Genomic DNA, 57,671 nt, shown 5'->3' on the forward strand with positions numbered 1-57,671 from the left:
ACGGGATTTCCCAGTGCCGGTGCCGGGGGCGGGCCAAGGTATCAGGTTTGGGCTCGCGGCCGCTGGCGCGGATCAGCACGCCAATCAGCACCAACGCCACTGCAATCGACAGATACAGGCTGCCCCAGTGGGTGAAGGCATAGGCGGCCAGGCCATAGAACAGCAACGCCAGCAGTACGGCCACGGCGATGCCGAGTGTGCGTGTGGCCAGCAGGTAGACGGTGTAGGTGGCCTGCACCGCCGCCAGGCCGCCCAGTGCGCCGGGCAATGCGCCCAGGGCGAAGGCCGTGCCCTGTTCCAGGCACAGGAAGGTCATCACCAGCGCCGAGGTGATCGGCAGGCCGGACAGCAATCCGCCTAACAGGCCGCCCCAGCGCCGGGAGGCGAGGGAGATGGCCCACATCAGCAGGGGGGTGATGGTCAGTTTCAGGTAAAACAGGGTCATTGCGGGTGCATCCAGGCTTGATGAAGGTGCGCCCGCCTTCGACATTGGGTAGGGCGCGGGTGAATCAGCCGCGGCTGGCCTCCAAGGCCTGGGCCAGGTCGGCGATGATGTCGTCACTGTGTTCGATGCCGATCGACAGGCGCACCATGTCCCGTGGCACACCGGCCTTCTCCAGTTCGTCGTCGTTGAGCTGACGGTGGGTAGTGGAAGCGGGGTGACAGGCCAGTGACTTGGCGTCGCCGATGTTCACCAGGCGTACCACCAACTGCAACGCGTCGATGAAACGCGCGCCAGCCGCCTGGCCACCCTTGATGCCGAACGACAGGATCGATGCCGGCTTGCCGCCGGTGTAGCGCTGGGCCAGTGCATGTTCGGGGTGGTCGGGCAGCCCGGCGAACTTCACCCAGGCCACTTGCTCGTGGGCTTGCAGGTAATGGGCGACCTTTAGCGCGTTCTCGGTATGGCGCTCCATGCGCAGGGCCAGGGTTTCCAGGCCTTGCAGGATCAGGAAGGCGTTGAACGGCGACAGCGCGGCGCCGGTGTTGCGCAAGGGCACCACACGGCAGCGGCCGATGAAGGCGGCAGGCCCGAAAGCTTCGGTGTAGGTGACGCCGTGGTAGGACGGGTCGGGGGTGTTGAGCAGGGCGAAGCGTTCCTTGTTTTCGGCCCAGGGGAATTTGCCGGAGTCGATGACGATGCCGCCGATGCTGGTGCCGTGACCGCCGATGTACTTGGTCAGCGAGTGCACGACGATATCGGCGCCGTGCTCGAACGGTCGGCACAGCACCGGGGTGGCCACGGTATTGTCGACGATCAGCGGCACCCCGTGGCGGTGGGCGGCCTCGGCCAGCGCAGCGATATCAACGATATTGCCGGCGGGATTGCCGATGGACTCGCAGAATACCGCTTTGGTACGTGCGTCGATCAGCGCTTCGAGGGCGGCGATATCGTCATGGGCCGCGAAGCGGGTGTGGATTCCCATGCGTGGCAGGGTGTGCGCCAGCAGGTTGTAGGTGCCGCCGTAAAGCTTGGCCACCGAGACGATATTGTCGCCGGCTTCGGCGACGGTCTGGATGGCGTAGGTGATAGCCGCCATGCCCGAGGCTACGGCCAGCGCGCCAACCCCACCTTCCAGGGCGGCCATGCGCTGCTCGAGCACGTCGTTGGTGGGGTTCATGATGCGCGAATAGATGTTGCCGGCAACCTTCAGGTCAAACAGGTCGGCGCCGTGCTGGGTGTCGTCGAAGGCGAAGGAGGTGGTCTGGTAGATCGGTACGGCCACCGCCTTGGTGGTCGGGTCGGGGCTGAAGCCCGCATGGATGGCAAGCGTTTCCAGCTTCATGCAATCGTTCCTTGAGCGTGGGTGGAAGCGTTCGAGCATGCGGCGGCGAGCGGGCGTGGGTCAAGGGTGTCGCTCTGGCGGTTCATGGTTCGCGTGACAATTCGCTGATCGGCAGTTGATCCTGCTTCACGTCGGGTTCCTGAGGCGAGCTCACTCTGTTCGCCACCCCAAACGGTACATGCACCATCGGCAGGTTCCCCGCTGGCGATTGCAGGTGCGTGCGCTGGTCGTCAAAAAACACATGCGGCTTCAATATCGACAACACCCTGGGCTTATCCATGCCGCCTAGAAAAAAGCACTCATCCGGGGATACGCCCCAATCCTTCAAGGTTGTCACTACTCGCTCGTGCGAAGGCGCGTTGCGCGCCGTGACGATGGCAATGCGCAGAATCCGCTGGTACGTCGGGTCCTCGGCCAGCTTGCGGTCCTCCAGCATGCGTATCCGCGAAAGCTTGCGGTAAAGGTCTGCCAGTGGCCCCGGCGAATGCGGGGTGCCCTTGTGCATGCGCTCGTGTTCCTGAAAGTCGTCCAGGTTGTCGTTGCGCTTGTAAACACTCTCTGCCTCGTCGTCGGCAATCACGCCATCGAAGTCGAAGGCCACCCGCAGCTCAGTATCGATTTCATCATCGTAGATGCGCGTAGGCAGTACACGCCCGGCAGGGTAGTTGGCGTCGATGGCCTTTTGCACATCTTCCTCGTTGGCGCTGAGAAACAGCGAGGCATTGAACGCCGGGATGTATTCGTAGGGCGAGCGGCCCGACATGAATGCCGCGCGGGTGATGTCCAGCTGATAGTGGCTGATGGAGCGGAACACCCGCAGGCCGGTTTCCGGTGAGTTGCGCGAGAGCAGCACCACTTCCACCGGCAACTGGTCGGGGAACGCCTTGTTGATGCTCAGGAAGCGGCGAATGAACGGGAGCGCCACCCCCCTGGGGAACGGCTCGTCCAGGTTCTGTTCCTGGTGCTGGCGGTAAGCCTCGACACCTTGTGTCTGGTAGATGTCATCGGAAACGGAGAGGTCGAACAGCGCACTCGAGGCAACGCCGATGACCAGCTTTTCTTCAATGGGGTAAGGCATGCAGCGGCTCCTGCGAGTGGCATGAAGGCAAGTGTACGCGCACGTTGTGACGAAAGCCGTCAATTGCGCGACTGATCAGTGGATCCGGTAGTGTCATTTTGATAGCTTCTCGCCCCTTACCGCAGTATCCGGACAGTGATTGATGAACCAGCTACATGAACACGGCACCCTGACTCCGCTTGCCGAGGCGAATGGGAACACGATGCACGAAAGCCACCTTGAGGCAGACGCGTCGGCCCAGCAGGCCACCGAGCACGAAGCACTGCAGGCCAGTATCGAGGCGCTGAACAAAAAGCTCGTGGCAACTACCCTGGCCCGTGTGCAGAAGGAAGGGGCGATTCGCAAGCACCTTGAGCAGTGCCAGCAGCAACTGGCCGCCAGCAATCAGGCTCGGGAGGGGCTGTCCATCACGGTGACAACGGCGCTGAAGAAGCTCGCGCTGGCAGCAAGCACCCAGGCAGACCGTGTGGACAGTGTGGAGGCGCGCTTGACCGGCCTGGCTGAGCGCCAATGTAAATGCGTCGCGCAGTCAGCAGCCGGTTGGCCCGCGTACCTGGAACGTCATGGAGTGTCGTTGGTCGCCTTGGCCGTGGCTGTGTTTACGCTGGGGCTGCACCTGCTTGGGTAGTGCAACCTCAAGGCCGCACTGGGTTCAAGCGTTGAAGTGCCAAAGCTTGCGGGTTGGCGACGTTCTTCGGCACCCCGTCGAAAAACGCCAGCACATTGTCGAAGGCGTCACCGAAGTACAGCTCGTAGCCGCTCTTCTCCACATACCCCAGGTGGGGCGTACTGAGTACACGTGGGTGGCGCAGCAGTGGATGGGCCGGGTCGAGTAACGGCTCTTCCTCATAAACATCCACCGCCGCGTAGCCCGGCCGCCCGGCATCCAATGCCTGCAGTAATGCGCCTGGTGCGATCAGTTCCGCGCGGCTGACGTTCACCAGCAAGGCGTCGGGCTTCATGTGGGACAGGTCGTCGAAGGTCACCCCATGGCGTGTCTGATCCGAAAGGCGCAGGTTCAGGCTGACAATATCCGCCTCGGCAAAAAACGCCTCACGCGAGGCGGCAGCAGCGTGCCCATCGGCTTTGGCTGCGGCGCGGCTGTTGTCGCTGCCCCACACCAGCACGGGCATGTCGAAGGCCTGCGCATAACGCGCCAGGCGCTGGCCGATCTTGCCATAGCCCCAGATGCCCAGCGTCTGCCCGGCCAGCGCCTGGCCCAGGTTGACCTGCCATTGGCCTTGGCGGAAGGCATCGATGGCCGGCACCAATTGCCGGCGGGCATTGAGGATCAGCGCCCAGGCCAGTTCGGCAGGCGCTACCGGCGATCCGCGCCCCTCGGTCACGGCAATGCCGCGCGCGGTGCAGGCAGCCAGGTCAAGGTGGCTGGACACCTTGCCGGTCTGGCTGATCAGCTTGAGGTTGGGCAGGCGGTCGAGCAAGGCGGCGTCGATGCGTGTGCGTTCGCGGGTGAGTACCAGGGCATCGGCATCGGCAAAACTTGCGGCAAGTTGTTCCAGCGTGGCAGGCGGGAGCTCATGAAGGACGCTGACAGCATGCCCGCTCAGCTTGCCGAAGCAATCGAGGGTACGGATTACATTTTGGTAGTCGTCGGGAATGACAATGCGCATGGTGGTCTGGCCCGGGCGGTACAGTGAAGCGTCGAAGATAACCTAACGGGGGGAATCGGTGTCAGATCAGGCTGCAGTCGCTGCACATCAGCACCGGCTCTGCCGCCCAGTGATGCAACCGCCATGCGTTGGCGGCCCTGTCGCGACACGAGGCCGCCCCTACTGGCCACCAGATAGCTGCTCCACCAGAAAATCCACAAACACCCGCACCCGTGCCGGCATCGCCGGGCCGCCGACGAACACCGCATGAATCGGTTCCCGATCACCCGGGTTGTAAGCCTCCAGCAACGGCACCAGTTGCCCGTTGGCCAGGTCATCGGCCACGGTAAAGGTGCCGATACGCGCCACGCCGGCGCCCAGCCTGGCCAGCTGCGCCAGCGCCTCACCACTGCTGCATTCGATATTCCCTTTCACCTTCAGTGAGAATGTATGCCCGTCGCGGTGAAACGGCCAGTCAGGCATCGCGCGGCGGAAGTTGAAGCGCAGGCAGTTGTGCCTGGCAAGGTCTTCAGGTTCAAGCGGGGTACCGTAGCGTTGCAGGTATTCTGGCGAGGCCACCACTACCTGGCCGGTCTCGCCAATGGCGCGCGCGCTCAACGAGCTGTCCGGCAGGTGACCGAAGCGCAGCGCCACGTCGGCCTGGCCGCCGAGTATATCGGCCACCTCGTCGCTGAGGGTCAGGTCAACCAGCACTTGCGGGTAGCGTGCACTGAAGGCCGCCAGCAGCGGCACTACGGTCAACCGGGCATGGCCCAGCGCAGCGCTGACCCGCAAGCGCCCGCGTGGCACGCCTTGGTCAGTGATGGCTTCTTCCACTTCGAGCATGTCCGCCAGCACCCGCCGTGCGCCGCGCAGGTAGGCCTCTCCCTCGGGGGTGAGGGTGAGCGCCCGGGTCGTACGCAGCAGCAGGCGGGTACCCAAGCGCTGTTCGGTGCGGGCGAGAATGCGGCTGACCGCCGAGGGCGTCAGGCCTAGCGCTCGGGCGGCAGCAGACAGGCTGCCCGCTTGCGCCACCTTGGCAAAAATCTCCATCTCGCCGGATCTGCCACTGAAGTCCATTTGTGCCTCTCAAGCAAAGGTGGTTCGCAAAAATGCAGTCTAGTGCGCGTTTTAAACGGATCGTAGCATTTGCGGCATAGATAAGGAGCTTGCCATGCGTATCAATCCACCGCTTGTCGCACTCGCCATCGGTGCCTTCGGCATCGGCGTTACAGAGTTTGCCCCCATGGGCATGTTGCCCAGTATCGCTACCGACCTCGGTGTTTCCATTCCTGCTGCGGGGCTGCTGGTCAGTGCCTATGCCATCGGCGTGCTGATCGGCGCGCCGCTGATGACCCTGGCCACGGTGAAGATCCCGCGCCGTTACCTGTTGATCGGGCTGATGGCCATTTTCACCTTGGGCAACCTGATGTCGGCCCTGGCCAGCGACTACGCCAGCCTGCTGGTGGCCCGCGTGGTCACTTCACTCAACCACGGCGCCTTCTTTGGCATCGGCTCGATCGTCGCGGCCAGTGTGGTGCCGCCCGAGAAGCGCGCCGGGGCCGTGGCTGCAATGTTCATGGGTTTGACCCTGGCCACCATCGGCGGCGTGCCGTTGGCGACCTGGTTGGGTGAAATGCTGGGTTGGCGCACGGCGTTCTGGGGTATTGCCAGGCTTGGCCTGGTGGCGATGACCACACTCTGGTACGCACTGCCCAATGTTGCGTCGCCCAAGGGCGAGGGTGCCATGGCCGAGATCCGTGTGCTGGGCCGCAGGCCGGTACTGGCGGCCCTGTTGCTGACCGTGGTGGGCTCCAGCGCCATGTTCACGGTGTTCACCTACATTGCGCCGATCCTGCAGCATGAAGCGGCGGCGTCCACCCCCTTCGTGACGGCCATGCTGGTGCTGTTCGGTGTCGGCCTGACCTTGGGCAACGTGTGGGGCGGCAAGGCGGCGGACCGCTCGATTGATCGCACCCTGCTCCTGTCACTGGCTGGGCTGATTGCCGTGCTGCTGGTGTTTCCGCTGGTACTGGACTGGCCGCTGCCGACCGCCCTGGCGATCCTGGTCTGGGGTGCGGCCAGCTTTGCCTTGGTGCCGCCGCTGCAAATGCGGGTCATGGAAGCGGCCAAGGATGCGCCCAACCTGGCCTCGGCGGTGAACATTGGCGCGTTCAACCTGGGCAATGCGATCGGTGCGGCGCTGGGTGGCGCGGTGATCAACGCGGGGCTGGGCTACCCGGCGATTTCCCTGGCGGGGGCTGCGATGGCGACGCTGGGGCTGGTACTGGTGCTGCTGTTTGCCTGGCGTGGGCGAGGGGGGCTAGCCGGGCGGCAGGTTGCGGTGTAACAGGTCGGAACCTTGGGGCGCCTTGCGCCCCTCGATACACTACCTTGCGGGTACTACGGGGTACCGTTTCGGCCATGCAAGTGATAGGCAGGGCGCTCGCTCAGGCGCTCGTAGTAATCGCGCACCGCGGGCAGGTGCGGGTGCTCGAACGGCGTTTCGAACCAGCGGTTGACCGACAGGCCGATCGGGATGTCGGCCAGGGTGAACTGGCTGCCGGCCACATAGGCACCGGTGCTGGCCAGCTGGCGGTCGAGGATGCGCATGTAGCGTGACCACTCGGCACAACCGGCAGCCAGTGCTTGCGGGTCCTGGTGAGCGGGCGAATGCCTGACCAGCGACATGAACGCGTAGCTCCAAGAGCGGTTCAGGTCCGAGGCCTGCCAGTCGATCCACTGGTCGATCCGCGCCCGCGCCTGGGCCTCGCCGGGATAGAACGCGGTGGCGCCGTAGCGGCTGGCCAGGTAACGGATGATGCTATTGGATTCCCACAAGGTGAAGTCGCCGTCCTGGATCACCGGAATCATGGCGTTGGGGTTCAGCGCGAGGAACTCGGTGCTGTCAGTGGCCTTGAAGCCAGAACCCCAGTCTTCGCGCTCGAACGCGATCTCGAATTCGGCGCAGGCCCACAGGACTTTTCGCACATTGATGGAAGAGGCTCTTCCCAGTATCCGCAGCATGGTGTTCGTCCTTGTGTGGGGGAGGTTGATCGTCCGCCACTCCCGGGGGCGGGTCAAGGGGCTGAGCGGTGGCTCGGCGCTCCCTGTGCAGGGTTCTTGTAGTCCATTTCCTAAAGTGACCCTTTCCACCCCTTTGTCATTGTAATGGGGTAGGCAGCGGCCTAGCCTCGGCAAGCGCCTAACCTTGAGGAATGGACATGGACAGCGAAACCCCGAAAAACAGCAGCAAGCCCTATGTCGTGCAAGCCGCGAGCCGCTTTGGCAACAGCGATGCCGAACTGGTGCAAATGAAACCGCAACTGCCAATACGCACCGCACTGATGGAAGCTTCGGGCATCATGGGCTGCATCACCGAGATCACCCGCAAGGCCATCGACAGGCCTGAAGACCGCCAGGTGATGATGAAGGCCACGTACTACCTGGCCGGGATGGCCAAGTCACTGATCGACGGCCAGCTGCTGCAGATACGTCAGGCGCGCGAAGGCGGGGGCGAAGCCTAGCCAGGCTTGCCTGGGGGGCGCGAACTTGGCACCCTTGGGCGGTTTTTATCGTCTGTAACACGACAGAAGGAAGCATGCATTGAGCTGGGACAAGGTGGGGAAGCTTCTCGTCGCCGTGCTGATCGGCCTGATGGTCCTGTTGGCCGCCTACGCGTTGCTCAGGGGCAATCCGCGCCTTGAGGCGTCACTGACCTATGCCTACCTCACTTACCCCAGCCAGTTCAGCGAGCGGATCAGCAAGGCCAGCGAGCAGCTCAAGTACGAGCAGTTGCAGGGGCGAATCAACGGTATCGTTCAAGGCCAGCTGGCCCATGATCAGGTCGAGCGGCTCATCGAAATGGCGCAGGCTCCTTATGCCCAGCTGTTCGCCAAGCCTTTCGAGGCCGGGCTGGTGGACCACCGTACCGGCCTGCTGATCGAACTGCACAACAGTGGTGATGCGCAGGTCCGGCAGGTGAAAATCCGCCTGCCAGCCAAGGGCCTGGTGCAGGTGCGCGATGCTGCCGGCAACGACACGCTGCTGGAAACCGCCATCGCCCAGGTTGATATCCCTGCCATCGAGCCAGGTGGCACCTGCAAGGTGTGGGTGTATTTCGATGCCGACTACTCGCAGATCCGCCATGGCGGGGTCAGTATCAGCCACGCTGACGGTGAGGCCCATGTGCAGGTGTACCGCGAGGTCATCGGTTTTCCGGCCATGGTAGCCCGTTACAGCCGTGAGCTGATGATACTGCTTGGCATACTGGCGGCCAGTGTACTGGCCTTGGCCTATGCCTGCCTGGCACGTCGTGCGCCGCGGTAAAACAGCCTGCAGAAAGGTGCGTGCATTCGTTCTGCAATCAAGGGTCATTTGCGCAAAACTCAACACGCCCCCGCAGACGACGCTCTATAGTGCTCGGCATGACGAAACCCCTGCCGAGCCTGCCTGATGATCCCTTCTCTGGACGCCATTTTTTCTCGCCTGCGCCTTCGCCAGTTGCGTTTGCTGATCGAGCTGGACCGCTGTGGCTCGCTGCACAAGGCAGCTGAAGCCATGGCCATTTCCCAGCCCGGTGCCACCAAGGCCCTGCGCGAGGTCGAGGAGGTGCTGGGCGTACCGTTGTTCCAGCGAATGCCCAGCGGCCTGGTTGCCAACGACGTGGGCCGCTGCGTGGTGCGCTACGCGCGGCTGATCCACAGCGACCTGGGGCATCTGCGCGAAGAGGTGTTGGGCATCGTCCAAGGCCAGGGCGGGCGGCTGGCGGTGGGCAGTATCATGGGGGCTATGCCCACACTGGTCAGCGCCCTCGGGCGCTTGCGCCGCAAACAGCCGCAGCTGGCAGTGGAAATCGCCGAGAATACCAGCGCCAACCTGCTCGCCCAGCTGGACGAAGGGCGCCTGGACCTGGCCATCTGCCGGCCAGGGCTGGGCCGTAACGCGGCGGAATATGGCTTTGTCGAACTGGCCCAGGAGCCGTTGGCGGTGGTCGCGCATCCGCAGCATCCGCTGGCCGGGGCGGCGGCACTCAAGATCAGCGACCTTAGCCATTATCGCTGGGTGGTTTATCCGGCCAACATGCCCATGCGCCAAGCGCTGGAACGCGAGTTGAGCGAGGCGGGGGTGGAGGTGTCACGGTATCCACTGGAGACCTTTTCCACCTTCGCCACCTTCATGCTGCTTGAAGATGACCCGACGTTGGTGGCAGTCATTCCCCGTGCGGTGGCGGCCTTTGCCGAGCAGCGCGGGTTGCTGGTGTCGCTGGCGGTGCCGCTCCGGGCGCTGAGCGAGCCGTTCGGCATCGTGCACCGGGTCGCGGCGCCGTTATCGCCTGCGGCACGATTGCTGGTGGAGGAACTGACGGCGGGTGAAGTGTGACGGTCCCCATTGATTTCCAGTCCGTTGCCGAAGCGCTGGTAGGGATAAGCGGCGGTTATCGGTGGATCAGTTCTTTTCATTATCGGTGGCCCTGTCCCGTCCTCTAGATTGCCCCGGCAGCGCCTGTCAGTCACCCCTGTCACCCTGATTGCATCAAGGAGCAAACCAATGGATCTAGGCATCACCGGCCGCTGGGCCATCGTCTGCGCGGCCAGCCAAGGCCTTGGCAAAGGCTGCGCCGAAGCGCTGGGCAAAGAAGGCGTCAACCTGGTCATCAATGCCCGTACCCAAGCCACTCTGGAGCAGACCGCCAGCGAGTTGCGCAGGGCCTGCCCGGGAATCGAGGTCCATACCGTGGCAGGCGATGTTGCCGATCCCAAGGTGCGCCAGGCGCTGTTGGCGGCCTGCCCGCAGGTCGACATTCTGGTCAACAACGCCGGTGGCCCGCCACCGGGGGACTTCCGTGATTGGGGGCGTGATGACTGGCTGAAGGCGCTGGACGCCAACATGCTCACGCCCATCGAGCTGATCAAGGCGGTGGTAGATGGCATGGCCGAGCGTGGTTTTGGCCGGGTGGTGAATATCACCTCCGGCGCGGTGAAGGCACCGATCGACATGCTGGGTTTATCCAACGGTGCCCGCAGTGGTCTGACCGGATTCATTGCCGGCCTGGCCCGGCAGCAGCGTCTGGCGGGCTGCAATGTGACACTCAACAACCTGTTGCCTGGGGCGTTCGACACGGCGCGCCTGCAAAAGACCTTGAAGGCTGCGGGTGGTGATGTGGAAGTCACTGCCCAGGCGCGGCGCAAGGCAATTCCGGCGTCGCGTTTTGGCGATGCCGCAGAGTTTGGCGCGTATTGCGCATTTCTGTGCAGCGCGCATGCCGGGTACATCACCGGGCAGAACCTGCTGATCGATGGCGGGGCGTACCCCGGAACCTACTGACGCCGTTGGCGCTATTGCTTGCAGCCGCCTTCGCCCTCATGCAGCGCCAGGCTCTGGCGCAATTGTTCAATCATGGCCGCGCGCAGCGCTTGCGGCGCCTGGATGCGGATCGACCCCGCCTGGGACAGCAGCCAGCCCATCAGCGCGCGGTTGTCGTCGACGGTGGCCACCAGCGCGGCGCCGCCACTAGCCTGCGGCGTCAGTTGCATATCGACGGACAGGGGGGATTGCTCCAGGCGGCGGGCCAGCGCGTCATCGACCCAGGCATAAAGTACGACGTGTGTCGGTGGGGTAAGTGCGTCGGGTTGCAGCTGCTGCGCTTCGCCCAGGCTCAAGCCCGGTTGCCAGTACCAGCCATAAGGCATGCCTTTACTGTTGCACTGAAGCGGGAACAGTGCGGCGAGCTCGACCAGGTCGCGCTCGACGGTGCGTTTGCTGGTGGTATGGCCCACGGTTGTCAGGGCAGCCTGCAACTGGGTGGAGCTCATTCCCGGGTGGCGGCCGGGCAGCAACTTGAGCAGTTGCCACTGGCGGGCGATGGTGTGGCGGGTCGGGTGGCTGGGCAAAGGGCTCGTCCTTGAGGGCAGGCACGAAGCCCGTCCGGATAGTGGCGTTTAGCTATTGCTCAGCATACCTTTTCCCGGAATGGGATCCAAGTTCTCGCACGCGCCCTTGGCTCGAGGCGTGGACGAGGCCTTTGTGGGAGATCGCCCAGCCCCTTTGACTGCGCCGTCGCGCAGAGAACTCAGCGTGCAAGCGGTCAGCGTACCCGGACAAAAAGGGCTGCCTTGCAGGTGTATTACGTGCGACTCCGAACGCTTGCGGCCTGTTCAGCCATAGGTTGAAACCTGACAGGGGTGTAATTGAAGTCTTTGGTTTTATAGATGTTTTTTTGCAAGATTTTGATTTTTGTGTATTGTTTGTCTTGTTGTGGCTTGGGTATCGTGCTGACGGTTCCGCTATACGCTTTTACGATTGTTCGGGTTATATCTGAAAAACGTTGGCCAAACGACAGTTGCCCGTTTGGTCCAGGTGCTCCAGAGTGACAAGCGATAATGTGTATTTTTTCGTAGCGCTCAAAGCTGATTTTTCGGGTGGATAGGTGTTCGTAAAGTGCATCTGCATCCATTCCGGCGACCTTGGAATTTTCTCCGTGTGCATAGATATTGAGCGTTTTCTTTTGCCAGAATCGTTTTCTGGATGTAAATACCCCCAAATTGTTCTCCCTCAGCAGAACCTTGCCTTGCATATGCCCCGTCGGATCAGAGGCATTTACAGGGTCCCCCGCCAGGTAAGCGTAGCAGTTGATACCACCAGCTCCGAATGGGCTCACTGAATCAGGGTTTGCGAATCTCATCAGCATTGGGTTGTAGCCGCGATAGCCGTTACCTAATAAGTAATATGAGGTAACAGGGTCGCAGTACTCTCCCTTGAACCCCGCAAGCATGCCCCCAGCCGCCTGAAAATATCCCCATGGACTGAAAACTACTCGTGCCGTGCTTTTGATGGTCAATAGCATCAAGGTCGAGCCTTTCACGTCACAGGCTAGCAATTCTGTACGTTCGTTGCCCGATTGTTTATGTACAAAGAATAGAGCGTGAAGGTTAGCTCGCAGAATCGAAGATGCACCGTTGTCTTGCAGGGTAGTGGTGATCTCATCATTGCTATATAGATATAACATTTCAGCGCTCCATTCCTTTGTTTTCTGGTTAATGATGGAGTTATTTATCTGATTCGAGCGTCATGCGCTACTGGTAAAAAAGCCAGGTGTTATTTCACCTTGCCATTGCGCCCCGCGGGGCGCTCCGGGGTGCATGGCTGGAAATGATGAAGTGCGGCGGGGAACCTTCGATATGAAGTAAGGGGAACAAACGAGGCGGACAGCGGCGCCCTTACAGGAAGGTGTGGCCCCAAACAGATGTGGAGCGGCTTTACATCCCACTCCGCCGCACATGCTTCACCAACACCTTCTCCAACAACTCCCACATCGCCGGGTCCGTACTGAACGCCACGTTGAACCGCATCCACCCGGTCGCCTTGGCGTCGACCATGAACAACTGCCCTGGGCCTAGCATGATGCCTTTCTCCAGCGCATCGTCCAGCAACGCGGCACTGTCGGGAATCGCCGGATGGCGGGTCCAGATGTACATGCCTTCATCCGATTCGGTGAACAATTCAAAGCCCAGTCGATGCAGATGCCGGCCAACTTCCTGATGCGCCTCGGCCAGGCGCTGGCGCAGGCGCTTGAGGTGCTTGCGCCAGCGCCCGTCGATGATCGCCGCATACACCACGCGCTCCATCACCTGCGAGGTGGTCAGGCCTGAGCGCATCTTCAGGTGCAGCAGTTTTTGCATCAGTTCGGGGTTGGCCAGCATGTAGCCGACCCGCACGTTGGGTGAAATGCTCTTGGAATAGCTGCCCACGTACACCACCTGCTGCAGATGGTCGAGGCTGGCCAGGCATGGCTGCGGCTCGGCGACCATGTCGGCGTACAGGTTGTTCTCCACCAGTCGGAAGCCATGCTGGCTGGCAAGCTGCAGCAGGCGGTGCAACTGCGGCAGCGGGGTGCGCGAGCACGTCGGGCTGTGCAGGTGCGGCTGGGTGAAGAACGCCGTCGGGCGGTGGTGGCTGAGCAGTTGCTCCAGCTGGTTCAGGTCGTAGCCGGCCGGTGTACGTGGCACGCCTACCAGGGTTGCGCCTTGGGTGCGCAGGATGCTCATGAGGTTCGGGTAGCCGGGGTCGTCCACCAGCACCACATCGCCTGGGCGCACCAGTGTGCGTGCGGCCAGGTCCAGGGCCTGGCTGGCGCCGTGGGTGAGCATCAGCTGTGCCGGGTTGGCGACGATCGACAGCTCTTGTTGCAGGTTCTGTGCGGTCAGTGCACGCAGCTCCATCAGGCCCATGGGGTCGCCGTACCCCGACAGCTCCAGCGGGCTGCCGGCCACCTGGCGCAGACCGCGGCGCAGGCCGTCTTCGTACATCCAGTCGTTGGGCAGCCAGCCGCACCCCGGTTTGTACGGCAACTGGCGGATTTCGAAAATCTGCTGCAGGTACCACTCGGAGTTGAACGTTGGTCGACTGGTGTCGGCCTCGGTGTTGTGCTGCTCCAGCAGTTCGCCCGCCGCACGGTTGACGAAGAACCCCGCATTGCCACGGCTCACCAGCAGCCCTTGGGCGACCAGGCGGTCGTAGGCCTCTACCACGGTGAAGGTACTCACCGAATAGCTTGCGGCAAAGGCGCGAATCGACGGGACCTTGGCGCCTGGCTTGAGGGTTTGGTTGTCGATCAGCTCGCGCAGCCCATCGATGATCTGGTTGACCAGCGGGGTAGAGGAGTCTGGATGTAATTCGAACATTCGGGGCCTTCAGGGTGCGTATCGCCTGGCGTCTGCAGGGTGTACTGCATGGGCGACCTATACAGTGCAGTGCGAGATTCATGCCACTGTGCATGGCTCTCTGCGTCGGACATTTTTACATTAGGTGTCGGATATCGCCACATAAAGCATGTTCAGTTCGCCTCAGGCAGTCGCCCTGGGGCGCGTCAGCAGGCCGCCATGGAAGGCCTGCGTGTGTAATTCACACCATCCTGCCCGCATTAGCACTGATGTACAGGTGAAATCGCCAGCCATCGGGGTTTCACAGTTTTCCTTGGATAAAAAGAAGCACGGGGTACACAACTGATGGACGCAACATCCACAACCACCACCGCGAAAAGCGGGCACGAGAGCAAGCTCAGTGCCTCGCTGAAGTCGCGCCACCTGACGATGATGTCGATCGCCGGGGTTATCGGCGGCGCCTTGTTCGTCGGTTCCGGCAGCGTGATCCACAGCGCCGGCCCAGCCGCTGTCCTGGCCTACCTGGCAGGCGGCATCCTGGTGGTACTGATCATGCGCATGCTGGGTGAAATGGCGACTTCCTCGCCTGACACCGGCTCGTTCTCGACCTACGCCGACCGCGCCATTGGCCGTTGGGCCGGTTTTACCATCGGCTGGCTGTACTGGTGGTACTGGGTCATCCTCATGGCCTGGGAAGCCTATGTGGCGGGCAAGATCCTGCATGGCTTCTTCCCCGACGTCAGCGTCAACGTGTTCGTGCTGGCCACAACCCTGTTGCTGATCACCGTCAACTTCTTCAACGTCAAGCACTACGGTGAGTTCGAGTTCTGGTTCGCCTTGATCAAGGTGATTGCGATCGTCTGCTTCCTGATCGTGTGTACGGCTGCCGTGATGAACATCTGGCAGTTCGGTGAAGTGCGTGGCATCAGCCACCTCACCGCCGAAGGCTTCATGCCCAATGGCATCACCACTGTGATCGGTGCCTTGCTCGGGGTGATGTTCGCCTTCCTCGGCGCCGAAATCGTTACCATCGCGGCCTCCGAAGCCAAGGACCCGGCTGCGCAGATCGTCAAGGCGACCAACTCGGTGGTCTGGCGTGTGTGCCTGTTCTACGTCGGCTCGATCTTCCTGATCGTCTGCCTGGTACCGTGGAACGACCCGCACCTGGGTGTTTCTGGCTATGGCGCTTATCGCCGTACCCTGGAGCTGCTGGGCGTGCCGTATGCCGAGCTGTTGATGAACTTCGTGGTGCTGACTTCCGTGAGCAGCTGCCTGATCTCCGGCCACTACACCGCTTCGCGCATGCTGTTCTCCCTGGCCCAGCGTGGCGACGCGCCGTCGTTCTTCAAGATCACCCGCGCCGGTACTGGTGTACCGGTGTACGCGATCATGGGTTCGTGCGCCGTGGCCGTGGTGTGTGCATTGATCAACTTCAGCGAGACCCTGCGCCCGAAAGACGTGCTGGACACCCTGATGAACACCACCGGCATGATCGCCCTGCTGGTGTACCTGGTTATCGCCTTCTCGCAGCTGCGCATGCGCCGCAAGCTGATTGCCGAGGGCAAGGAGGTACGCCTGAAGATGTGGCTGTTCCCGTGGCTGACCTACCTGGTGATCGCGTTCATCGTGGCAGCCCTGGTCACCATGGCCTTCATGCCTGACTACCAGATCCTGGTCATTTCCACCGGTATCGCTGCGGCGGTCGTGGTGGCGATGGGTGTGGTGCACCAGATCCGCTCTGGTAGCAAGCAGCACTAAGCGTCACTCGCGTCTGGAAACGGCCGGCTCCCTTGGGGACCCGGCCGTTTCGCGTTGTTGGGCCTGGGCTTTTTCTGCGGGCATGTGGAAACGCTGGTTCATCCACGGTGAACCGAGCAGGGCGGCCGCAGCGATCAGGGCCAGGATGGCGAGGGCGATGTAGGTCTTCAAGGGCGTGCGCATGCAAGGACTGACTTCAAGCAGAGGTGATCAGTTCCGGCGTAATCCGTTCGCAACCGTCCCGCCGGGCGACAGATGGCATATGCTAGGCACATTGCCCGCCCAAAGGAGCCGCACATGGCCTGGTCCGCCAACCAGTATTCCCTGTTCGAAGACGAACGCACACGCGCCGTACGCGACCTGATTGCCGCCATCCCGCCACGGCCGGTGCGCCACGCCACCGACCTGGGGTGCGGCCCCGGCAACTCGACCGAAGTGCTGCTGCAGCGTTACCCCGATGCCCAGGTGACGGCACTGGACAGCGACCCGGACATGATCGACAAGGCCCGTGAGCGCAAGCGGCTGTGCATCCCGCGTGTGCGCACGGTCATTGCCGACATTGCCGGCTGGACTGCCCCCGAGCCGCAGGACCTGATCCTGGCCAATGCCTCGCTGCAATGGGTACCTGACCACGCCTTGCTGTATCCGCACCTGGTGCGCCAGCTCAGCGAAGGCGCCAGCCTGGCCGTGCAGACCCCGGACAACCTTGACGAACCGGCCCACCGGCAGTTGCGCGAGATCGCAAGCCAAGGCCCCTGGGCGGCGAAGTTCGCCGACTTGCAGCTGCCGCCACGGCACAACGCGGCGTTCTACTACGATTTGCTCAGCCCGCTGTGCGCACGGGTGGACGTGTGGCGCACCACCTATCATCACCCGTTGGTGGGGGGCGCCGAAGCGGTAGTGGAATGGTTCAAGGGCTCGGCGTTGCGGCCTTATCTGGCCAGGCTTGATGAGCAGGAGCAGGCCGACTTCCTGCAGATGTACCTGCAGGCCATGCAGCGCGATTATCCGCCAGCCTCTGATGGCAAGGTCCTGTTGCCCTTCCCGCGGTTGTTCGTGATCGCTACCCGCTAGGGCGGCGCCAGCGCCAGGCCACGTAGCTGTAGATGCCGAGGTTCAGCGCCAGCACGAGGGTGCCCAGCAGCAGCTGGATCTGCGGGGTCAGGCCGGCGGGGTAGATCAGTGGCCAGACGTAGTGCTCGACGAAGCTGCCCTGGTAACCTGCGTCACCGGCGGCATTGCGCATGCGGTTTTCCCAGGTGGTGAGCGGGCAGCCCAGGTGCAGGCACTCCACCGTCAGGCCCCAGGCCAGGACCGGCAAGTGCAGCAACAGGGCAGGGCGCCAGCGCAGCACCAGCAGCCCGCCGAACAGCACCAGCAGGATGAAGGCCAGGTGCAGCAGCACCAGGGTGTCGGCGGCAAGGCGGTAGAGCATGGGTTGGGTGCCCGGGGATTGGGGTTATCCCAGCATAGTCGGGTTGCCTGATCTGGCCTACACCCCTTCCTCGACCATCTGCAGGAAAGTCGCCACCACCCGGCGCGTACGCTGCTCGCTCAGGCACACCAGGGTCTCGGTCAAATGCCGCTGGCAATCGACGATCGGCAATGCACACACCCGCGCATCGGCACCGAACTCCGCCGCCGACACCACGCCCACGCCAATGCCTACCACCACCGCTTCACGCGCCGCTTCCCGGCCCTCCACCTGGATCGCTGCGCGTATCCGCAGGCCGGCACGTTGCATCTCTTCTTCCAGCGTTTGTCGCGTCACCGAGCCGGGCTCGCGCAGCACCAGTGGCGTGTCGTCCAGGTCGGCCAGGCTGATCGAGCCACGGCTGGCCCATGGGTGGTTGTGGGAAACGAACGCCACCATCGGGTCACGACGCAGCGGCAGGCAATGCAGGCGCTCATCGTCGACATCGCGCCCCAGCAGGGCCAGGTCGGCCTGATAGCTGAACAGCCGCGCCAGCGATTCGTCGGTATTGCCGGTTTCGATCTTCACCTGGATGCCTGGATAGCGCTGGCAGAAGCGGGCGATCTGCGGCAGCACGTGCACCGGCGCATCCACTGCCAGCACCAGGCTGCCGGTCTGCAGCGCACGCGAGTCGTGCAGCAGTTCCTGGGCTTCGGCCTCGCAGGCGAACAGGCGCTGGCTGATGCCCAGCAGCCGCTCGCCAAGGTCGGTGAGCTGCACCGAGCGTTTGTTGCGGTGGAACAGCAATACGCCGAAGCGCTCCTCCAGTTTGCGTACCTGGTCGGACACCGCAGGCTGGGTAAGAAACAGCCTTTCAGCGGCGCGGGTAAAGCTGCCGTGCACGGCCACCGCGTGGAAAGCCTTGAGTTGAGCGTGGGAAACCGACATGACGACCTCAGTAACAAGCTGGGCTTATGTGTGTAATACGATAAATCGATTTTATTTATCTTACAGCAACTGTTTCCATGGATTTCAGCCCGACGCTGGCACCACGAATGCCGCCAGGGCCATGGCGCTCACACGGCGCCACCTGACCCGATGACAGCCTCGTCATCGCTGTGCGTAACACAAGAACAAGACAGGCGTTTCTTCACATTCTGCCGGCACACTTGAGCAAGAGGTCAGACTTACATGAATCAATCCCTAGCCGCGTTCAAACGCTGGCGCATTCAGATTTTCGCCATCACCTGGCTGGCTTACGCCGCCTTCTACTTCACCCGCAAAGCCTTCTCGGTGGCCAAACTGGGCATCGCCGAAGACCCAGGCTTCATGCTCGACAAGGCCGCCATGGCCAACCTGGATGCCATCTACCTGGCCGCCTATGCCGTGGGCCAATTCACCTGGGGCATGCTTGCCGACCGCTTCGGCCCGCGCGTGGTGGTGCTGGGCGGGTTGCTGATTTCTGCGGCGGCGGCAGTCGTGATGGGCAGTTACGCAACCTTCCCGATCTTCGCCACCTGCATGCTGGTACAGGGCCTGGCGCAATCCACCGGCTGGGCCGGCTTGTGCAAGAACATCGGCAGCTTCTTCCCGGCTTCGCAGCGCGGGCGGGTGCTGGGCCTGTGGAGTTCCTGCTATGCCTTCGGCGGCCTGGTGGCCTCGCCGTTCGCGGGCTGGTGGGCCTACACCCTGGTGGGCACCTGGCACGCGGCGTTCTTCTCCAGCGCGGTCGTGGTGGCGCTGGTGGCGGTGCTGTTCTTCTTCCTGCAGCGCAACAAACCCGAGGACGTCGGCTTGCCGGCGGTTGAGCCCGAGCCGCAAAGCATGGCCCCGGCCGACAACCTGTGCAGCGTGTGGGCACCCCTGAGGGAGATCCTGCGCAACCGCACGGTGTTGACCCTGGGCCTTGCGTACTTCCTGCTGAAGCCGGCGCGCTACGCCATCTTGCTGTGGGGCCCTGTGATCGTCTTCGAGCAGATGCCCTCGGTGGGCAAAGTGGGCGCGGCAATCATCCCGACTGCTTTCGAACTGGCCGGGCTGCTTGGCCCGATCATGATCGGCCTGGCCTCGGACAAACTGTTTGGCGCCCGGCGCATGCCGGCCTGCGTGATCAGCCTGGTGCTGCTGACCGTGACATTGGCGGCGTTCATGGCGGCCATGAACACCGGCAGCGTGCTGCTGGTGGTGGCCTTGCTGTTCGTCATGGGCCTGACCCTGTACGGGCCGGACTCGATGATCAGCGGCGCTGCAGCCATCGACTTCGGCACCGCCAAGGCCGGCGCCACCGCAGCAGGTTTTGTCAACGGCTGTGGCTCGGTGGGCGCGGTGCTGGGTGGGCTGCTGCCGGGTTACTTCGACGGCGTCACGGTATTCATCGTGTTCGCGGGCTGTGCGCTGTTCTCGGCGCTGGTGTTGCTGCCGCACTGGAACAGCCGCCCGGCCAGCAGCGCGCAAGGCACCGACGTGGCACCGAACACCAGCATGGCAATCAAGCCACTGCGTACTTAAAGGAAAGCGAGCGAATGAGACCCTTCTGGCTGCAACAGGCCCTGGATTCGGCGCAGGAGGCGGTATGCCCGCCGCTGCAAGGCGATACCCGTTGCGATGTGTGCATTGTCGGCGGTGGGTACACCGGCCTGTGGACGGCGCTGATGCTCAAGGAAGCGGTACCGGCCCTGGATGTGGTGCTGATCGAGGCCGACATCTGTGGTGCCGGAGCCAGCGGCCGCAATGGGGGCTGTGCGTTGTCCTGGTCGGCCAAGTACTTCACCCTCGAACGCCTGTTCGGGGGGGAGGAGGCGGTGCGGCTGGTGCGCGAGTCGGAGCGCAGCATCACAGACATCGGTGTGTTCTGCGCGGCCAATGGCATCGACTGCGACTTCCGCCTGGACGGCACGCTGTACACGGCCACCAACGCAGCCCAGGTCGGTGCCACCGACGCGGTGATCGCCGCGCTGGAGCGCAAGGGCATCAACTCGTTCCGCCGCTTGCCGCTGGAGCAGGTGCAGCGCCTGGCCGGTTCGGCACGGCACCTGGAGGGTTGGTTCTCGCCGGCCGCCGCCACCGTGCAGCCGGGCAAACTGGTGCGCGGCCTGCGCCGGGTGGCCTTGCAGCGCGGCGTGCGCCTCTACGAAGGCACCGCCATGACCGGCCTGGAGCACGGCGCCCCGGTGCAGGTACGCACGGCCCACGGCACACTGCGCGCCGACCGTGTAGTGCTGGGCCTCAATGCCTGGATGGCGCGCGTCTTCCCGCAGTTCGAGCGCAGTGTGGCGATCGTTTCCAGCGACATGGTCATTACCGAACCGTGCCCCGAGCTGCTGCGCCAGATCGGCCTGGACAGCGGGATCAGCGTGCTCGACTCGCGTATTTTCGTGCACTACTACCACAACACCTCCGATGGCCGGCTGATGCTCGGCAAGGGCGGCAACACGTTTGCCTATGGCGGGCGCATGTTGCCGGTATTCGACCAGCCGTCGCCGTATCGGCGGTTGCTGCGCGAAAGCCTTGGCGGCTTTTTCCCGGCCTTGGCCGAGGTGCCACTGGCGGCCAGCTGGAACGGGCCGTCCGATCGATCAGTAACCGGCCTGCCGTTCTTTGGTCGGTTGGATGGGCAGGGCAACGTGTTCTATGGCTTTGGTTACTCCGGCAGCGGTGTTGGCCCGTGCCACATGGGCGGGCAGATTCTTTCGTCGCTGGCGCTGGGGCTGGACAACCCGTGGACCCGGTCGCCGCTGGTCAAAGGGCCGCTGGGGCTGTTCCCGCCCGAGCCGATCCGCTACCTGGGTTCGCTGATGGTGCGCAATGCCATCCGCCGCAAGGAGCAGGCCGAAGATCGTGGTGTGCGCCCGCGAAGGCTGGACGTGCGGTTGGCGCGGTTTGCCGCAGCGGCGGGCAAGGCCGATAAAGGCTGATGAGATTTCTTGTCGATCCCATGCTCGAGGGCGTATAAAATGCACCCACTTTTGGCCGGTCGCTTCCTGAACCGGCCGCTGAAACAAGAGAGTCGACATGGGCGCACAGTGGAAAGCCAAACATAGAGAAACAGCGGCCAATGCCAAAGGCAAGATCATGGGCAAGCTGTCCAAGGAAATCCAGATCGCGGCCAAGTCGGGTGCCGATCCCGACATGAACCCGCGCCTGCGCCTGGCCATCGTGCAAGCCAAGAAGGCTTCGATGACCCGCGAGACCCTGGATCGGGCAATCCGCAAGGGTGCAGGCCTGGACGGTGATGCCGTGCAGTACCATGCGGTGAGCTATGAAGGTTTCGCACCGCACCAGGTGCCGCTGATCGTCGAGTGCCTGACCGACAACATCAACCGCACCGTCGCGCAGATCCGCGTGCTGTTCCGCAAGGGCCAGCTGGGTGCCAGCGGTTCGGTAGCGTGGGACTTCAACCATGTAGGCCTGATCGAAGCCACGCCTGCGAGCGCTGACGCTGATCCGGAAATGGCCGCGATCGAAGCCGGTGCCCAGGACTTCGAGGAAGGTGAAGAAGAGGGCTCGACCCTGTTCATTACCGACACCACCGACCTGGACGCGGTGCAGAAGGCCCTGCCGGAGCATGGTTTCACCGTGACCGCGGCGAAAATCGGTTACACCCCTAAAAACCCGGTAAGCGCGGCCAGCCTGAGTGCTGAAGCGTTGGCCGAGGTCGAGGCGTTCCTCGAGGCGATCGACGAGCACGATGACGTGCAGAACGTCTATGTTGGCCTGACCGAGTAATCGTCGGGGCCGCGTTGCGGCCTGTTCGCGGGCAAGCCCGCTCCCGCAGGTTTTTCACGATGCTGAACCGTGTGAGAACCCTGTGAGAGCGGGCTTGCCCGCGAGAGGGCCCTTGAATTCCACCGCAGGGAGCCTGCATGAACCCCACCTTCGCCTCCCTCAGCCTCGCCCACCTGCGCACCCTCGACCACCTGTTGCAGCTTAAAAACCTCAGCCACGCGGCCGAGCGCCTGGGTGTCAGCCAATCGGCCCTGAGCCGGCAGCTGGCCCACCTGCGTGAAGCCTTCGATGATCCGTTGCTGGTGCGCCAAGGGCGTGGTTATGTGCTTAGCGAACATGCCGAAGCCCTGGTCGAGCCTTTGCGCCAGGTGCTCGAAGAACTGCACGCGCTGCGCCAGCCCGCCATCTTCGACCCGGCGCGCTGCGAGCGGCGGTTCTGCCTGGCCGCTTCGGACTATGTGGCCGAGCACATGCTGCCGCTGCTGGTGGCGGCGCTGGAGCGCGAAGCGCCAGGTGTGTCGCTGGAGTACCGCACCTGGCAGGCCGGCCAGTACGCCTTGCTGGCCAGCGGAGAAATCGACCTGGCGACCACTTTGTTCGACGAGTCGCCGCCCAACCTGCATGGGCGGCTGCTGGGTGAGGACCGCGCGGTATGCCTGATGCGCCAGGATCATCCGCTGGCCGCGCAGGCCGCGCTCAGCCAGGCCGACTACCTGGCGTACAAGCATGTGCGCATTTCGGGCGGTGGCGACAAGGACAGCTTCATCGACCGGCACTTGCGTGCACAGGGCCTGCAGCGGCGGGTCAGCCTGGAAGTGCCGTTCTTCTGCGCCACGGTACAAGTGATTGCCAGCAGTCAGGCCGTGGCCACGGTCCCCGAGCACATTGCCCGACAGCTGAGCCGTTTGCATGACCTGGCCTGGCGACCACTGAGCTTCATCGACCACAGCCAGCGGTACTGGGTAGTGTGGCACCAGCGCCTGCAGGCCTCGGCCGAGCACCGCTGGTTGCGTAACCGGGTATTCGAGTTGTGGCGCCAGTCGCAGTTCGGGGTGCAGGGCGGGCATGCGGGTTCGCCATAGCAGCTATGCGGGAAGCGGGGTTATTCGGCTGGGGATAGGTGCCTAGACTGGGGCATTGTGTTGATTGTGCGGCTTCTTCGCGGCTGTAGGAGCGGGTTTACCCGCGAAAGGGCCAGCACAGGCAATGGATAACCCCCAGGAGAGCTAGCGTGACCCCCGAACAATTCCGCCAGTACGGCCACCAACTGATCGACCTGATCGCCGACTACCGTCAGACCGTGGGCGAACGCCCGGTCATGGCCCAGGTCGAACCTGGCTATCTCAAGGACGCCTTGCCCGCAACTGCCCCTCAACAAGGCGAACCTTTCGCGGCCATTCTCGACGACGTCAATAACCTGGTCATGCCCGGCCTGTCCCATTGGCAGCACCCGGACTTCTATGGCTATTTCCCTTCCAATGGCACCCTGTCCTCGGTGCTGGGGGACTTCCTCAGTACCGGTCTGGGCGTGCTGGGCCTGTCATGGCAATCCAGCCCGGCCCTGAGCGAACTGGAAGAAACCACCCTCGACTGGCTGCGCCAGTTGCTTGGCCTGTCTGGCCAGTGGAGTGGGGTGATCCAGGACACTGCCTCGACCAGCACCCTGGTGGCGCTGATCAGTGCCCGTGAACGCGCCACTGACTACGCCCTGGTACGTGGTGGCCTGCAGGCCGAGCCCAAGCCTTTGATCGTGTATGTCAGCGCCCACGCCCACAGCTCGGTGGACAAGGCTGCACTGCTGGCAGGTTTTGGCCGCGACAATATCCGCCTGATTCCCACCGACGAACGCTACGCCCTGCGCCCAGAGGCACTGCAGGCGGCGATCGAACAGGACCTGGCTGCCGGCAACCAGCCGTGCGCCGTGGTTGCCACCACTGGCACCACGACGACCACTGCCCTCGACCCGCTGCGCCCGGTCGGTGAAATCGCCCAGGCCAATGGGCTGTGGTTGCACGTTGACTCGGCCATGGCCGGTTCGGCGATGATCCTCCCCGAGTGCCGCTGGATGTGGGACGGCATCGAGCTGGCCGATTCGGTGGTGGTCAACGCGCACAAATGGCTGGGTGTGGCCTTCGATTGCTCGATCTACTACGTGCGCGATCCGCAGCACCTGATTCGCGTGATGAGCACCAATCCCAGCTACCTGCAGTCGGCGGTGGATGGCGAGGTGAAGAACCTGCGCGACTGGGGCATTCCGCTGGGCCGTCGGTTCCGTGCGTTGAAGCTGTGGTTCATGTTGCGCAGCGAGGGTGTCGATGCATTGCAGGCGCGGCTGCGGCGTGACCTGGATAATGCCCAGTGGCTGGCGGGGCAGGTCGAGGCGGCGGCGGAGTGGGAAGTGTTGGCGCCAGTACAGCTGCAAACCTTGTGCATTCGCCATCGACCGGCGGGGCTTGAAGGGGAGGCGCTGGATGCGCATACCAAGGGCTGGGCCGAGCGGCTGAATGCATCCGGCGCTGCTTATGTGACGCCGGCTACACTGGACGGGCGGTGGATGGTGCGGGTTTCGATTGGTGCGCTGCCGACCGAGCGGGGGGATGTGCAGCGGCTGTGGGCACGTCTGCAGGACGTGATCAAGGGCTGAAGCCTGTACGGTACCTGTATGAGCGGGCTTGCCCGCGAAGGGGCTGCAAGGCAGCCCCTGCAATCTATCAGTGGCTCACCGCCTGAAAGCTACCTTTACGGCTGGCTTCATAGGCTGCCTTTTCCATCGGCTTGGCGTCCGGGTTGCCCAGGTCTTCCATCGCCAGGCGGTGGGTTTCCGGGGCAATGTAGGCTGCCAGGGCACACACGCCGGTGATGAAGAAGGCCAGCCCACCGACTACCAGCGGAATGTTGTCCGAGCCGGGTGGGGCAACCATTGCGAACAGCGCGGGCAGCATGGCGGTCAGCATGGTGCCGATGTTCTGCGCGATGGCCATGGCGGTAACGCGGTAGCGGGTGTGGAACAGCTCTGGGTAGAAGCTTGGGAACACCGCGTTGTAACCCTGGTAGACCATGCCCCACATGACGATCGAGGCCGCGAACGCCATTGGCACGTTCTGGATGCTGATCGCATACAGGTAGACGAAGGCCAGCAGGCCAGAGCCCAGGCAGCCAGCGATCATGGTCGGGCGACGGCCGATCTTGTCCGACAGGTTGCCCACGAACGGGATCACCAGCACCGCGACGATGTTGCCGACCACCGGAATCCACAGGTACACGCTCTTGTCGAAGCCGATGCCATACGCCGGCTGCACCGCGTAGGCCGCACCGAAGATGGTGGCCACGACCGGGATCACGTTCATCAGGGCCATGAACATCACCAGCACCATGTGCTTCCAGCTGTGGCGGAAGGCCTCGCTGATGGGCGACTTGGCAACCTTGTCCTGTTTCTCTTCTTGCACGAACGCTGGGGTTTCGTGCACTTCCTTACGGATGATGAAGCCTGCAATCAGCACGATGGCGCTCATCAGGAACGGAATGCGCCAGCCCCATTCGGTAAAGGCTTCGCTGGGCATGAAGTAAGCCAGTGGCAGGAATACCGCCGCCGCCAGAACCTGGCCCGCTTGCACACCTTGCAGGGTGAAACTGGCGTAGTAGCCTCTTCGGCCAAACGGCGCGTGCTCCATGATCATCGAGCTGGCACCGGAAATTTCCCCGGCCACGGCAAAGCCCTGGATCAGGCGCAACACCACCAGCAAGGCCGGTGCGAGGTAGCCGATGTCGTGGTAGGTGGGTAGCAGGCCGACAGCCATGGTCGACAGGCCCATCAGGAACATGCACAGCAGCAGGACGTTCTTGCGACCGCGGGTGTCACCCCAGTGGCCCAGTACGAAGGCGCCGATCGGGCGTGCCAGGTAGCCCACGCCATAGGTGGCCAACGAGGCAATGATGGCCATTTTCGGGTCGGTGTTAGGGAAGAAAATCTGCGGGAAAATCAGCGCAGCGGCCTGGGCGTAGATGAAGAAGTCGTAGTACTCGAGTGCCGAGCCTATCCATCCACTGGCGGTCGCTTTCTTTGTTTGCGAGCTGGAGTGAGCCATCGTTGTCTCCGTTGTTATTGTTGTTTGCGCAGGTTCCGCCAGAGGTTATGCCAAGGCAGGAGGCAACGGTCGGTGTGCCTGCGTCTGTGGTCCATGTTGACCACGGGCCCGCGGTCTAGCAATTCGCTAAAACGGGTTTTGTGCGATAATCGAACGCAAAACTAACCATTCCGTACAAAGAGATTGAAGCGACGACTTTACCTGCGAATAATCGATCGTGCCATAAACTGTGACAGGGGTTGTTTGCCCGAATGGCACCGTATTCCTCCAACAACAAGGAACTCCCGCCATGCAGCGTTCGATCGCTACCGTGTCCTTGAGCGGCACTCTGCCGGAAAAGCTCGAAGCCATCGCCGCCGCCGGTTTTGACGGCGTCGAGATCTTCGAGAACGATCTGCTCTATTACGCTGGCAGCCCGCGCCAGGTGCGCCAGATGTGCGCCGACCTGGGCATTGCCATCACCTTGTTCCAGCCTTTCCGCGACTTTGAAGGCTGCCGCCGTGACCGCCTGCAGAAAAACCTCGACCGCGCCGAACGCAAGTTCGACCTGATGCAGGAGCTGGGTACCGACCTGGTGCTGGTGTGCAGCAACGTCCAGGCCGATGCCCTGGGTGACGAGCAACTGTTGGTCGACGACCTGCGCCTGCTGGGCGAACATGCCGGCAAGCGTGGCCTGCGCATTGGTTACGAAGCGCTGGCCTGGGGCCGCCACGTCAACACTTACCAGCAAGTGTGGAACCTGGTGCGCCAGGCCGACCACCCGGCACTCGGGGTGATCCTCGACAGCTTCCACACCTTGTCGCTCAAAGGTGACCCCAGCGCGATCCGCGACATCCCCGGCGACAAGATCTTCTTCGTGCAAATGGCCGATGCGCCGATCCTGGCCATGGATGTGCTGGAGTGGAGCCGCCACTTTCGCTGCTTCCCGGGGCAGGGCGAAATGGACATGGCCGGTTTCCTGGCGCCGATCCTCGCCACGGGTTACCGTGGCCCGCTGTCGCTGGAAATCTTCAACGACGGCTTCCGCGCCGCACCGACCCGGCAGAATGCCGCCGACGGCTTGCGTTCGCTGCTGTACCTCGAAGAACAGACCCGCTTGCGCCTGGAGCAGGAAAACACGCCGATCGAACCTGGCGTGCTGTTCTCCCCGCCGCCGGCCAGCGCTTATGACGGCGTGGAGTTCCTGGAGTTCGCGGTCGACGAAGCCGTCGGCGCGCGCCTGGGCAACTGGCTGAAGCGCCTGGGCTTTGCCGAAGCCGGCAAGCACCGCAGCAAAGAAGTGCAACTGCTGCGCCAGGGTGATATCAACATTGTGCTGAACGCCGAACCGTATTCCTTCGGCCACAACTTCTTCGAGGCCCATGGCCCATCGCTGTGCGCCACTGCGCTGCGGGTCAAGGACCAGCAAGCGGCCCTGAAGCGGGCCACCGCCTTCCGTGGCCAGCCGTTCCGCGGCCTGGTCGGCCCCAACGAATGCGAAGTGCCGGCGGTGCGTGCGCCCGATGGCAGCCTGCTGTACCTGGTGGAGCAGGGCACTGCCGGCCACACCCTGTACGATACCGACTTCAGCCTGGACAACAACGCAACCGCTACCGGCGGCCTGCGCCGCATCGACCACATGGCCCTGGCCTTGCCGGCCGAGTCGCTGGACAGCTGGGTGCTGTTCTACAAGAGCTTGTTCGACTTCGCCGCCGACGACGAGGTGGTGCTGCCCGACCCGTATGGCCTGGTCAAGAGCCGCGCCTTGCGCAGCCAGTGCGGCACTTTGCGCCTGCCGCTGAACATCTCGGAAAACCGCAACACCGCCATCGCCCATGCGCTGTCAAGCTACCGTGGTTCGGGCGTGCATCACATCGCTTTCGATTGTGACGACATCTTCCGCGAAGTGGCGCGGGCCAAGCTGGCAGGGGTACCGCTGCTGGAAATCCCGCTGAACTACTACGACGACCTGGCGGCGCGTTTCGATTTCGACGACGAGTTCCTCAGTGAGCTGGCGTACTACAACGTGCTGTATGACCGCGACGCTCAAGGTGGCGAGCTGTTCCACGTCTATACCGAGCCGTTCGAGGAGCGTTTCTTCTTCGAGATCATTCAGCGCAAGGCGGGGTACGCTGGTTACGGCGCTGCCAACGTTGCGGTGCGCCTGGCAGCCATGGCCAAGGCCCGTAGCGGGGCGGCGCGCAAGCCGGTGCTGTAGTCGCCTGCACCGGCCTGTCTTGTGGGAGTGGGGTGAACCCTGCTTCCACAGGATTATTACGGCCCGATTCAGTGACGCTCAGCCACCATCAACAACGACTGCGGCACCGCGCTCTGCGGATGCTGCGGTTCCTGCAGACTGACCAGCCTCAACCCCGCCATGTCCAGCGCATTCAGCCAGCTGGCCAGGGTGCGGAAATACCAAGGCATCGGTTGCCAATCCCCGGCAAACCCGGCAAAAGACTCCTCTCGCCAGCCATCCTGATAATCCCCGTCGGCCACGCTCCACGGGTGCAGGGTCTGGATCACCAGCGCACCGCCTGGCACCAGCAAAGTACGCATGGCCGACAACAGTTCAATGATGTCCTGGTGCAACAGCGCGAAGTTGGCGCAGATCAGGTCATAGTCCTTGCCAACAGGCACCTTCGCCTCAGCCAACTGCGCATAGCTGGCCAGGTGCACCTCACCCGCGCCCGCAGCTCGCGCTGCATCCACCAGCGTTCTGTCGCCATCGACGCCCACGGCCTCGATACCCCGGTCGGCCAGCGCGCGTAGCAGCCAGCCCTCACCGCAGCCCAGGTCGAGCACCCGTTCGGGCTGGCGGCCAAGGATGGCCAGCAGGATGGCCTGGTCAGTGACCTGGCGACGGCTTTCGATGGCGCCATGGCGTACGGCGTCGATCCAGGCCTGGGCGTTCTGGTGCCAACTGTCGAGCAAGGCGTCTTCAGGGTTGCGCATGATCGGCTCCATCAGCGGAAAAGGTGAAGGGCGAGCCCGGCAACGGCGCAGCCGATCAACACGTGTATCACCCCGCGCTTGTAGCGGAACAGCGCCACAGCCGCGGCGAGCGCTATCACCGCCGAGGACCAGTGGAACGCGCCATCGAACCCGTCCGGCCACAGCACGTGGTAGCCGAAGAACAGCGCAAGGTTGAGGATTACCCCCACCACCGCCGCAGTGATCCCGGTCAGTGGGGCGGTGAACTTCAGTTCGTTGTGGGTCGACTCCACCAGCGGGCCTCCGGCGAGGATGAACAGGAACGAGGGCAGGAAGGTGAACCAGGTCACCAGGCCCGCTGCCACTGCGCCCGCGAGGAACGCCTGGTGGGCGCCGAACATCGGCTGCAGGTAGCCACCGACGAAACCGACGAAGGCCACCACCATGATCAGCGGCCCGGGCGTGGTCTCGCCCAGCGCCAGGCCATCGATCATCTGCGTGGGCGACAGCCAGCCATAGTGGCCGACAGCCCCTTGATAGACATAGGGCAGCACCGCATAGGCACCGCCGAAGGTCAGCAGCGCCGCCTTGGTGAAGAACCAGCCCATTTGCGTCAGTGTGCCGTGCCAGCCAAAGGTCGCCATCAGCAGGCCCATGGGCAGAAGCCAAAGCGCCGCAACCGTCAGCAGCAAGGTCACCAGGCGGCCCCAGCTGAAGCAGGCGTGCGCGGGTATCGGGGTATCGTCGTCGATCAGTGCCGGGCGCTGGCGGGCCCTGACTGCGCTGTGGCCCCCACCGGGCGCGAACTGTGCTGGCCGCAGCCGGCCGCCGACATAACCCAGCAGTGCGGCCGCCAGCACGATCAGCGGGAAGGGGACGTCAAGCGCGAAAATGGCCACGAACGAGGCCGCGGCAATGGCCCATAACCAGCCGTTCTTCAGCGCCCGCGTGCCAATGCGGTGGGCGGCATGCACGACGATGGCGGTCACGGCCGGCTTGATCCCTTCGAAAATCCCGGCGACCACCGGTACTTCGCTCCAGGTCAGGTACACCCACGACAGGCCGATCAGGATGAACAGCGACGGGAGCACGAACAGAGCGCCGGCAATCACCCCGCCCCAGGTGCGGTGCATCAGCCAGCCGATGTAGGTGGCCAGTTGCTGGGCTTCGGGCCCGGGCAGCAACATGCAGTAGTTGAGGGCATGCAGGAAACGCCGCTCACTGATCCAGCGGCGCCGCTCCACCAGCTCCTGGTGCATGATCGCAATCTGCCCGGCCGGGCCGCCGAAACTGACGAAACCCAGCTTCAGCCAGAACAGCAATGCCTGGCCAAGGCCGACAGAGGCGGGTGTTTGCCCGGCAGTTTCTTGCAGGTGTTCAGCCATGCGGTGTGCCCTTGCTTTCAGCCAGTCGCAGCGCGTTGGCGCTTGATTCGGTACATGTGCCCGTCAGCATGGCGCAGTAACATGTCGGCATCGTTGCCGTCTTCGGGAAAGCGGGCCACGCCAATACTGCAGGACGGTGCATCGATGCCGGCAAATTCGGCGTCGAGCGGTTCGGCCATAACCGCGAGAATGTGCTGTACGTGCGTGGCAATGGCCTCCGGCGACGGGCAGTCGGGCAACAGCACGGTGAATTCGTCGCCGCCCATCCGCGCTACCGTGCCAGCCGCCCCTACGCAGCGTTCCAGGCGGCGGGCCAGCGTGCACAGTACCCGGTCACCCACGCTGTGGCCGTGGTTGTCGTTGATCTGCTTGAAGTCATTGATATCGAGGAACAGCAAGGCCAGCCTGCGGTTGTGACGCCGGGCCGCGGCCAGGGCAGTGTCCAGCCGTTCATTGAACATGGCGCGGTTGGCCAGCCGGGTCAGCGGGTCATGATGGGCGAGGAAGCGCAGTTCGTCTTCGGCCTTGCGCTGGGCGGTAACGTCCCGCGCCACGCCGATACGCGCTTGGGCCTCCTCGGACCAGCAGGCCGCCCACAGAATGTGCACCACGCTGCCATCCTTGCGAAGGTAACGGTTGCAAAAGTCGTAGTGCGGCTGGCCGTTCATCACCCGCATGATCGAGGCGCGCGTGGCCGCGAGGTCGTCAGGGTGCATGTAGCGGGTAATCGGCGTGCCGATCAGTTCGCAGGCCTCGTAGCCCAGCAGTGTCTTGCAGGCATCACTGACGAACACGATCTGGTTGTCCCTGTCGACCACGAATACCGTGTCCAGCATCAGGTGGATCAGCCTGGGATACAACGCTTGCAGGTCTACGGGCATGGCTCAGGGTGTCCGCGGCAGGGTGACCGATCATAGCCTGAAGGAATACGTCGCAGCTACGGCAGCCTGCAGGGCGGGTGCCCCTTCCTTGAAACTGGCAACGACCGCATCGAAAGGGGCGGGTCTCGTGGATCGTTGCCACCGGTCAGGCCTTGCTGGCCTGTTCGCAGTACAAGGCTGCTCGTGCAGGGACACTGCATGGCTTGAGGTCGCTATCAATTGCTGACTATCAGCTCCGGCCCCAGGTAATCATTGATCTGCTCGATATCATCATCCCCCAGGCTGCCCACCGACGAGGCCAGCCGCAGGCGCGACATCAGGTAGTTGAGCTTGGCCTCGAACAGGTCATGGCGGGCGTCATACAGCAGCTCCTCGGCATTGAGCACATCCGAGTTGGTGCTGGTACCACCTTCCTTGAAGCCCTTGCGGGTCGAGGTCAGCGAACGCTCGTTGGAGGCCACGGCCTTTTCCAGTGCCTGAATGCGCAGGGCGCCACTCTGCACGCCACGGTATTCGCGGGTCGTGTTGGAAATCACCTCCTGGCGAGTGGCGTCCAGCTCATCCAGGGCCTTGGAACTGTTGGCGCTGGCCTGGCGGGACAGGGCACTGGTGCTGCCACCGCTGTACAGCGGGATGTTCAGCTCCAGCCCGATCGAGCTGTAGTGGTTGCGCTGGTTCAGCTCGGAAATCGACTGGCTGCTGCCCGCGGTGTAACCCGCCACGAAATCCAAGGTCGGGTAATGCCCGGAGCGGGCGCGGTTGACTTCTTCCTCGGCCAGCGCGTAGCTGTGCCGGCGTGCATGAATCAGGGGGCTGTCAGCCTGGGCCTTGACCAGCCACTCCTGCAGGTTGCCCGGCATCAGCGGCGGGGTGCTGAAGCCCGCCTGCAGGGTGGTCAACGCCTGCGGGGTTTCACCAATGTATTCCTCCAGCTTGCGCCGGGCATTGACCAGGTTGTCCTGGGCGTCGATCAGGTCGGCCTCGGCCAGGTCGCGGCGGGCCACCGACTCGTCGACGTCGGTGATGGTGCCGGCGCCCAGTTCCATGCGCCGCTTCGCCGATGCCAGCTGTTCTTCGAAAGCGCTCAGCTTGGCCTTGGCCAGGGTGATGGTTTCGCTGGCCAGCAGCACGTCGAAGTAAGCGTCGGCCAGGCGCACCGCTGCGTCCTGGCTCTTGGCGTCGAACACCGCCACGCTGTAGTCGGCCCGTTGCTGGCCCTGGCGGTACTCGGCCATCTTCTGTTTGTTGAACAACGGCTGGCGCAGGCGCACGTTGGCGCCCTTGGAGTCATAGTCGAGGTCATTGTCCTGGCCATTCTGGCGCTGGCTGCCATTGACCTGGTTGAAGTAGGCCGAGGCGTTGATCTGCGGCAGCAGGCCGGCCTCGCCGATGGCGCGGTTTTCGCCACCGGCTTGTTTTTCATGCACGGCAGCGCGGTAGATCGGGCCCTGGTACTGCAACAGGTCCCAGGCTTGCTTCAGGTCCATGGCACTGGCCTGTACGGCAACTCCCAGCAGGCACACCATCAGGCATGGGCGTTTCATGTCATTGCTCCTTGAACGCGGCGTCCACACGTTCGAGCATTGGTTTGAGCAGGTAGCTGAGCAGGTTGCGCTCGCCGGTCTTGATGGTGACGGTGGCAGGCATGCCGGGGCGGATGTGGTTGCTGCCCAGCAAGCCCATGCCGGCCGGCGTCACTTCCACCTGGGCCAGGTAGAACGGCTGCTTGCTTTCTTCGTCGAGCAGCCGGTCGGCGGAAATGGTTTTTACCCGGCCGGGAATGTTCGGCGTCTGCGCATGGTTGAAGGCCGGGAAAGCGATGTCCACGGCAAGGCCTGGGACCATCTTGTCGATCGCCTGCACCGGGATCATCGCATCGACCTGCAGCGGCTGGTCGAGCGGCACCACTTCCATGATCTTGGCCCCGGGCTGGATGATGCCGCCGACCGTGGCGATACTCAGGCCCTGGACCATGCCGTCGATCGGCGAGCGGATCACCGTGTGGGTCACTTCATAGTCCAGTGCGCGCAAGCGGTCGGCCAGGGTGGTGTTTTCCTTGGCGGTATCGGTCAGTTGCGACTCCACCTCCTTCAGGTAGTCGTGCTGGCGCTGCAGGATGCGCAGCTTGATCTCGGTGGCCTGGCTGCGCGCCCGGGCAATGTTGTTGAGGTTTTCGGCCTGGCCGGCGGACAGGTCGGCATTGCTGCGTTCCAGCTCCAGCAGGCGGTTGCGGGGTACATAACCTTCGGCGGCCAGGACCCGGGTGCCTTGCAGTTCCTGGTTGAGGAAGCCGATCTGCGAGGCGCGGGCGCCGTACACCTGCTGCAGGCCCTTCAGTTGCACTGCCGAGGCCGTGAGGTTTTCTTCAAGGATGCTCAGTTCACCGGCAAGGCCCGCGCGGCGGGTATCGAGCAGGCGCTGTTGCAGGTCCATGGCGGCCAGCAGGCGTGGGTCATTGGCGTAGTGTTCAAGCAGGGCGGGGTCGAATGTGACGGTATCGCGGCCATCGCGCTCGGCTTCCAGGCGGTTTTCCACGGTCTTGCTGACGATGTACTGGGCGCTGAGTGCGCCTTGTTCGGCCACCGCACGCAGGGCATCGAGGCGCACCACTTCCTGGCCTTTCTTCACCACATCGCCTTCGCGCACCATGATCGCTTCAACGGTGCCACCGCTCAGGTGCTGGACTGCCTTTCGGTTGCTGGTGACCTTGACCGTACCGGTGGCGACCACGCCGGCGTCCAGTGGCGCCAGGCAGGACCACAGCAGGAAACCGCCGAAGCCGGCGATGACCAGCCATACGCCCCAGCGTACCGGGCGGCCCGCGTCCAGATCGATCAGGTGGCTGCTCTCGGCGGGGATCAGTTCGGCATGTTGAGTCATCTGCATGGTCGGTTACTCCCGTACTTTGACCGAAGCCAGCGGTGCCGCAGCCGTTGCCGGAATCACCGCGGCCTTGCGCAGCGCGGCGAACACTTCGTCGCGGCTGCCAAGCATGTGCACACCCCCGTCGCGCAGCATCAGTATCTGATCGACCGCGCACAGCACATTGGGCCGGTGGGAAATCAGCACCACCGTGGCGCCGCGTGCCTTGAGCTCGGCAAGGGCATCGACCAAGGCTTTTTCACCCACGTCATCGAGGTTGGCGTTGGGTTCGTCCAGCACCACCAGGTTGGGCTCGCCATACAGGGCGCGGGCCAGCGCGATGCGTTGCTTCTGGCCGCCAGACAATGGGCTGCCATCGGCGGCCAGGCGGGTGTCGTAACCCTGCGGGAAGCGCAGGATCATGTCGTGTACACCGCTGCTGCGGGCGGCACGGATCACCGCGTCGCTGTCCACCTCGGCAAAGCGGGCGATGTTTTCGGCGATGGTGCCTTCGAACAGCTCCACGTCCTGCGGCAGGTAGCCCAGCCACGGGCCCAGTTCGGCCTTGTTCCAGGTGAAGATATCGGCGCCGTCCAGGCGCACCTTGCCGGCCTGGGCCGGCCACACGCCTACCAACAGGCGGGCGAGGGTAGACTTGCCCGAGGCCGAGGGGCCGATGACACCCAGGCTGTCACCCGGGGCCAGGCTGAAGCTCACCCCGCGTACGATGCTGGTGCTGCTGCCTGGGGCGCCGGCGATCACGTTCTCCACGGCCAGCATGCCCATTGGCCGCTGCAGCGACATGCTCGGTGGCCGTTGCGGGTAGTCCTGCAGCAGGTCATTGAGTCTGCCCCAGGCCAGGCGGCAGCCCAGCAGTTGCTTCCACGCAGCAATCACCTGTTCCACCGGGCCTAGGGCTCGGCCGGTAAGGATCGAGCAGGCGATCATCATGCCGGGGGTGATCGTGCCCTCTATCGCCAGCAGCGCGCCGGTGCCGAGGATCAGCGACTGCAGGGTGATGCGCACGAAGCGCCCGATGCTGCTGATCAGCGCCGCGCGGTCGGAGGCCAGGGTCTGCATCTGCAGGATACGCAAGTGGCCCTGATACCAGCGCTTGCCGATTGACGGCAGCATGCCCATGGCTTCGATCACTTCGGCGTTGCGCAGGTTGTTGTTGGCGTAACTGGCCGACGACATGGCTGCCTGGTTGGCTTCGGCCAAGGGTTTTTGCGTGGCCTTTTCAGTGAGGTAGGCCAGGCCGACGAGGATCAGCGAGCCAATCGTGGTGACCAGCCCGAGCCACGGATGGATCAGGTAGCAAACCAACAGGTAGATCGGTGTCCAGGGGGCGTCGAAGAACGCGAACAGGCCGTTACCGGTGAGAAACTGCCGTACCTGCGCCAAGTCCTGCAGGGCCTGGGCCGGGTTACCTCCGGCACGGCTGAGGTTGCGTTCGAAGGCAGCGCTGAAAATGCGCCGGTTCAGGCTCATGTCCAGGCCGTTGCCCACCCTTATCAACACCCGGGTGCGGACCATCTCCAGCGCCGACATCAGCAGGAACAGCCCGACCACCAGCAAGGTGAGCATGCCTAAGGTGGTGACGTTGCGGCTGACCAGGGCGCGGTCATACACCTGCAACATATAAATGGCTGGCGTCAACATCATGACGTTTATCACGCCGCTGAAGGCGGCTAGGGCGTAGAAGCTGCGGCGCAAGTGAAACAGCACGTCGGCCAGTTCGGAGCGGGTGCGTGGTGGCTTAGGCATCGGAGGCCTCCCTTTATCACAAAGCGGGAAGCCCTTGCGGCGCCCCGTACAACGGCTGTTGTGGCTTTTTGGTCGGCTCGCAGGCGGGTCGCACTGATGGCGATATTGCCCAAACGCTGCGTTGCTCCCACAGACAGCAGCGTAGGTTGCAACGAAACATCCAGTAATATCATTTCGCTCTATAAATACTTTGAACTTTTTATAAGTTACAGAAAAACAGTGAGTTGCATCGCATTATCAACGGCTAAGATTTTTTTGACGAAATATTGACAAGCTTTTGGCCTACGACTTTAGTCTGAAGTATTCGGGCCCTGTGCGAGCTGGGATCGATGCACGTGCGTTACACCTGTTGCGCACGGTTTACAGGGCCCCTCCGCAACGGGGTGCCTGCTTGCCAAGAAGAGGTCAGAGCTTTCAGCACACGAGTGCTGCGCTACTGAGCCCGGTACACCCAACCAGATTCTGCGCACGTCAACACTGACTGGGCGCGGGAAGGACCCTGTTGCCCTGTGTCATCTCCGGACAGATCGAGGGCAACTGCAATGGCCAATTTCAGCAAGTCGGACCTTGAATTCATCCTCAAACAGATCTTCATCGCTGAGGCACACGCCGATGGCGCCAGCCTGATCGACCTGTTGCCCAACAGCCAGGTACCCTTTGGCCTGCGCACGGTGGATGGCAGCTACAACAACCTGGTCACCGGGCAGAGCGAGTTCGGCGCAGCCGACAACTCGTTCCTGCGCCTGCTCGAAGCGTCTTACCGCGCCAACTATGTCGGCACCGGCAATGTCGTCGATTCGCAACCGCGCACCATCAGCAACCTGATCGTCGACCAGACAGCCAACAACCCGGCCGCAGTCGAGGCCAACGGCGGTGCCGCGCCGGTGATGAGCCCGGGTATCGACGGCGTATTTGGCACCGCTGACGACAAGCCTGTGTTCTTCATCCCCAATGTGTCACCAGACGCCGGGCTGACCGCCGGCTTCAACGCCTGGATGACCTTCTTTGGCCAGTTCTTCGACCACGGCCTGGACCTGGTCAGCAAGAGCAGCACCGACATCGTGTTCATCCCGCTGCGCCCGGACGACCCTCTGTTCGTGGCCGGCAGCCCGACCAACTTCATGGTGCTGTCCCGCGCCGTGCGCACCGCCGGCGCCGATGGCGTGGTGGGTACCGCCGACGATAGCCAGCCCAACACCACCTCGCCCTTCGTCGACCAGAGCCAGACCTACAGTTCACATCCCTCGCACCAGGTGTTCCTGCGCGAATACACGGTCAACGCCGCAGGTGACCCGGTGGCTACCGGGCGCCTGATCACCAACCGTGATCTGGGCGCCGATGGCAAGTTCGGCACCGCCGACGATGGCAACGGCGAAAGCGGTGGCATGGCCACCTGGGCGGTGGTCAAGGCCCAGGCCCGCGACCTGCTGGGTATCAACCTGACCGATGCCGACGTGCATAGCGTGCCGCTGCTGGCCACCGATGCCTACGGCAACTTCCTGCGCGGACCCAACGGCATGCCGCAGGTGGTCATGCGCGTGAACAACGGCGCCGATGGCATTGCTGGCACCGCCGATGACGTCACCCAGCTGGTCGAGGGCGACCGCAATGCACCGATCAGCCTGGCCAATGCCGTGAGCACCGGGCATGGCTTCCTTGACGATATCGCCCACAATGCCGCACCGGTGGTGGTCGGGGGTGCGCTGCAGGCGGACGCCGACACCCTGGTGGGTAACGCGCAGCCGGTCGGGCAGGGTGGCAACAACCTGACCTACGACAACGAATTGCTCGACGCGCACTACATCGCCGGTGACGGCCGGGTGAACGAGAACATCGGCCTGACCGCCGTGCACCATGTGTTCCACTCCGAGCACAACCGCCTGGTGCAGCAGACCAAGGACACCCTGCTGGCCGCGGGCGACCTGGCGTTCCTCAATGAGTGGCTGATCGACGACGTAACCGCCATCCCCACCACGCCTGCCGACATCGCCGCGCTGGTGTGGGATGGCGAGCGGCTGTTCCAGGCCGCCAAGTTCGGCACCGAGATGCAGTACCAGCACCTGGTGTTCGAAGAGTTCGCCCGCACCATCCAGCCGCAGATCGACGAGTTCCTCGCCCCCAACGGCTACGACACCTCGATCAACCCGGCGATCCTCGCCGAGTTTGCCCATGTGGTGTACCGCTTTGGCCACTCGATGCTGACCGAAACCGTCGACCGCTACGACCCGGCGTTCAACCCGGTTTCTGCCGACCCGGCCAACCCCGACCAGCAGTTGGGCCTGATTGCCGCGTTCCTCAACCCGCTGGCGTTCGCCGGTAGCGGGGCCACGGCCGATGAAGCGGCGGGCGCAATCATCCGCGGCGTTACCCGCCAGGTGGGCAACGAGATTGACGAGTTCGTCACCGAAGCCCTGCGCAACAACCTGCTCGGCCTGCCACTTGACCTGCCTGCGCTGAACATCGCCCGCGGTCGTGATACCGGCATCCCCAGCCTGAACGAGGCCCGCCGCGAGTTCTATGCCGCCACCGGCGACAGCCAGCTCAAGCCCTACATGAGCTGGGTCGACTTTGCCGACCACCTCAAGCACCCGGCGTCGCTGATCAACTTCATTGCCGCCTACGGCACCCACAGCAGCATTACCGGGGCCACCACCGAGGCCGCCAAGCGCGCCGCCGCCGTGGCACTGGTACTTGGCGGTGACGGCGCACCCCTCGACCGCCTCGACTTCCTCAACGGCACCGGTGCCTATGCCAACGTGACGCTGGCCGGTGCGGACGGCATCGCCGGCACGGCCGACGACATTGCCGGGGTGACCGTGACCGGGGTCGACGCCATCGACTTCTGGGTCGGCGGCCTGGCCGAGAAGAAAATGCCGTTTGGCGGCATGCTCGGCTCCAGCTTCAACTTTGTCTTCGAAACCCAGCTGGAAGCGCTGCAGAACGGTGACCGCTTCTACTACCTGTCGCGCACGGCAGGCATGAATTTTGGTACGGAGCTGGAAAACAACTCCTTTGCCAAGCTGATCATGGCCAACTCCGACGTCACCCACCTGTCCAACACCGTGTTCCTCACTCCCACGTTCACCCTGGAAGTGAACCAGGCCAACCAGTTCACCGGGCTGGGTGCCGACGGCAAGGCCGACCCCACTGGCGGCATCGAGATCAACGGGGTTGAAATCGTCCCATTGGTGATCCGCGATAACCCCGATACCGTCGGGCCAGACAGCAACTTCCTGCATTACACCGGTGAAGACCATGTGGTGCTGGGTGGCACCGCGGGCAACGACATCATTATCTCCAGCGAAGGCGACGACACCCTCTATGGCGATGCCGGTGATGACCTGCTCGAAGGCGGCGCCGGCAACGACGCGGTGCTGGGTGGCGCGGGCGACGACATCATCACTGATTCGTTCGGCGACAACCGCCTGGAAGGCAATGCCGGCAACGACGTGATCGTCGCTGGTAGCATGGGGGTTGCCGGTAACCTGATCCTGGGCGGCGATGGCCAGGACTTCATCATCACCACCGAGGACATCAGTACCACCTTCGGCGGCCAAGGCGACGACTTCATCCTCGGCGCCAAGACCAACCTGCCACCTACCGGTAACGAGGGTGACGACTGGATCGAGAAGGGTACCCAGGACGGCGCACCTGGTGACAACTTCGCGCCCTTGCTGGGTGACGAAGTCATTGGCAACGACATCTTCGTCGGGGGCGGCGGCTTCGACGAAATGATCGGTGAGGGCGGCGACGATATCTTCGTCGGCAGCGATGCCCAAGACAAAATGGATGGCATGTCCGGTTTCGACTGGGTCACCAACAAGAATGATCGCGTCGGTGTCACCGTGGACCTCAGCCTGGCCGCCTTGGCTCAGCCCCATGGCAACGCGCCTAACCAGAACGCTGGCGTGTTCAACCCGGTGGGCGCTTCGCCTGCCTCGATTCTGGACAGGTTCGCTGAGGTCGAAGGGGTGTCCGGTTCGGCCTACGCCGATGTGCTCAAGGGCGACGACGTCGATGCCGTGACCATTCTCAACCATGGCGGCGCCACCGGCAGTGCGCTGACCAACGTGGCGCTGATACGTGGGCTGCAGCAGTTCCTGGCGGATGCCGGCTTGCCCACCACCGGCTTTGCCACCGGCAACATCATGCTCGGCGGCAATGGCAGCGACCTGATCGAAGGCCGGGGTGGCGATGACCTGGTCGATGGCGACAAGTGGCTCAACGTGCGCATCGCCGTGTACGCCCCTGGCGACGTCAACCACACCGGCCCGGAAATCGCCAGCTTCGACAGCATGGCCGACATGATTCCGTTCATGCTTGACCGCACCTACAACCCCGGCCAGCTCAAGGCCGTGCGCGAAATCCTGCCCGGCACTTCGACCGGCGGGGCCGCCTTCGACACGGCAGTATTCTCTGGGCTACAGAGCGAGTACGTGGTGACCCAGAACACCAAGGGCACCGCCGATGTTGCCGATGACGTCTGGACCGTGACCGATACCGTGGCCGGCCGCGATGGCGTCGATACCCTGTTGCACATCGAACGCCTGCAGTTTGCCGATAGCCAGCGCGTACTGGTGGAGGGGGTGAACGCACAACCCACCGGCAGCCCGACCCTGCTCGACGGCAACGGCGGTGAGATTACCGTGGGTGACATGCTTACGGTGAGCGTGGCCGCCGTGCGCGACGCCGACAATATCAGTGCGGGCAACCCGGCTGGGTCGCTCGCCGACCGTTCGGTGTCCTACTACTGGCAGTTCGAGGCCGACCCGGGCAGCGGTGTGTTCCAGGACATCATCCTGCTACCGGCCGGCGACCTGGCCTTCCAGAGCGCTGATGGCACTTCGTTCAAGGTGTCGCCAGACCTGGCCGGGCTGAGCCTGCGGGTCAAGGCGATCTATCAGGATGCCCATGGCACCACCGAAGTGCTGTACTCGCAGCCTACCACCGTGGTGCAACCGGGCGCGCCCGTGGTGCCGACAGTGGCCACCCCGGTGGTGGATGCCAGTGACGGCGGTGCCGGCCTGCACATGGTGCGCTCCGACCTGAACTTCATCCTCGCGCAAATCAAGATTGCCGAGGCCGATGCCGCCGGGCAGGACATCCTCTCGCTGATCCCCAACGTCCGTGCAGCCATGGGCCTGCGTGCGGTGGATGGCTCGAACAACAACCTGATGAACCTGAACGGCAACAACAACACCCAATACGGTGCCGCCGACAACGTCTTCCCGCGCGTGACCGACCCGGTATTCAACCCGGCCGAAGGTGCGCCAGCCGGTTTCTTCGGCCCAGGTTCCCCCGCGATCCCGGGCTCGTCGTACCAGCAGACCAGCGGGCCGGTGTTCGATTCTCAGCCACGTACCATCAGCAACCTGATTGTCGACCAGACCTCCAACAACCCGGCAGCCTATGCCACCGCGTATGACCCGGGTGCCGATGGCGTGCTCAACTTCGGCGCCGCAGGCAACGACGACGTGCTCAAGGATGGCGTGCGCATCGTCGCCAGCCCGGGCATGGACGGCCAGTTCGGCACCACCGACGACCATGACGTGTACCTGTTCGAGAACACCGCTGCCGATGCCGGGCTGTCTGCGCCGTTCAACGCCTGGATGACCTTCTTCGGGCAGTTCTTCGACCATGGTCTGGACCTGGTCACCAAGGGCGGCTCCGGTACCATCTACATCCCGCTGCAACCGGATGACCCGCTGTACGTGGAGGGTGGCTTCACCAACTTCATGGTGGTAACCCGTGCCACCAACCTGCCTGGGCCGGACGGCATCCTCGGCAACGCCGACGACATCCGCGAACACACCAACACCACCACGCCATTCGTTGACCAGAACCAGACCTACAGCTCGCATCCCTCGCACCAGGTGTTCCTGCGCGCCTATGTCATGACTGACGACGGCCCGGTCGCCACGGGCCGGTTGATCACCAATCGCGACCTGGGCGCTGATGGGCGGTTCGGCACGGCCGACGACACCGAGATCGGCGGCATGGCCACCTGGAAGGTGGTCAAGGCCCAGGCCCGCGACCTGCTCGGCATCAACCTGACCGATGCCGACGTCGACAACGTGCCGCTGCTGGCCACCGACGCCTACGGCAACTTCATCAAAGGCCCCAACGGCTACCCGATGGTGGTGATGAAAGGCCTGGACGGTATTGCCGGCACCGCTGATGACCAAGAGGTCGAAGGCAACCCGCTGGCACCGCTCGACTTGACCAACGCCGTGCGTACCGGGCACCAGTTCCTTGCCGACATCGCCCACAATGCCGTGCCGGTGTTCAGTGGCGGCGTGCTGGCGCCGGATGCCGACAACGTGGCCGGCAATGCCGTGCCGGTCAACCCGCAGACCGGTGCCAACCTGGCCTACGACAACGAACTGCTGGACGCGCACTACATCGCCGGTGACGGCCGGGTCAACGAGAACATCGGCCTGACCGCCGTGCATGCGATCTTCCACTCCGAGCACAACCGGCTGGTGGCGCAGACCATGGACACCGTGCTCGACTCGGGTGACCTGGCCTTCCTCAACGAATGGCTGCTCAACCCGGTCAGCGCCTTGCCGGTCACCCCGGCCGAGATCGGTGCCCTGGTGTGGAATGGCGAGCGGTTGTTCCAGGCGGCCAAGTTCGGCACCGAAATGCAGTACCAGCACCTGGTGTTCGAGGAGTTCGCCCGCACCGTGCAACCTCGGGTCGACCTGTTCTTTGCCCCGACCCAGGTATACGACGTCGACCTCGATGCCTCGATCGTGGCCGAGTTCGCCCACACCGTATACCGCTTCGGCCACTCGATGCTGACCGAGACTGTCGACCGCTTCGACATCGACTTCAACGTCATCCAGGACCCGGCCAGCGCCAACCCCGACCAGCAACTGGGGCTGATCGCGGCCTTCCTCAACCCGCTGGCTTATGCCGCCAGTGGCGTTACCCCCGAGGACGCCACCAGCGCCATCGTGCGCGGGGTCACCCGCCAGGCCGGTAACGAAATCGACGAGTTCGTCACCGAGGCGCTGCGCAACAACCTGCTCGGCCTGCCACTGGACCTGCCAGCGATCAACATCGCCCGTGGCCGCGACGTCGGTATCCCTTCGCTGAACGCTGTGCGCCGTGAAATCTACGGGCAAACCGGCGATACCCAGCTCAAACCGTACAGCAGTTGGGTCGACCTGGTGCAACACCTGAAACATCCAGAGTCGCTGATCAACTTCATCGCGGCCTACGGCACTCACAGCACCATCACCGCTGCCACCACCCTGCTGGAAAAACGCGCCGCGGCCATGGCCCTGGTGTTCGGCGGCGATGGCGCACCCGCCGACCGCATGGACTTCCTCAACAGCAGCGGCGCCTGGGCCAATGTGACCCTGCCCGGCAAGGACGGTGTACTGGGTACTGCCGATGACCTCAAGGCAGTCACCGTGACCGGTGTCGATGCCATCGACCTGTGGATCGGCGGCCTGGCGGAAGCAAAAGCGCCATTTGGCGGCATGCTCGGCAGCACCTTCAACTTCGTGTTCGAGAACCAGATGGAGAAACTGCAGGACGGCGACCGCTTCTACTACCTGGAGCGCACGGCGGGCCTGTCGATGAACGCCGAGCTGGAAAGCAACTCGTTCGCCAAGCTGATCATGGCCAACAGCTCGGCCACCCACCTGCCAGGCCTGGTGTTTTCCGACCCTGGCTTCTACCTGGAACTGGACCAGACCAAGCAGTACAACGAGGGCCTTGGCAGCGCCGACCCGCTGGGCGAAAACGGCGAGCAGGTGGTGTTCCGCGACAGCCCGCTGACGGCTGGCCCGGACACCCACTACATCCGCTATGCCGGTGCCGAGCACATCGTGCTGGGCGGCACCAACGGGGACGATATTCTGGTCTCCAGCGAAGGCGACGACACGGTCTGGGGTGATGCCGGCAACGACCGCATCGAGGGTGGCGACGGCAACGACCAGCTGCGCGGTGGGGCCGGCGACGACATCATCAGCGACATGGGCGGTGACGACAACATCCAGGGCGGCGACGGCAACGATGTGTTGCACGGCGGTAATGGCATCAACCTGATCATCGGCGGTTTCGGCAATGACTTCATCGTCACCGGTGAGGACGCCTCCGAAGCCATTGGCGGCCAAGGCAATGACTTCATCCTCGGCAGCAAGGCCAACGAGCAGGACATGGGCAACGAAGGTGACGACTGGATCGAGAAGGGCACCTCGGACGGCGCGCCTGGCGACAACTTCGACCCGCTCGGCAACGACCCCGTCATCGGCAATGACGTATTTGTCGGCGGCAACGAGAACGACAAGTTCAACGGTGAAGGCGGCGACGACATCATGGTCGGCAGCCTGGGGTTCGGCGACCGTTACATTGGTGGCTCGGGCTATGACTGGGCAACCTTCAAGGACTTGGCCCAAGGCGTGTCCATCGACATGAGCGACCGCTTCTTCGATGTGCCACTGGTACCGGGTTCGGGCGCTTCGACGCTGGTGCGCTTCGACATCATGGAAGGCCTGTCGGGCTCGGCGCATGGCGACTTCCTGCGCGGCGACAGCGAAGACGCCACCTCGCTGCCTACTGCAGGTGCTAACGGCAGCGTGTTGACCAACATCAGCCTGATCGACGGCCTGGCCGGCCTGCTGGCGGCCGGGGCGACCTTCTATGACGGTGGCAACATCATCCTCGGCGGCAGCGGTAGCGACCTGCTCGAAGGCCGGGGTGGCGACGATATCCTCGACGGCGACAAGTGGCTGAACGTGCGCATCAGCGTACGCGCCAACCCTGATGGCAGCGGCCCGGAAATCGCCAGCTTCAACAGCATGGAGCCGATGGTGCCGTTCATGCTCAATGGCACCTACAACCCGGGCCAACTGGTGATCGTGCGGGAGATCCTCAGCGGTGCCGACAATTACGACACGGCGGTGTTCTCGGGGGTGGCTACCGACTACAGCGTGGTGGTCGATGGCAACTCGGTGACCGTCACCGACCTGGTGGCCGGTCGCGATGGCGTCGACCACCTGACCGGCATCGAGCGCCTGCAGTTCTCTGACAGTTCGCAGGCCTCTGGCGTCGGTACGGCAGTCAACGCCGGCCCCACCGGCCACCTGGCGATTCTCGATGCTAGCACCGGCCTGCGCGACGATACGCCCGTCAGTGGCCAGCTGCTGAGGGTAAGCAACCTCGCCGTGCATGACGCGGACAATGTCAGCGCAACCAATGCGACCGGTGCGGTGAACGGCCCCGTGGCCTACTACTGGCAAGTCGAGGCGCTGCCGGGTTCCGGGGTTTATGAAGACATCACGGTTGTGGCCGCTGGTGAAGCGACACGGGTCACCGGTACGACCTACCGCGTCACGGACGATGTCGCCGGCCTGAACATCCGCGTGCGTGCGGTGTACCAGGACGCCAAGGGCACGCTGGAAATCGTCGATTCGACGCCGAACAGCGCGCCGAGCGCCGGGCCGACCGTGACCGGGCTGCTGGTGCAGAATCAGACGCTCACCGCCAACCCGGCCACCATCGTCGATGCCGACGGCCTGAGCAACCCTCAGTTCACCTTCCAGTGGCAGTCCAACCGGGGTGTCGGTTGGGTCAACATCGCCGGCGCCATCAGCAGCACGTTCGTCCTGACCCAGGCGCAAGTGGGGCAGAACATGCGGGTGGTGGTCAGCTACGTGGATGACTTTGGCGTGCAGGAAAGCGTCGCCTCCGACATTCTCGACCCGGTGGCCAACGTCAACGATGCGCCGACCGGTGCGTTGCTGATCAGCGACACCACGCCCGACCAAGGCCAGACGCTGACCGCGCTCACCGGCGCAATTGCCGACATCGACGGCCTGGGGGCCTTCAGCTTCCAGTGGCAGCAAGGCACCGGCGGCACCTTCACCGATATTGCCGGGGCCACGGCGGCCACCTTCACCCCCGGCTTCACCCAGGGTAACCAGCAGCTACGGGTGATCGTGCGCTACACCGACGGCTTCGGCACCCTGGAGTCGCTGACCTCGGCGGCGACCGCTGCAGTCACCGTGCCACCGGGTGTTGTACTGGTTGGTACCAATGGAGCCAACACCCTGACCGGTGGCGCAGGCAATGACGTGATCTCGGGCTTGGGCGGCAACGACACGCTCAACGGCCTGGGCGGCAGCGACCAGCTGTTCGGTGGCATTGGCAACGACATCCTCAATGGCGGTGACGACCCTGACTTGCTCAATGGCGAGGATGGCAACGATACCCTCAACGGCGGGCTTGGCGCAGATGCCATGAATGGCGGTGCCGGCAACGATACCTTCCTGGTCGACAACGCCGGAGATACGGTCACCGAGGCACTCAATGGTGGCACGGACCAGGTGCAGACCAGCCTGGCCAGCTACACCCTTGGTGCCAACGTCGAGAACCTGACCTATACCGGCAGCAGCGCCTTTACCGGTACCGGTAACGCGCTGGCCAACACCCTCACGGGGGGTGCCGGCAACGACCTGCTCAACGGCGGTGCGGGTGCCGACCGCTTGGTGGGTGGCGTGGGCAACGACACCTATGTGGTGGATGATGCCGGGGATGTAGTGGTCGAGGCGACGGGGGCCGGTACGGACCTTGTGCGTACCACGCTGTCCAGCCACACCATGGCGGCCAACGTCGAGAACCTGGCCTTTACCGGGGTGGGCAACTTCACCGGCACGGGTAACGGGCTGGCCAACATCATCGACGGTGGGGCAGGTAATGACACGCTCAGCGGCGACGGCGGTAACGATGTGCTCAACGGCAATGCCGGCAACGACACCCTCAACGGCGACGCCGGGAACGACCAGCTGTTCGGCGGCCTGGGAGACGACCAACTGCGCGGTGGAGGGGGGGACGACAGCCTCGATGCCGGTGGCGGCAACGACACGTTGCTGGGGGAGGCCGGTAACGACAACCTGAACGGGGGCGCTGGCGATGACAGCCTGGATGGCGGCAACGGCAATGACACCCTGCAGGGCGGCGATGGTAACGACACATTGTTCGGCGACGTGGGTACCGACACCCTGATCGGGGGGGCCGGCAACGACTTCCTCAACGGTGCGGCAGGTAACGATACGGTGGTGGGTGGGGCCGGTAACGACACCCTGATCGCCACCGATGGCAACGATGTGTTCCAGTTCGCTGCAGGCTTTGGCAACGACTTGATCATCAATTTCGATGCCATTGCGGCGGGTGGCCAGGACCGGCTGGATATCACCGCCCTCAACATCACCGCAGCCACCTTTGGCGCCAGTGTGACCATCGCCGATGTTGGTGCGGACACCTTGGTAAGTATCGGTGCTGCCGACTCCATACGTTTGGTGGGGTTGGCAGATGCAACCACGGTGACCGCCGCAGACTTCATCCTCGCCGGTTGAGGGGCGCTGGGGTTAGCTGTTACGGGTACAACAGGGGGGCTGCGCAGCAGCCCCTTTTTCTGCGCAAAGAGTCGCCGAATGGTTCCCCGGGCCTGTCCAGCGACCACGGCAGTTGCTTCGCGTTATACTTCGCGCCTTTTGCCCGTGCCGGAATCCGCCCATGCGCCAGGTTTTGCTCATCGTCGATGTTCAGTCCACCTTCAGCCCACCCGAGTGGCTGGTCGATGGTTTGCGGCGGTTGTCAGCGAACATTCCCACCATAGCCTCGGTCGAGTTGCACGATGAACAGGTCACGCCGTTCGAGCGCCAGCTCGGTTGGCACCCGGCGGCCGAGGACGAAAGCCTGGTCGAGGCCGACCAGGTGTTCGTCAAGCATGGCTATGGGCAAAGTGCCGAAGCTATCGACTACATCCGGCAATTGGGTGTAGAGCGGGTGCTGGTGTGTGGGCTGCAGACCGAAACCTGCGTGCTGGCCGCCGGCTTTGCCCTGTTCGATGCAGGGCTGATGCCCACGCTGGTGACAGACATGACAATAGGGTCGTCGCTGGACCGTTCGGGCAAGCTGGGTACCGACCTGTGGAAGCACCACTTCCGCCAGGTCACTACCTCGGCCGAGGTGCTGGCTGAACTGGCCGGACGCACGTAGTGCATGCGCCGGCGGGGTCATCTTCGTTCAGGCAGAGGTGACGCGTTCAGCTGGATCGGCTCCACGCGCCTGGTGCTGTTTGCGCCTGCGGGTAAACAGCAGGCGCAACAGGGTGTTCCAGCAATAGCTCACCAGTACCCCTCCAGCGAGTGCCAGGGCCACCTCGAACAGCGGGTGCCTGAAAACATGCTCCGCCACCGACTCGAACTGGAAATGCGTCAGGTAGATATACAAGGTTGACGAAGCGATCACCGCACCTGCCCGTGCAACCAGGGCGGGTACTGGCACCGAGCGGAACCAGACAAGCGCCAGTATCGCTGGCAGGGCGATGTCGACATAGTGTGTGAGCGCTTGCCAGCCAACACCGGCAACCGCCATCAGGTCCAGCTCACCCACCACCAGCACGGCCACCGCACTGGCCACCCATTTGCGTGAGGTCGTGTCGGCATGGTGCACGGCCATGCCCAGCACCATCACCGCCAGGAAGTGCTGGGGTACACGGTTGAGCAAGGCACTGGCGTCGAATACGAACTGGTTGAGGAACACATCCAGCGCTACCAGTGCACAGGCAGCGATGATCAGCCAGCGAAACGGGTCGGCAACCAGCACCTGGCGCACGCGCTTGATCGACAGCACCAGGCCAATGATCACGATCATCTGCACCAACACTTCGATGTACCAATAGTTGAACAGGCTGACCTCGCTGGCGGGGAACCAGTTGGAAACCAGCAGCAGCGATTGCCAATGCAGCCGGTCGAATACCAGCTGGATCAATGCGGTATACAACAGTGTTGGCACCACGATGGCTGCCAGTGACCTGAGCAGCGTGCGTGCATCGCCACGCGCTTCGATGGCCTTGAGCTGAAAGCGCGCCAGGGCGATGCCGGAGACCAGAAACAGCACCGAGGTTTCGCCGACGATCAGCCAGTGGTCGAACTCGCCCAGGTGGCCGACCACAATCAGGATGATCGCGAGCATGCGGATGAACACCGGCATCTCCATCACCCGCCACGTACCTTTGGGTGGCGTACTCAGCTCGGCCAGCTGGCACACCGGCAGGGTTTCCCAACGTTCAGGCAGGTGGCCGATGAGTGCTTCGAGCACGCGCGAAGCCTGTACGAACGACAGCGAGTCGCCGCCCAGCTCGACAAAGCTCAACCTGGCGTCCAGGCGCGGCACCTGGAGGATGCGTGCCCAGGCTGTACTCAGCTTTTCGGCCAAGGGTGACAACGGTGGGCTGATACTGTCGTCAAATGCCGCAGGCAGCGCGCGTTTGTCGACCTTGCCGTTTGGGGTGAGCGGCAGGGCATCAAGGAACACGAACAGCGCCGGAACCATATAGTCAGGCAGCTGGCCGGCGAGGGCCTGGCGCAGTTCGTCAGCTCGGGTGGCCTGCTGTGCGACGCAATAGGCCACCAGCCGGGTCGATGCACCCTCGTGGTTGGCCAGGACCACGCATTGCCCTATGTGTGGGTGCCGGCTGATGGTGTTCTCGATTTCCGCCAGCTCGATGCGATGCCCACGGATTTTCACCTGGCTGTCAGCACGCCCCAGAAAACTGGCGCTGCCATCGGCCAGGTAGGTGCCCAGGTCGCCCGTGCGGTAACAGCGGTCAGCCGCGTCAGCGGTGAACGGGTTGGCGATGAATTTGGCTTCGGTCAGCCCCGGGTCGCCCCAGTAACCCCGCGACAGGTAGGGGCTGCGGATCAGGATTTCGCCTGTCTCGCCCTCGCTGACCAGCTGGTTGGCCGGGTTTATCACTAGCAATTGTGCATCGGCAATGCCTTTGCCCAAGGGCACCCGGGCAGTGTCCATTTCCGGGTCGAGGGTATGGAAAGCCATGGCCTGTGGGGTTTCGGTGGTGCCGTAGAAGTTCACATTGACGGCATTCGGTGCGATGGCGCGGACCTGCTGGTACTGCGTCGGGCTGAGTGCATCGCCACCCCAGAACAGGTAGCGCAGGTGGTCGAGAACCTGGCCGTTCAGGTGTGCGCCGGTTTCGATCAGCTTGCCCAGCGGCGGGGTGAGGTGGATCACGCTCACACCGTGCTGCTGAAGCCAGCTGGCCAGCCGTGAGGGGTCGGTCAGGGTCGACTGCGCCGGGCAGGCAATGGTTGCGCCAAGCGACAGTGGCGTGAACACGTCGCGGTATACCGGGTCGTGGCCCAGGCCAGAAAGCAGCGAGAAGGTGTCGGCCTGGGTAAAGCCGTGCTGGCGCACATGCCAGTCGATGAAGTGCACCAGCGGTGCGTGGTGGGTAAAGATGCCCTTGGGTTCGCCGGTGCTGCCCGAGGTGAAGGTGATGTAGGCCGGCTGCTCAGGGCTGACAGCGGGCAGCGCGACAGGTTGGCGAGGGAAGGCCTGCAGCGCCTCCGCGGGGGCTTCGGGCACCGTGACGACCATGGGCTGGCCGACGTCGACGGTTGCCTCGGCACAGCGCAGTATCACCGCAGGCTTCAGGGTGTTGACGATTTGCTCTATACGCGCGGCAGGGTAAGCGGCGTCAGCCACGGTGAAGGCCAGGCCGGCACGCAGGCAGCCGAGCATGGCGTATACCAGGGCGGCGCTGCGGCGGGTGACGATGACCACACGATCGGTGCCGCTGGTGGCGTTTTTAACCAGAAACGCGGCAATGCCCGCGCTGATCTGCTCCAGTTGGGAGTAGTTGCAGGTTGTGTGCTGGCCAATGATGGCAATGGCCGCCGGGCAGCGGCTGGCCTGCTGGATGAAAGCGTGGTGAATGGGCTGTTCGGCACGGTACTCCAGGCACAGCGTCGGGTTCGGGCGCAGGTCCGGCATGATGATCGAGTGCTCCGCAGGAACGTTGGGCTGGCTGGTAGCACAACGCTAGTGCAGGCTGGCTGATGGCGCCAATATTTGAAGGCTGCCTTGCGATAGCCGGGCAGGTCCAGGGCCGCAAGCGTGCCCCCATAAAACCCTGCTAACCATACGGGTTAGCGGTTGTTCCATGGGAGCCGCCTTGCGCTGCGACATGGATTGTCACAGGCCTGATTTTCAGGCCACATCCACAAGCACGATCTCGCTGTCCTCAATGGCGGTCACCCGCAGCACCGCTTCCTGCTCGATCGCCACGCCATCGCGCGCCTTGGCCCGCAACCCGTTGACTTCCACCAGCCCCTTGGCCGGCACCAGGTAACCCCGGCGTGCGGCATCGAAGCGGTACTCGGCGGTTTCACCCGCCCGCAGGGTGGCAGCCACCAGGCGGGCATCGGTACGGATCTGCAGGCTGTCCTCGTCACCCGCGCGGCCGCTGGCCAAGGTCACGAAGCCTTCGCCGCGCTCGCCTTTGGGGAACGGCCGGCTACCCCACTGCGGTGCTTCACCGGTGCGCTCCGGCACGATCCAGATCTGGAAAATGCGTGTATCGATATCTTCCAGGTTGTACTCGCTGTGCACGATGCCGGTACCGGCGCTCATGACCTGAACATCACCGGCTTCGGTACGGCCCTTGTTGCCCAGGCTGTCCTGGTGGCTGATCGCGCCTTCACGCACATACGTGATGATTTCCATGTCGCGGTGCGGGTGCGGTGGGAAGCCGCTGCCGGCCGCGATCAGGTCGTCGTTCCAAACCCGCAGGTTACCCCAGTGCATGCGTGCCGGGTCGTAGTACTCGGCAAACGAGAAATGGTGGTGGGCATCGAGCCAGCCATGGTTGGCGTGGCCGAGGCTTTCGAAGGGTCGCAGTTGCAGCATGGTCGTGCTCCTTGAATCAGTGGAATGACGCCATGATGCGCGAAAGAACCATCGAAAATAAGCGTAAATATCGGCTTAAAACAATCTGTTTTATAGATGTTTTTTATGTGGCGTTTTATTCGCTTCATCGCCTAATCCACTGATCTGCAAGCATTCGCTGGCGATTTTTCGTCGATGCGGCGAACATGCCTGCTGTTTTGATTTTCAACGGAGTGACCGTGGCCCACGAGCAACCCTTGGCCCCCGCCGACCTTACCCCGCCTGCCCAGTTGCCCTGGTTTCGCCGCCTGGCTGCCCGCTTGCTGGGGCGTGGCCTGACCCGCCTGCAAGCCCAGCACCGCGACTCGTGGTTCCTCGGCCACGCCACAGGCCAGCGCACTGGCCATGCCGATGGTGTGCGTGAGGGGTTCGAGCGTGGTCGCGTGGAGGGCTATGAAGCGGGGCGCCAGGTGCTGGTGATCCGCGATACGCGCCCCGACAGCGCCGCCGTGCCAGGCCAGGATGACAACTTGTTCGACGACTGGCGCCTGCCGTTGACGGCCGAGTTGAAGAAGCGCTTCAAGGCCGATGTCGCCCAGCGCCTGCCCGCCGAAGCCCAGCCCAGCGCCGCGCAATGGAAGCTGATCTTCAGTGACACCCCGTCTACCTGCGTGGTGGCAGGCGCCGGGGCAGGCAAGTCCACGTCGCTGGTGCTGCGTATCCTGCTGCTGCGTCATTACCTGGGTTACGAGCTGGATGCAATGACCGTGGTCACCTTCACCCGCGAATCGCGCAAGGACTTCATCAAGCGCCTGCTGCAGGTGTTCGCCCTGTGGCAGATCAACCTGCAGCCTGTGCAGGCCCGCGAGCTGGTGCGCACGTTCCATTCGCGCATCCTGCCGCTGGTGCGCAGCCTGCCGGGCTTCGGCCAGGTGCGTGCATTTGAAACACTGGGCCACGAGATGCCTGCGGGGCGTGAGGCCGAGGCCGACAGCAACCCGTTCGACCTGCGCCTGAACGATGCCCAGCGCCAGCAGCTGAACCAGTGCTACAGCAGCTTGCTGGGCGAGAGCCCGCGTTTTGCCGAGCTGGTCGGCCAGTTGCGCAGCGAAGCCTTGCAACTGAAACCGCTGGACCCGAACAACCCCGATGTGCAGAAGCGCGCACAGGTGACCCAATTGGCCGCCCAGCGCGACGAAGAACTGTGCGACGTGATCGAGGACCTGTGGTTTGCCGCCGGCGTCTGGCCGATCAAGGGCATCGAGCCCTGCCGCGAAACGGTCGACATCCGTGGCAGCCGCTTCCATGTGCATGGCCGCCTGGAAGGCCAGGGGCCTTTGGTGGTGCTGGGCTTCGACCCCGCACAAAGCGCGCAATACCAGCGCCCCGGCGCCAAGCTGACCGTGCGTGCCGAGTGGGCGGTCAAGCGCACACTGTTGCAGGCGTTCTGCGACAGGCCGCTGATCTGGCTCGACAACTACGCCATGGCCAGGCGCCTGGCGGCATCGTTGGCGGGCGATGCCGTGGCCGGTCCTGGCTTCGAGTACAAGGTCAAGGGCGAACTGGCCCCGGCGCCGCTGCTGGATGCGTTCGTCAGTGCCGCCAATTTCATCGAAAACCTTGGGTTGGAGGTGAACAATGCGGTGGCGGCGATGAGCTTCCCGTCCGGCGATAGCGATGCACTGTTCTTCGAGGCCCTGGCGCTGTACTGGAAGGCCCTGGAAGCGCACCTGCTGGATCAGTCGCCGCCGGTGATGAGCTACAACCGCATGTTCGCCCTGTTTGGCGAGAACAACCCAGAAAACCTGCACTTACTGCCCGATCCGTTGCTGCGGCCGCTGGCGCACCTGATGATCGACGAGTTCCAGGACGTGTCGCCGCAGATCGTCAGCTGGTTGCGTGCCTGCCTCGCTGAAATACGGCGCCGCGGCCCGGCCATGCACACCGGGCGCCATGCCCAGCATTCGTCGTTGCTGTGCGTGGGTGACGACTGGCAATCGATCTACGGCTGGCGTGGCAGTTCGCCCAAGTATTTCATGGAGTTCACCAAGGCGTTCCCGTCGCCGGCCAACACGCGGGTGATGCTGGTCGACAACTACCGCTGCCAGCAACAGGTGATCGATGCGGCCGAGCACCTGGTCAAGGGCACCCCGGCGATTGCCGGCAAGAAAGCCCGCGCCAGTGGCCCGGCGGCCGAGTTGCCCGGCTCGCCGGTCAAGGTGTTCGACCGTGACGAGGCTGCGTTGGGCGAAACGCTTGTCGAGCACTACCAGCGGGGTGAGACGGTCATGATGCTGTACCGCAAGGGCAGTGACCGGGCCTTGATGAACGAGCACCTGCAAAGCGTGCTGCACGCCGAGGCGGCGCTACCGGCCGAACAGCGCCGGCTGCGCCAGCTGACCTATCACAGTGCCAAGGGTTTGCAGGCCGATGCGGTGTTCATGCTGGGTGACTGCCAGTACCTGACCAGCTCACCCTACAAGAACCAGGTATACCGCCAGGCCGGGCTGGGCAAGGCAGGTGATGCCCAACCGTTCGATACGGCACAGAAGGAAGAAGTGCAGCGCTTGGCCTACGTGGCGGTGACCCGTGCAGTACAGCACTGCTATTGGCACGTGGAGGCCGCCAATGGTGACGCCGCAGCGGCCCCACGGGCGTCCAGCCAGGTGGACGGCAAGCAGGCCTTCTTCGAAGACCTGCGCGGGCAGTGAGTGGGGTCAGCGGCCGATTGTTTGCGTCTGGCGGGTGAGGCTGATCAGCAGACCGGTTTCAACCTGCTGCTGCTCGGCAGTCAGCGCGTCAACGCCCTGGCGATACTGCTGCTCGTTGAGCACTACGCGACGTAGCCTGCCGTCAGCATCCACCGGGCTTTCAGGCATGACCCTGGCCAAGGCTCGTCGCACCGAGCTGTCCAGGGATGTCACCGGCTCGGCGGTTTCATCCAGGCAGTAATAGAGGTAATCAAGGCCTGGCCGCCAAAAGTCGGTGATCAGGCTGAACTGGGCCGCATGCTCTCGTTTCAAGTACTCGACCCAGCCCGGCTGCTGGGTCAACCATTGCTCCCGAGCGATGGCATCCCTGTCCAGGGAAAGGACCGCAGCTTTCACCATTTCGATGATTGTGTCGTTGATTCTGGCCGTATTGCGGTACAGCATGCCTCGGCTCGGCTCGGGGTAGTCCAGCGCGCTGGCCAACGACTGGCGCAAGGCCAAACGTACCTCCACATCGTCCACCAGCCCCGTTTGAAGTTCGCTGTCCGGAAAGGCTGAGGGGTCGTCGAGCTCATCGTAGGGGGGGAGGTTTTCATCGAAGGCCCCGTCGAGCAGCGCCTGTTTGCGCAAGGACCTTCTCCAGCTGATGCGATCGGCCAGTTGATTGACCTGACTGCGTCGATACAACTTGCCATACAGGCTCAGTAGATCAGCCGGCCGACTGCCGGCGACGGCTGCAGCTTCGTGGGCCAGCACTTCTATCTCCAAGGCACTGAACGCGTCGGCACCCGCGTCGCCACAGGTTGGCGGGAAGTCGCCGGCCACGGTGGCGAGGCGCTCACGCAGCACGGTGTCGTGGGCAGCGTCATCCAGCAGCTTCCAGACGCGCGTCCTCAGGGCCTCGCCATCACGCTGCGCTTCTGCCGACTGGGCAAGACGTTCGAGTACGCCCAGCAGCGCTGCGTTTTCACCTTGGTCGAACAGATCGCTCCACAGCTGCTCCTCGGCATTGCTCGCCTCGCCACGGAAAACGCCTTGCCACAGTGGCACGTCTTCTGCGTGCTCGAAGACGTTGACGCCGCTGCTGCCCAGGCGTGCACGTGTCTGGGCTTCCAGGGTGTTGTAGTTGAACAGCCAGCGGCGCTCCGGCAAGTGCGCGGCGACATCGCGGGCAAACGGGGTACGCAGCACACCAGGCAAGTCTGGCAGGGTACGAATGCGGTTGGACGAAAGGTTCAGATAGCGCAGTTGGTACTGGGGCTGGCTCATCAGGACGGTCAGGCTGTCGGGCCACTGCTGCAGTTCGCAACGCTCAAGCTCCAGGTGGACAAGACGGGCCATGAAGCGCAGGTCGGGTGCCAGTTGCAGTGGGTTACCTGACAAGTGCAGTAGTACGGGGTGGATCATGTCCTGAAACTGGGCGGCAAGGCTTTCGTCGAGGGTGATTTGATTGTGGGCCAGGCCGAGGGCATCCAGGGGCAGGCGCGTCAGGAAGCCCAAACTGGTGGTGTCGAGTTGCAGCCGGTTGCGACTGAGCCACAGGAGTCGCAAGCCGGGCATTGCCCCGATGGCCTGTTGGGCGGTGGGTGAAAGGGTGGTCAGGCCATTGTCTGTCAGGCCCAGCTCGCGTAGCCGCGGTGCCGACCTCAGCGCCTCGAACAGTGTTTCTGCATCGATGTCCGGGTTGCCGACGATTTCCAGGGTTTCCAGGTTAGGGAAGTTCGTCAGGAAGCTGCCCTCCAGGCGCCGCATCTGCAGCCCCTCGAGCCTGAGATTGCGAATATGCGGCATGCGTGCAGTGAAAGCGGGTAGCGCTTCGAGCTGCATACGGTCCAGTACCAGTGTTTCGGCTTGCGCGCCACCTTCACGGCGGGAAGCGCTCATCAGTCGCTCGGTGCATTGCTGGCGATCAAAGCGCTCTTCAAGGGTGCGGGCGGTGCTTACCCAACGGTTGAGATCTCGGTTGAGAGTACGCTGCTCGACCTCCAGCTGGTTGATCGCGCTACCCAGGTCGCCTCCTCGAGCCAGTTCGGCTTGTAGCCCGGTGATTTGCTCGCTGCTGAGTTCGGGGTAGAGCGCCCGGAGTCGACGTGCAGCCGGCAAGGCGCGTCCTTGCAGGCCTCGGCCGCTCAGGGGATAGCCCAGCCGGCCGTTGGCCAATCGCAAAGGGGAGCGGAACCTGGGGTTGATGGGCTGTTGGCCAAGCAGTGAGGCGCAGTGCTGGCGATCACCTAGGGCGAGTTGCAGCAACCGGGCCGGTTCAGCCTGCGGGTGCGCGGCTTGCAGCGCCTGCTTGATGCGTAGACTGTCGTCGTTGGCCAGGCTGGGCCTGAACAGGCCGAGGAGGGCACGATCAAGCCGCGCTCGAGCTTGCAGAAGGCGTGCTTCCTCGGCAATGCGAAGCGGCACTCGTCCGTTTGTCAGACGTTCCCGTTCGGCGTTGCTGATGTTGGCAAGCAACTCTTCAAGCGCGCTGTCCGGCAGCCCGGGAAACTGCCGGGCGAGGGTTTGTGCAGTGGGTGGGTGTGTGGGACGGCGTCTTTGTTGCAGGCTCTCGAACAGCGCCTCGCGATGCTGTTCCAGGTGTTGCGCGAGTTTGTTGTTCAGTGCTGATGATCGGTGCTCGGTGGGTGTGTCACCGAGCAACTGCTCAATGGCTTCTTCATCCATCTGATCCAGCACGGTTTGGCTCAACTGGCCATTGTCCAGGTCGGTACGGGTAATTTCGATTTCTGTCTGGCCCAGCGTGTGAGGGGGGCCGTAGCGCAACGATTCGCCCCAGGGTTCTGGCCCTTGGTAAACCTTCAGCACGTTCCCCTCGGGCCACCCCGGCAGGCGCAGCAACTCAGGCAAGGCAAAGTTCTTGTACGCAGCCAGCGGCAACCCATGGCGTACGCAGTTGATGATCTGTTGTGTCTGATTGTCCAGTTGCAACCGCTGCAGCGTGTCGATCAACAAAGCGGGTGGAGGCAGGCCCGCTGCCTGGGCACGGCGCAGCACGTCTGGATCGGTACCGGTAGTGCGCATGGCATGGTCCAGTTCGCTGTCGTCCAGGCCTGCGCTATGGCTGCCGAGGCGGCGCGCAAGCTGTTCACGTTCCCATTCCAGAGGCTGTTCATGGGCCAGTTGCCAGCGGGCGTTACCATGATGCAGCAAGCGTGGGGCATAGGCCTGCGCATCCTCGGGGTGGCGCACGCGCCATTGCTGATCAACGCCCAGAAACACCTCGTACAGGGTCCCATCCAGCTTCAGGTAGGTCTTTCCGTCGACGTGCACATGGCCGAGCAAATCGGGTTGAGCCCCCTCAGGAATAGCCGCCGTGCTC

Annotated in this window: 39 protein-coding genes (2 of these 39 running past the window's edge); 17 read left to right on the top strand and 22 right to left on the bottom strand. The window is 63.5% G+C overall.

Going from position 1 to position 57,671, the window contains the following annotated elements; translation table 11 throughout:
- From ACF8FB_RS21430 to ACF8FB_RS21440, 3 genes are all read right to left on the bottom strand, one after another.
- Nucleotides 1-445, bottom strand: the 5' portion of a protein-coding gene (locus ACF8FB_RS21430; RefSeq protein WP_350297664.1) for a hypothetical protein. 320 nt of this gene lie to the left of the window's left edge; 445 of the gene's 765 nt are visible here — the first part of the coding sequence; its start codon is at nt 443-445; its stop codon lies beyond the left edge, outside the window.
- Nucleotides 446-509: 64 nt separating this feature from the next.
- A complete protein-coding gene (locus ACF8FB_RS21435; protein ID WP_010953458.1) occupies nt 510-1,787 on the bottom strand; it encodes a bifunctional O-acetylhomoserine aminocarboxypropyltransferase/cysteine synthase in 1,278 nt (425 codons plus the stop codon).
- An 82-nt stretch (nt 1,788-1,869) separates the two neighbouring features.
- Nucleotides 1,870-2,865 carry a 5'-nucleotidase gene (locus ACF8FB_RS21440; protein ID WP_392509925.1) on the bottom strand — a complete coding sequence of 332 codons (996 nt, stop codon included), beginning with the start codon at nt 2,863-2,865 and terminating at the stop codon, nt 1,870-1,872.
- A gap of 142 nt (nt 2,866-3,007) precedes the next feature.
- On the opposite strand from ACF8FB_RS21440, the gene ACF8FB_RS21445 reads away from it, so the two are divergent.
- Nucleotides 3,008-3,493: a hypothetical protein gene (locus tag ACF8FB_RS21445; RefSeq protein ID WP_392509924.1), complete on the top strand. Its 486-nt coding sequence runs from the start codon at nt 3,008-3,010 to the stop codon at nt 3,491-3,493.
- Nucleotides 3,494-3,500: 7 nt separating this feature from the next.
- On the opposite strand, the gene ACF8FB_RS21450 is transcribed toward ACF8FB_RS21445, so the two are convergent.
- Together ACF8FB_RS21450 and ACF8FB_RS21455 are read right to left on the bottom strand one after the other, a co-directional pair.
- The gene (locus ACF8FB_RS21450) at nt 3,501-4,496 is read right to left on the bottom strand and encodes a D-2-hydroxyacid dehydrogenase family protein (protein WP_010953463.1); all 996 of its coding nucleotides are present in this window, start codon (nt 4,494-4,496) and stop codon (nt 3,501-3,503) included.
- Nucleotides 4,497-4,655: 159 nt separating this feature from the next.
- Nucleotides 4,656-5,555, bottom strand: a complete 900-nt coding sequence (locus tag ACF8FB_RS21455) for a LysR substrate-binding domain-containing protein (protein WP_060489578.1) — start codon at nt 5,553-5,555, stop codon at nt 4,656-4,658.
- A 94-nt stretch (nt 5,556-5,649) separates the two neighbouring features.
- Here ACF8FB_RS21455 and ACF8FB_RS21460 point away from each other — a divergent pair, with 94 nt between their 5' ends.
- The gene (locus ACF8FB_RS21460) at nt 5,650-6,825 is read left to right on the top strand and encodes an MFS transporter (protein WP_392511914.1); all 1,176 of its coding nucleotides are present in this window, start codon (nt 5,650-5,652) and stop codon (nt 6,823-6,825) included.
- 53 nt (nt 6,826-6,878) lie between these two features.
- On the opposite strand, the gene ACF8FB_RS21465 is transcribed toward ACF8FB_RS21460, so the two are convergent.
- Nucleotides 6,879-7,502 (bottom strand): glutathione S-transferase family protein, encoded by a 624-nt coding sequence (locus tag ACF8FB_RS21465; RefSeq protein WP_010953466.1) that lies wholly within the window; start codon nt 7,500-7,502, stop codon nt 6,879-6,881.
- A 197-nt stretch (nt 7,503-7,699) separates the two neighbouring features.
- On the opposite strand from ACF8FB_RS21465, the gene ACF8FB_RS21470 reads away from it, so the two are divergent.
- From ACF8FB_RS21470 to ACF8FB_RS21485, 4 genes are all read left to right on the top strand, one after another.
- Nucleotides 7,700-8,002 carry a DUF3077 domain-containing protein gene (locus tag ACF8FB_RS21470; RefSeq protein ID WP_392509923.1) on the top strand — a complete coding sequence of 101 codons (303 nt, stop codon included), beginning with the start codon at nt 7,700-7,702 and terminating at the stop codon, nt 8,000-8,002.
- 79 nt (nt 8,003-8,081) lie between these two features.
- Nucleotides 8,082-8,804 carry a hypothetical protein gene (locus ACF8FB_RS21475; RefSeq protein WP_010953468.1) on the top strand — a complete coding sequence of 241 codons (723 nt, stop codon included), beginning with the start codon at nt 8,082-8,084 and terminating at the stop codon, nt 8,802-8,804.
- Nucleotides 8,805-8,930: 126 nt separating this feature from the next.
- Nucleotides 8,931-9,857 (top strand): LysR family transcriptional regulator, encoded by a 927-nt coding sequence (locus ACF8FB_RS21480; RefSeq protein WP_020189917.1) that lies wholly within the window; start codon nt 8,931-8,933, stop codon nt 9,855-9,857.
- 168 nt (nt 9,858-10,025) lie between these two features.
- Nucleotides 10,026-10,802 carry an SDR family oxidoreductase gene (locus ACF8FB_RS21485; protein WP_010953470.1) on the top strand — a complete coding sequence of 259 codons (777 nt, stop codon included), beginning with the start codon at nt 10,026-10,028 and terminating at the stop codon, nt 10,800-10,802.
- Between the two features lie 11 nt (nt 10,803-10,813).
- On the opposite strand, the gene ACF8FB_RS21490 is transcribed toward ACF8FB_RS21485, so the two are convergent.
- From ACF8FB_RS21490 to ACF8FB_RS21500, 3 genes are all read right to left on the bottom strand, one after another.
- Nucleotides 10,814-11,368, bottom strand: coding sequence for a WYL domain-containing protein (locus ACF8FB_RS21490; RefSeq protein WP_350297670.1), 555 nt, complete (start codon nt 11,366-11,368; stop codon nt 10,814-10,816).
- 233 nt (nt 11,369-11,601) lie between these two features.
- Complete coding sequence (locus ACF8FB_RS21495) at nt 11,602-12,483, bottom strand: RHS repeat-associated core domain-containing protein (RefSeq protein ID WP_392509921.1); 882 nt, start codon at nt 12,481-12,483, stop codon at nt 11,602-11,604.
- A gap of 250 nt (nt 12,484-12,733) precedes the next feature.
- Complete coding sequence (locus ACF8FB_RS21500) at nt 12,734-14,158, bottom strand: PLP-dependent aminotransferase family protein (protein WP_010953472.1); 1,425 nt, start codon at nt 14,156-14,158, stop codon at nt 12,734-12,736.
- Nucleotides 14,159-14,482: 324 nt separating this feature from the next.
- Between ACF8FB_RS21500 and ACF8FB_RS21505 the strand changes: the two genes are divergently transcribed.
- The gene (locus tag ACF8FB_RS21505; RefSeq protein ID WP_004575400.1) at nt 14,483-15,895 is read left to right on the top strand and encodes an amino acid permease; all 1,413 of its coding nucleotides are present in this window, start codon (nt 14,483-14,485) and stop codon (nt 15,893-15,895) included.
- A 3-nt stretch (nt 15,896-15,898) separates the two neighbouring features.
- Here ACF8FB_RS21505 and ACF8FB_RS21510 read toward each other — a convergent pair whose 3' ends face one another.
- A complete protein-coding gene (locus ACF8FB_RS21510; protein ID WP_003250772.1) occupies nt 15,899-16,078 on the bottom strand; it encodes a hypothetical protein in 180 nt (59 codons plus the stop codon).
- A gap of 114 nt (nt 16,079-16,192) precedes the next feature.
- Here ACF8FB_RS21510 and tam point away from each other — a divergent pair, with 114 nt between their 5' ends.
- Entirely contained in the window at nt 16,193-16,969 is a 777-nt protein-coding gene (gene tam, locus ACF8FB_RS21515) for a trans-aconitate 2-methyltransferase (RefSeq protein WP_019438830.1), read from the top strand.
- Here tam and ACF8FB_RS21520 read toward each other — a convergent pair.
- Both ACF8FB_RS21520 and ACF8FB_RS21525 read right to left on the bottom strand, forming a co-directional pair.
- Complete coding sequence (locus tag ACF8FB_RS21520; protein ID WP_392511917.1) at nt 16,959-17,330, bottom strand: DUF2784 domain-containing protein; 372 nt, start codon at nt 17,328-17,330, stop codon at nt 16,959-16,961. The genes tam and ACF8FB_RS21520 overlap by 11 nt on opposite strands.
- Nucleotides 17,331-17,387: 57 nt before the next feature.
- Nucleotides 17,388-18,257: a LysR substrate-binding domain-containing protein gene (locus ACF8FB_RS21525; protein WP_010953476.1), complete on the bottom strand. Its 870-nt coding sequence runs from the start codon at nt 18,255-18,257 to the stop codon at nt 17,388-17,390.
- Nucleotides 18,258-18,500: 243 nt separating this feature from the next.
- Between ACF8FB_RS21525 and ACF8FB_RS21530 the strand changes: the two genes are divergently transcribed.
- From ACF8FB_RS21530 to ACF8FB_RS21550, 5 genes are all read left to right on the top strand, one after another.
- A complete protein-coding gene (locus tag ACF8FB_RS21530) occupies nt 18,501-19,817 on the top strand; it encodes an MFS transporter (RefSeq protein WP_010953477.1) in 1,317 nt (438 codons plus the stop codon).
- 14 nt (nt 19,818-19,831) lie between these two features.
- Entirely contained in the window at nt 19,832-21,223 is a 1,392-nt protein-coding gene (locus ACF8FB_RS21535) for an FAD-dependent oxidoreductase (RefSeq protein WP_392511920.1), read from the top strand.
- 97 nt (nt 21,224-21,320) lie between these two features.
- Complete coding sequence (locus ACF8FB_RS21540; protein WP_004575404.1) at nt 21,321-22,034, top strand: YebC/PmpR family DNA-binding transcriptional regulator; 714 nt, start codon at nt 21,321-21,323, stop codon at nt 22,032-22,034.
- A 137-nt stretch (nt 22,035-22,171) separates the two neighbouring features.
- Complete coding sequence (locus ACF8FB_RS21545; protein WP_392509920.1) at nt 22,172-23,116, top strand: LysR family transcriptional regulator; 945 nt, start codon at nt 22,172-22,174, stop codon at nt 23,114-23,116.
- 149 nt (nt 23,117-23,265) lie between these two features.
- Nucleotides 23,266-24,678 (top strand): DOPA decarboxylase, encoded by a 1,413-nt coding sequence (locus tag ACF8FB_RS21550; protein ID WP_392509919.1) that lies wholly within the window; start codon nt 23,266-23,268, stop codon nt 24,676-24,678.
- A gap of 67 nt (nt 24,679-24,745) precedes the next feature.
- Here ACF8FB_RS21550 and ACF8FB_RS21555 read toward each other — a convergent pair whose 3' ends face one another.
- Complete coding sequence (locus tag ACF8FB_RS21555) at nt 24,746-26,119, bottom strand: MFS transporter (protein ID WP_392509918.1); 1,374 nt, start codon at nt 26,117-26,119, stop codon at nt 24,746-24,748.
- Nucleotides 26,120-26,408: 289 nt separating this feature from the next.
- Between ACF8FB_RS21555 and quiC the strand changes: the two genes are divergently transcribed.
- Nucleotides 26,409-28,316, top strand: a complete 1,908-nt coding sequence (quiC, locus tag ACF8FB_RS21560; RefSeq protein WP_003250790.1) for a 3-dehydroshikimate dehydratase QuiC — start codon at nt 26,409-26,411, stop codon at nt 28,314-28,316.
- 68 nt (nt 28,317-28,384) lie between these two features.
- On the opposite strand, the gene ACF8FB_RS21565 is transcribed toward quiC, so the two are convergent.
- From ACF8FB_RS21565 to ACF8FB_RS21590, 6 genes are all read right to left on the bottom strand, one after another.
- Nucleotides 28,385-29,053: a bifunctional 2-polyprenyl-6-hydroxyphenol methylase/3-demethylubiquinol 3-O-methyltransferase UbiG gene (locus ACF8FB_RS21565; protein ID WP_049587171.1), complete on the bottom strand. Its 669-nt coding sequence runs from the start codon at nt 29,051-29,053 to the stop codon at nt 28,385-28,387.
- Between the two features lie 11 nt (nt 29,054-29,064).
- A complete protein-coding gene (gene chrA / locus ACF8FB_RS21570; RefSeq protein WP_350297676.1) occupies nt 29,065-30,417 on the bottom strand; it encodes a chromate efflux transporter in 1,353 nt (450 codons plus the stop codon).
- 17 nt (nt 30,418-30,434) lie between these two features.
- Nucleotides 30,435-31,298, bottom strand: a complete 864-nt coding sequence (locus tag ACF8FB_RS21575; protein ID WP_010953484.1) for a sensor domain-containing diguanylate cyclase — start codon at nt 31,296-31,298, stop codon at nt 30,435-30,437.
- Nucleotides 31,299-31,513: 215 nt separating this feature from the next.
- On the bottom strand, nt 31,514-32,842 hold the full coding sequence (locus ACF8FB_RS21580) for a TolC family outer membrane protein (protein ID WP_049587173.1): 1,329 nt from the start codon (nt 32,840-32,842) through the stop codon (nt 31,514-31,516).
- A gap of 1 nt (nt 32,843) precedes the next feature.
- A complete protein-coding gene (locus ACF8FB_RS21585; protein ID WP_010953486.1) occupies nt 32,844-34,184 on the bottom strand; it encodes an HlyD family type I secretion periplasmic adaptor subunit in 1,341 nt (446 codons plus the stop codon).
- Nucleotides 34,185-34,190: 6 nt separating this feature from the next.
- Nucleotides 34,191-35,927 (bottom strand): type I secretion system permease/ATPase, encoded by a 1,737-nt coding sequence (locus tag ACF8FB_RS21590; protein ID WP_010953487.1) that lies wholly within the window; start codon nt 35,925-35,927, stop codon nt 34,191-34,193.
- Nucleotides 35,928-36,469: 542 nt separating this feature from the next.
- Here ACF8FB_RS21590 and ACF8FB_RS21595 point away from each other — a divergent pair.
- Together ACF8FB_RS21595 and ACF8FB_RS21600 are read left to right on the top strand one after the other, a co-directional pair.
- Nucleotides 36,470-47,296 carry a peroxidase family protein gene (locus ACF8FB_RS21595; protein WP_392511924.1) on the top strand — a complete coding sequence of 3,609 codons (10,827 nt, stop codon included), beginning with the start codon at nt 36,470-36,472 and terminating at the stop codon, nt 47,294-47,296.
- A gap of 160 nt (nt 47,297-47,456) precedes the next feature.
- The gene (locus ACF8FB_RS21600; protein WP_143493682.1) at nt 47,457-47,942 is read left to right on the top strand and encodes an isochorismatase family protein; all 486 of its coding nucleotides are present in this window, start codon (nt 47,457-47,459) and stop codon (nt 47,940-47,942) included.
- A 27-nt stretch (nt 47,943-47,969) separates the two neighbouring features.
- On the opposite strand, the gene ACF8FB_RS21605 is transcribed toward ACF8FB_RS21600, so the two are convergent.
- Both ACF8FB_RS21605 and ACF8FB_RS21610 read right to left on the bottom strand, forming a co-directional pair.
- Entirely contained in the window at nt 47,970-50,741 is a 2,772-nt protein-coding gene (locus ACF8FB_RS21605) for an amino acid adenylation domain-containing protein (RefSeq protein WP_392511926.1), read from the bottom strand.
- 216 nt (nt 50,742-50,957) lie between these two features.
- Entirely contained in the window at nt 50,958-51,656 is a 699-nt protein-coding gene (locus ACF8FB_RS21610) for a pirin family protein (RefSeq protein ID WP_003250802.1), read from the bottom strand.
- 185 nt (nt 51,657-51,841) lie between these two features.
- Between ACF8FB_RS21610 and ACF8FB_RS21615 the strand changes: the two genes are divergently transcribed.
- Nucleotides 51,842-54,346: a UvrD-helicase domain-containing protein gene (locus ACF8FB_RS21615; protein ID WP_392511928.1), complete on the top strand. Its 2,505-nt coding sequence runs from the start codon at nt 51,842-51,844 to the stop codon at nt 54,344-54,346.
- A gap of 6 nt (nt 54,347-54,352) precedes the next feature.
- Here ACF8FB_RS21615 and ACF8FB_RS21620 read toward each other — a convergent pair whose 3' ends face one another.
- Nucleotides 54,353-57,671: the 3' portion of an NEL-type E3 ubiquitin ligase domain-containing protein gene (locus tag ACF8FB_RS21620; RefSeq protein ID WP_392509914.1), read on the bottom strand. 1,571 nt of this gene lie beyond the right edge of the window; the window shows 3,319 of its 4,890 coding nt (coding positions 1,572-4,890); its start codon lies beyond the right edge, outside the window; it ends in the stop codon at nt 54,353-54,355.

Origin of the sequence: Pseudomonas sp. yb_2, assembly GCF_043103905.1 — a bacterium.
GTDB classification, from domain to species: Bacteria; Pseudomonadota; Gammaproteobacteria; order Pseudomonadales; family Pseudomonadaceae; genus Aquipseudomonas; species Aquipseudomonas alloputida.

Coding starts and splice junctions, on each gene's coding strand:
- ACF8FB_RS21580 (WP_049587173.1), bottom strand. CDS start 32,842: ATGAAACGCCCATGCCTGATGGTGTGCCTGCTGGGAGTTGCCGTACAG.
- ACF8FB_RS21460 (WP_392511914.1), top strand. CDS start 5,650: ATGCGTATCAATCCACCGCTTGTCGCACTCGCCATCGGTGCCTTCGGC.
- ACF8FB_RS21510 (WP_003250772.1), bottom strand. CDS start 16,078: ATGCGCACGCCCTTGAAGACCTACATCGCCCTCGCCATCCTGGCCCTG.
- ACF8FB_RS21540 (WP_004575404.1), top strand. CDS start 21,321: ATGGGCGCACAGTGGAAAGCCAAACATAGAGAAACAGCGGCCAATGCC.
- ACF8FB_RS21610 (WP_003250802.1), bottom strand. CDS start 51,656: ATGCTGCAACTGCGACCCTTCGAAAGCCTCGGCCACGCCAACCATGGC.
- ACF8FB_RS21535 (WP_392511920.1), top strand. CDS start 19,832: ATGAGACCCTTCTGGCTGCAACAGGCCCTGGATTCGGCGCAGGAGGCG.
- ACF8FB_RS21495 (WP_392509921.1), bottom strand. CDS start 12,483: ATGTTATATCTATATAGCAATGATGAGATCACCACTACCCTGCAAGAC.
- ACF8FB_RS21545 (WP_392509920.1), top strand. CDS start 22,172: ATGAACCCCACCTTCGCCTCCCTCAGCCTCGCCCACCTGCGCACCCTC.
- ACF8FB_RS21440 (WP_392509925.1), bottom strand. CDS start 2,865: ATGCCTTACCCCATTGAAGAAAAGCTGGTCATCGGCGTTGCCTCGAGT.
- ACF8FB_RS21455 (WP_060489578.1), bottom strand. CDS start 5,555: ATGGACTTCAGTGGCAGATCCGGCGAGATGGAGATTTTTGCCAAGGTG.
- ACF8FB_RS21505 (WP_004575400.1), top strand. CDS start 14,483: ATGGACGCAACATCCACAACCACCACCGCGAAAAGCGGGCACGAGAGC.
- tam (WP_019438830.1), top strand. CDS start 16,193: ATGGCCTGGTCCGCCAACCAGTATTCCCTGTTCGAAGACGAACGCACA.
- ACF8FB_RS21595 (WP_392511924.1), top strand. CDS start 36,470: ATGGCCAATTTCAGCAAGTCGGACCTTGAATTCATCCTCAAACAGATC.
- ACF8FB_RS21465 (WP_010953466.1), bottom strand. CDS start 7,502: ATGCTGCGGATACTGGGAAGAGCCTCTTCCATCAATGTGCGAAAAGTC.
- ACF8FB_RS21525 (WP_010953476.1), bottom strand. CDS start 18,257: ATGTCGGTTTCCCACGCTCAACTCAAGGCTTTCCACGCGGTGGCCGTG.
- ACF8FB_RS21500 (WP_010953472.1), bottom strand. CDS start 14,158: ATGTTCGAATTACATCCAGACTCCTCTACCCCGCTGGTCAACCAGATC.
- ACF8FB_RS21480 (WP_020189917.1), top strand. CDS start 8,931: ATGATCCCTTCTCTGGACGCCATTTTTTCTCGCCTGCGCCTTCGCCAG.
- ACF8FB_RS21585 (WP_010953486.1), bottom strand. CDS start 34,184: ATGCAGATGACTCAACATGCCGAACTGATCCCCGCCGAGAGCAGCCAC.
- ACF8FB_RS21470 (WP_392509923.1), top strand. CDS start 7,700: ATGGACAGCGAAACCCCGAAAAACAGCAGCAAGCCCTATGTCGTGCAA.
- ACF8FB_RS21530 (WP_010953477.1), top strand. CDS start 18,501: ATGAATCAATCCCTAGCCGCGTTCAAACGCTGGCGCATTCAGATTTTC.
- ACF8FB_RS21565 (WP_049587171.1), bottom strand. CDS start 29,053: ATGCGCAACCCTGAAGACGCCTTGCTCGACAGTTGGCACCAGAACGCC.
- ACF8FB_RS21435 (WP_010953458.1), bottom strand. CDS start 1,787: ATGAAGCTGGAAACGCTTGCCATCCATGCGGGCTTCAGCCCCGACCCG.
- ACF8FB_RS21520 (WP_392511917.1), bottom strand. CDS start 17,330: ATGCTCTACCGCCTTGCCGCCGACACCCTGGTGCTGCTGCACCTGGCC.
- ACF8FB_RS21450 (WP_010953463.1), bottom strand. CDS start 4,496: ATGCGCATTGTCATTCCCGACGACTACCAAAATGTAATCCGTACCCTC.
- ACF8FB_RS21485 (WP_010953470.1), top strand. CDS start 10,026: ATGGATCTAGGCATCACCGGCCGCTGGGCCATCGTCTGCGCGGCCAGC.
- ACF8FB_RS21445 (WP_392509924.1), top strand. CDS start 3,008: ATGAACCAGCTACATGAACACGGCACCCTGACTCCGCTTGCCGAGGCG.
- ACF8FB_RS21600 (WP_143493682.1), top strand. CDS start 47,457: ATGCGCCAGGTTTTGCTCATCGTCGATGTTCAGTCCACCTTCAGCCCA.
- ACF8FB_RS21605 (WP_392511926.1), bottom strand. CDS start 50,741: ATGCCGGACCTGCGCCCGAACCCGACGCTGTGCCTGGAGTACCGTGCC.
- ACF8FB_RS21590 (WP_010953487.1), bottom strand. CDS start 35,927: ATGCCTAAGCCACCACGCACCCGCTCCGAACTGGCCGACGTGCTGTTT.
- quiC (WP_003250790.1), top strand. CDS start 26,409: ATGCAGCGTTCGATCGCTACCGTGTCCTTGAGCGGCACTCTGCCGGAA.
- ACF8FB_RS21555 (WP_392509918.1), bottom strand. CDS start 26,119: ATGGCTCACTCCAGCTCGCAAACAAAGAAAGCGACCGCCAGTGGATGG.
- ACF8FB_RS21575 (WP_010953484.1), bottom strand. CDS start 31,298: ATGCCCGTAGACCTGCAAGCGTTGTATCCCAGGCTGATCCACCTGATG.
- ACF8FB_RS21615 (WP_392511928.1), top strand. CDS start 51,842: ATGCCTGCTGTTTTGATTTTCAACGGAGTGACCGTGGCCCACGAGCAA.
- chrA (WP_350297676.1), bottom strand. CDS start 30,417: ATGGCTGAACACCTGCAAGAAACTGCCGGGCAAACACCCGCCTCTGTC.